Below are 55700 nucleotides of genomic sequence, written 5' to 3' on the forward strand. Positions count from 1 at the left end.
GCCGAGGAGGCTCCCCGGCACGCCCGCGGAAAGCGAAGCACCTGGAGCGGAAATCAATAGGCCCCATTGCAGGCGATAATCAATTCTAAAAATCATATTTTAATTCAAGTAAAATGAAAAATTGCCGAGAAAAATAACCTTTCTCGACAATCTGAGGACTGAACATATTCAGTCCTTTTTCTTATTCACAAACCCAGGATAGCCCGATTGTTCCAACACCTGTATGCACACCTGCAACGGTTATGAGCATCAAAACTTCTGTTTCTATATTCGGAAAAGCTTCTTTCACTAATCTTTCAAGTTCTGTTGCCTTAGGATCGTTATTAGCATGAAGGACCGCCACTTTGTTTATGGTTTTGACCGCTGCATCTTCCTTCAATTGATTAATCAACCATGATGAAACCTTTTTTTCAGTCCGGACCTTTTCCTTAATCTGGGCGGCACCTTCTTCAATCGCCAAGATGGGTTTGATATTAAATAAAGATGCTAAAATCTTTTGACTTCCGGATACCCGGCCGCTCTTGTGCATTTGATCTAGATTAGATGGAACTAGATACAATCGTGTATGGTCACGCAGGGCATTTAGGTGGGTAACGACCTCCGTAATATCCCGCCCCGATTCAGCCAATTCTATCCCTCTTTTAATCATAAAAGAAAGCGGATAAGAACCTGTTCGAGAATCAATGGCAAACAATTTAAAATCTACCATTTCTGCTGCCATAACAGATGATTGATAGGTTCCTGTTAAAGTGCTAGAAGCATGGATCGCGATACCAAAATCATACTCCTCTTTTAACTTCCGATAAAGTTCAACAAAATCATTAATGGACGGTTGAGAGGATTGAAACTTGCCATCTTCATTTTGCATTCGTTCATAAAATTGCTTTTCAGTTATATCGACTGTTTCTTTGTAAAATTCATCGTTAATCACCACGTGCAAGGGAATGACATGTATTTGATGGTCTTCAATAAACTCTTTACTGAGAGACGCGGTTGTATCGGTGATCCATGCAATCTTAGCTTTTACCATACTATCTATTCCTCCGGTAGGAAACCTGTTTATTGGTTTGCAAAACGTTTTCTTAAAAAAGTATTTTCATTAGGTTTAAATTACTAAAATAATAGCTATGATACTAGTTATATTTGTCATGTTTATAAAAAATTTTTTTGCTAAATAATTCTAGGTGTGATTAAAATCACTTAATGCTTGTGTTTTCAGTCGTATAATAACACTGTCTTTATAGTGAAAACGCAAGGAGGATTTAAAATGCTAGATCAAAAAACAATAGAAATTATTAAATCAACTGTCCCTGTATTGGAAAAACACGGTGAAGCAATTACGACAAAGTTCTACCAACTCATGTTCAGTAATCATCCTGAATTATTGAATATCTTTAATCATGTCAACCAAAAACAAGGCAGACAGCAACGGGCACTTGCTGGGGCTGTTTATGCTGCAGCTAAATATATCGATAATCTGGAAGTGATCATTCCTGTTGTTCAACAGATTAATCACAAGCATAGAAGTTTAGGGATTAAACCTGAACATTATCCAATTGTTGGAAAATACTTGTTAATGGCGATTAAGGAAGTTTTAGGAGAAGCAGCAACTGATGAAATCATCCAAGCTTGGGAGCAAGCTTATGGCTTAATTGCCGATGTATTTATCAGTTTGGAAGCAGAAATGTATGATGAAGCTAAGAATCAGCCAGGAGGATGGGAAGGATTCCGAAGCTTCGTAGTGGACCGCAAAGTGAAGGAAAGTGAGGTTATTACTTCATTTTATTTAAAACCTGTGGATCAAAAAGAAATTGCTGGGTTTAAACCAGGCCAATACATAAGTATTAAATTGGAAATCCCAGAAGAAAAATTCACTCATATACGTCAATATAGTTTATCTGATGCGTCTGGAAAAAATCATTATCGAATTAGTGTCAAGAAAGAAGCAGGCACACAAAATCCAGACGGAGTGGTCTCTAATTATCTCCATGAACACATTAACGAAGGAGATACCTTAAACGTAAGTGCACCAGCTGGAGACTTTGTCCTGGATACGGAAAAGACTTCACCACTTGTACTTCTTAGCGGCGGTGTTGGATTAACTCCAATGATGAGTATGCTAAAAACAGTGGTAAACCTACAGCCAACCCGAGAGGTTACCTTTATCCATGCAGCTGCCAATAGCAAGGTCCATGCTCTTAGAGGTGAGGTAGAGGAATTAACAATACTGAACAATGTAAAATCTTATGTCTTTTATGATTCACCTACAGAGGAAGACCGTAAGAACCAATCTTATGATATAGAAGGCTATGTAACAAAAGAATGGCTGCAAAATAACCTTTCTGTAAATGAAGCTGAATTTTACTTCTGCGGGCCAGTGCCATTTATGAAAGCGATGAACCGTTCCTTAAAGGAATTAGGAGTGAATGAAGACCGAATTCATTTTGAATTCTTTGGACCAAAAGGCAATTTAGACGAATAAACAGTCAACCTAAACCGATTCCATTAATAAGGAATCGGTTTTTTTGTCGAGAAATTGAACAATAAAAAATAACTATGTAAAATTTTTCAAACACGTGCGTTGAAAGTTTGAAACCATAGCAATCTGTGATTAAATAATAGAAAAGGTTAGAACTTCGGAAAGGAAGAGTATTCTTGAGCAAGAATTATGTTCGCTTGGTAACAATCATTGGTGTGGTATTTTTCCTCCTATGGTTGGGGGGCCTTGGCTGGGCTGTCGGGAATTATTATGCCGGGAAACCGGAGTCACCCCCTCAAACCAGTCCCCAGGATAAAGCAGTTGATAATAAAAAGGGACTTACAATTACCGCAATAGGGGACTCGCTGACTAGAGGCACGGGGGACGAGACTGGTAAGGGATATGTAGGCGTTTTGGTGGATGAATTGAAGGAAAAAACGAAACAGACCGTCCAGTTAACCAATCTCGGGATTAATGGACAAACCTCGGACCAATTAAGACAGCAGGTACAGCAAAGTGAGGTGGGCCGGCAGATTCAAAAGGCCGATATAGTCTTAGTGACCATCGGCGGAAACGATTTGTTTCGTGGCGGCCAGGGTTTGATGGATTTTGATAGTGACAATATTACGGCAATTGAGAAAAAATACTTGGACAACCTGAATTTCATCCTTCAGCAAATTCGCAAAAATAATCAGGAGGCGACCGTCTTTTTCGTTGGATTATATAACCCTTTTATCGAGATGGACCAGGGGAAAGAGATGTCCAAGATTGTCCGCCACTGGAATTATGACAGTGCCGAGGTAAGTGCAGGTTTTCCGAAAGTGGTGTTCGTTCCTACATTTGATTTGTTTGAACTAAATGTGAATGATTATTTGTATACTGACAAGTTTCATCCGAATACAAAAGGGTATCGCCTAATTGCAGAACGAGTGGCCTCATTGGTTACCTGGTAAGGAGAGCGGATTCATGGAGAAAGACATTACTTTAGCAGTGAAGGATTTGAGAAAAGTCATTGGCAGAAGGGAAATTATTAAAGGGTTAACCTTTGACTTGCGGGAAGGGGAAGTGTTCGGCTTTCTCGGGCCAAACGGTGCCGGTAAAACGACTACCATTCGGATGCTTGTCGGGTTAATTAAACCTACATCGGGCAGCATTGAAATCTGCGGTACCAATATAGAGGAGGATTTTCAGAAGGCATTGGGATGTCTTGGGTGTATTGTAGAGAATCCAGAGTTATACCCGTTCTTATCAGGCTACAATAACCTGCTGCATTTTGCCAGAATGCTGCCAAGCGTTGGAGACGAACGAATTAAAGAAGTAACCAAGCTCGTTGGGTTAACAGAGAGAATTCACGATAAGGTGAAGACCTATTCTCTTGGTATGCGTCAGCGCCTCGGAATTGCCCAAGCCCTGCTTGGCAGTCCCAAAGTATTAATACTTGATGAGCCGACCAACGGCTTGGACCCTGCTGGAATTAGGGAGATGCGGGAATTTATCCGTTTCCTTGCGGAAGAAGAAGGTTTGAGTGTTTTGGTTTCAAGCCATTTATTAAGCGAAATCCAGCTTTTGTGTGACCGGGTGGCGATTATTGCCAAAGGGTCGATTATCCGGACGGACACAGTGGAAAAACTCTTATCCAACCGCGAGCGCGTTGCATGGCGGCTGTCTCCTTTTGAGAAGGGCAGGGATTTATTAGCGGCATTAACCCCGATTGAGGATGCGGACAATCAAATAGTTCTAACGGAGTTTAATGAACAAAAGACTCCAGAATGGAACAGGATGTTGGTAGAAGCGGGTGTTTCCGTCTTGGAGATGAACCGGAAAATGCCGGTTCTTGAAGACTTGTTCCTCGAGTTGACAGGAGGGGAAACCATTGAATAAACTGATTCAAAATGAAATGATGAAGCTAATCGCCAAGAAACGCCTCGTAGTGATTGCTCTAATTATAGGCGTGTTGGTCGTCCTGTTTACATATGCACAATATAAGGAAGTGCAGAGAGAGCGTGAAAAATTGGGGACAAATGATTGGCGGACGATTCTTCAGCAGCAAATTGTCGATACAACAAACCGGTTGAGCAGCAACCGGTTATCCGATGAATGGAGGCAGCAGCTACAAATCTCCCTGCAGCAGAAACAATATTATTTGGATCACGATATTAATCCTGCTGAACCTGGTGCTCCTACGTTTATGAGGATCTTTTTGGAGAATTCAATTGATTTATTTATTCCCCTGATGGTGATGGTTATCGCAAGCGACCTTGTGTCATCGGAACATAGCATGGGAACGGTCAAGCTGTTGTTAACCAGACCGGTCAAGCGATGGAAAGTATTAATGAGTAAATATATCACCTTATGTCTTGCCATCTCGCTGATTGTTGCCATTGCTGGTATACTGTCTTTTTTAATATCGGGTGTGGTGTTTGGCTACAAAGGCTGGGAAGCCCCGATTTTAACAGGGTTTAATGTCACGGATACGGGACTAAACACAACTGATGTGAAACTTTTAAGTCTTTGGAAGTTTTTGTTAATGGATTTTGGACTTGTATGGTTTGTGGCACTTGTCGTGGGAACATTGTCTTTCATGCTCTCAGTACTAATTAATAGTACAGCGGCAGGCATGGGCGTGATGCTAGCAGCGCTTATTTCAGGAGCGATCTTGAGCAATATGGTGTCTTCGTGGGAGTCAGCAAAATACTTTTTTATGGTAAACTTGCGGTTAACCGATTATATGCAAGGAAGCCCCCCGCCGATCGAAGGCATGACACTCTCATTTTCCCTGTTGGTTCTATTTATTTGGTGGGCTGCGGCAATGGCTGTATCGTTTATCGTATTTACTAAAAAAGATGTGTACTAGTTACTATACAACAACAATCAACCAAAAAGAGCCCATTCCAAATTGGAATGGGCTTTTTGCCTTAAAGAGGGGAATGATAAGGCAATTAAATTGGGTTGGTTCTATTCATTAATCAAACAGCAAGGACTCCTGCTGCCTGTGGGAAAACAGGTAAAGAATGCCTATTGTTTTACGGTAATTTTAACTGGTTCATGGCTGACCCCTAAGTGCTGCCTGATAATAAGAGCTGGGCCGCCAAGCATGAATAGGTATCGGGCCTCAATAACCTGTTTCATAAAGGCGCCAATTAATCCGGATAGGCGGACACTGCCCACTAGACCAACTGCTGCCCATGTGCCGAGAGAGGCGACGGAACCTTTATGATGGTACTCAAACTGTGTTAAAGCCTCACCGCGAATGGCGGCGACGATGTTTTTGGCACAAACGGGTGCCTGCTGCAGTGCTACTTGCGCGGTTGGAGGCAAGGCGGATTTTTCATTTTTCATAAATAAAGCATTGTCGCCGATACTAAATATGTTTTTCATGTTTTTCACTCTTAAATAAGAATCGACTGGTACTTTCCCTCTTTCAATCGGAAGACTAAATTTTTTTACAATGGTGTTTCCTTTTACTCCACAAGACCAAACCACAGTACGGGTAGGAATAACCGCTCCATTTTCCAGACGGATTTCTTCCGGTGTGCACTCTAAAATCTTCCTAGAAGTAATTAATTCTACATTGTGTTTTTCAAAAAACTGTGTCGTATATTCAACTGATTGTTTGGGAAAAAATGGGATCACGGATGGTGCCGCTTCAACTGCCACAATCTTGACCTTTTCAAATGGAACACCATGTTCTTTACATAATTTTGGTAAGGCATCAACCAATTCCCCGACCATTTCAATTCCAGTAAAACCGCCGCCGGCCACGACAAATGTCAAGCGTGAGAGGTCTTGGTCCTGTTTGTACAAATTGAACTGTTTCATGATGTGATGATAGATTGCTTTCGAACTTCTAAAGCTGCGTATTTCAAACGCATGCTCTTTAATGCCCGGAATTCCAAAGGTTTCAACCTCAAATCCTAAAGCGATGACCAAATAATCATATGGGACCCTTTCGCCCCCAACCAAACAAACCTCCTGTTTGCTGGTGTCAACCGTATCGACTTCAGCTTTTATGAAATTCGTTTTTTCCGGATTAATTAATTCAGGTATGGAAAGAGCAATCTGCCGATCTGTAGCAGTAGCTGCTCCGATTTTATGCAGTTGTGTTGTTAAGTAATGATAATCGTGCTTATTAATAACAGTGATATTGGCTTCCCCGGATTTTAAGAACTTTTCAAGACGCTTGCTTGTAATCATTCCTCCGTAACCGCCACCTAAAATAACGATATTTGGTTTTGACATGCTAACCACTCCTGCCCCCAGGTAATTTTTTGTGTTTTTTTGTGAAACATTTCACAATAAATATTAAAAAAATAAAACGTTAGTAGATTTTTATTGTGAAACACTTCACATATATTTACTACAATTAGATTACGATACTTTTGCAAAAATCTCAAGGTATATCGGTCGAAATTTATGTCAATTTGGTAAATTATTTTACAAAAAAAGGGAATGATATATTCGTTTAAAAAAATGATCCAAATGTAGTTGGAAAATCTAAAATAGTGAAGGGAGAAAAAAGAATGAAGAGTTTATTGTTGGTAATGTGTTTACTAATATCGTTACCTGGAGTTGCTGGCGCCGAAGGTTCGGGCAATGAGGCTGTAAAGGAAAAGCCATGTTTGAATTGCAGTGAGGAGCATAGAGACCATCACCGGGTCATGCATAAGGATTGGCAGGCAGAACAGGCCGAAAGAGAAAAAAAGCTACTAGCTTGGGTTGCCCAATATACACCGGACAAAAAACAGGAATGGACAAAGGTTATAGAAGAAAGGAAACAGCTTCGTAATCAATGGTTGAGCCCAGAAAATGCTCCTAAGCGGGAAAAATGGAAAGCAGAAAAAATGGCAAAAATGAAGGAACTCCGGAAACAACTAGAGGCAGGGAAAATCACAAAAGAAGAATTCATAAAACAATTGCATGGTGGAAAAGGTAAAGAAGAATGGAAGTCATTCCATGACCTGCGGCAAGCCGTAGAAAAACAGGATAGCGAACAGGTAGTTGTTATACTGAACCAGTTGTTGGTCCAATACAAGGAACATAACCAACTCTTAAAGGAAAAGTTGAACTGACAACTTGCAAAAGGGAGGAGATATACCATGGTCAGAAGAGCAATGTTGATGACAACTGCTGCTTTGGGTGCAGCTTATTTACTCCGTAATGAAAAATCTAGAAAAAAATTAATGAATCAGTTCCAAAGCTTAGCAGAAAAAACTAGAAGATAGTGTCTGCTACAGCCTTTACCGAAAAAAGCAAGCTGAATGTGATTCAACTTGCTTTTTCATTTGTTATTTTTTTAGGTCAACAGTGGTTTGTTTAGCCTCTTGGACATCCTCCGATATTTCCTTTTTTATATCATCTGTAATTCCTTGGGCAGCATTTTTAAATTCCCGTATAGACCTTCCCACGGCACGGCCTGCTTCTGGGAGTTTGTTTGGTCCAAAGACGATTAAGGCAAGTACTAGGATTAAGATCATACCCGGAACGCCGATATTAGAAAACATATTTTCATCTCCTAGTGAAAAAGTGATCAGTCAAGCTTATTATAACTCCTTTGAAGGTTGGATACTAGTGGATGCCACGTAAAACATGGAAGGCATGTTGGTACTTGATTTTATTGTGCAAATACAGATTGAACATAATGAAATAATAGCTTTGCTGTCTGTTCAATCGATTCCCGATGGGTTCGCTCAAATGCATGTGATGAGTCGATTCCCGGTCCAATCAATCCATGAACAATATCATGTCCCGACTTGATCGCAGCTGATGCATCGGACCCATAGTAGGGGTAAATATCTAATTTATATTGGATTTGATTGGATTCCGCTAAATTTACTAAATGTTTTCTCAGTCCGTAATGGTAAGGCCCGCTTGCATCCTTCACACAGATGGAAACCGTATATTCGTCGGTTGATTGCCCATCACCCATTGCGCCCATGTCGACTGCTAAATATTCGACCGTTTCTGGGGTAATATTGGAATTTCCTCCATATCCAATCTCTTCATTATTTGAGATTAGAAAATGAGTCGTATAGGGAAGGGTGATATTCTCTGTATTAATTTGTTTGATTAATTGCAAAAGAATGGCAACACTTGCTTTATCATCCAAGTGTCTGGATTTAATATATCCACTTTTGGTAAGCTCCACCCGCGGGTCAAATGAAACAAAGTCACCGACCTCAATGCCAAGGGAGCGAACCTCTTCTGCACTATGTACCTTTTCATCAATCCGGACTTCCATATTCTCTTGATTCCGCTCTGCTTTACCAGCATTTTTATAAACATGCACGGAGGTTTGATGCATCAAAATGGTTCCTGTATAAACTTTCCCGCTATTTGTTTGAATTTGGCAGTATTCCCCTTCAATCGAGTTATACTTAAATCCGCCAATCAAGTCAATCTTTAGTCTTCCGCTCGGCTTAATTTCCTTGACCATCGCACCAAGGGTGTCTACATGTGCGGTCAGCATCCGGTGCTGGCTGGAATCTTTACCAGGAATGGTAGCAATTAACCCTCCCTTTCTGTTCCTTCTTGTTTCCACCCCAGCATCTGTAAGGAATTTCTCCACAAACGATATGACTTTGGATGTATTTCCTGTTGGACTTGGAATCGAAACTAATTCAGCCAATAATTTCATCGTGTCATCGATATGGGTCAATTTTCTATCCCCTTTCTTATTAAGAATTCTTTTTTATTATATATCTAAACAGCAATATTTACAGATGTGGCGCATAGGTTACTAGTGTTGAATTTTTTTTTCGAAGGATGAGCTAAAAGAAAAGTGGACATAAATGGAAATAATCAAAAAGTAGTTAAAATAAAAGGGTGATGAGAAAGTTGACTAGGGTTGAACTACATCGAAAACATACAAAGCCATTCTCTTGGAAAGGCTTCATTTTGATTCTAATAGGAGGAATTATTCTAGCAATGGCCTTCTTCACAGTGCGTTATTATTATCAGACCACAATAAGGATAGATGCACCAGAAGAGAAATTGGGGGATAAAGTGGTGATACAATTGCCAAACGGTCAAGAGGTGTATACCTATGAAAATTTAATCGTTGAAAAGAATGGCAAAATGTATTATAAGGGCGAGCAGAATACCATGGATTTAACGGGTGGAACCGTAAGGTACGAAAACTGGCAAAAATAAAGGCGGAAGCATAACAGTGCTTCCGCTCTTTTATTTGAACCAACCTTTCTTCTTAAACCACCATGACATGCCAGCCCCAATAAGGAACATTATGAAGAGAATGCCAAAATATCCGTACTTCCAGGTTAATTCGGGCATGCTGTGAAAATTCATGCCATAGATTCCAGCTATAAATGTGAGCGGCATGAAGATGGTAGTAATAACCGTCAGAACCTTCATGACATGATTGGTTTGATTGGAATTTATCGAAATATAGCTGTCACGGATATCAGTAGTTAGCTCGCGGCTGGCCTCTATCATTTCTGTGAGCTTTAACAAATGGTCATGAATATCTGAGAAATAGACCAGCTTCCCCTGAATTTCTGTCATTCGTTGGGAATTTAAAATTCGATATATTAGGTCCCGCATGGGCGTCACTGTATGTCTTAGCGAGAGGAGCTGATGTCGTGTATCAAATAAATCCTCCAACAAAACTTCCATTGATCTTTCACTAGAGTTTTCGTCAATTTCATTTAACCGGTCCTCAATCTTATAGACAAGTGGAAAATAATTGTCCACCATTTTGTCTAGCACATTATACAGTACATGTGCAGGGTCCCACTTTTTGATATGGGGTGATTGACTAACTCGGTTCCATACCTCTGTGATTTCAAGTGACGGCTGAAAATGAAACGTAACAATATAATTACTGCTTAGAAAAAAATCAATTTCCTCTTTCGTAATGGTCTCTTGGTTTAACGCCTGCGTCACAAAGAAAGTGTAATCCTCATAATAGTCCAGCTTGGGTCGCTGTAAAAATTGAATACAATCCTCAATGGCTAAAGGGTGGAAGGCAAGCGGGTCGGTGAGCTTCTCAATTTCCTGTTCAGATGGCTCATGAAAATCAATCCAGTACCATTTATAATCCCCACGGACAAGATTATCAATTTCCACATTTTGTTGAATTTCGCCATTCTTTGTAATGGCAATCGTTTTAATCATATGTACTCCCTTACTTCCAAATCATTTATCTACACTATAAAGTAAACCCAGAAAAAATGACAGAGACCATCCGCTCTTTATGAACGCTTTTTGGAGGAAAGCACCGTTTCCTTCGTCCATTTTTTTTGGTTTATTTTATTACGGATTCCTTGGTATAAGCTTTGCAGGAATAAGCTGGTTACTACCACTAAGCCGCTGAAAACAATAAGAACAGCAAGGTATTCAAAGGGATTATAAGACTTTAGCTTTTCCCAATGAATGTTACCCACGAGGTCATGTGCAAACAAATTCATACTAAAAATCCCGCAAAAAACCGTATAGATCGTCAACACCAAAAGTAGAAAACTGTCACGTTTGGTTGCGGACGTTTCCTCGAAATTAAACAGGCTAACCTGCGCTTCCTTAATTTGTTTATATAAGGGTTGAATCTGAAAACCTGTTTGTATGAGCTGATAAATTTCCCTGCTTGTTCGGTCGGCAGGCTGCACCGTGAAAAAGAAATTGGAGGTGAAGGAGTCCATCGTATAAATAAGCTGCTTAATCTTTTGCTTATCCTGATCTAACCTAATGTTTGCATAATCCTCTATCAATTGTAGGAGTTTTTGCCGATGAAACATGGTTATTAATAAAGCGTAGTACATCGGTCCAAGAAATTGTATGGTTATTGGTTCATCTTTTTCTTGCAGTCCTGTGGTCAAGCAAGAAAAAGTAGTATCATCTGATAGTAGCCAAGTATCAGTCATCCAATGGCGATAACTATGTTTTTTTATAAAGTCTGTTATATAATCCTTACTGCTCCCGAGATCGGCTCCTAAACTTGCAGCCAAATACACCTCATTCTCACCAATAGGTGTTTCTTTTTCGAAGCAGAATAGCGATTGCACCACTAACGAGCTAGGTTCATAGCTCATTTTATGATGAAGCAAGAACTCAGGCAGCCCTAAAACTAAACATCCCAATAATTGGCTGGTTGTGGTTATTTCCTTATTATCATAGTTAAACCTGATTCCATGTACAGCCCCTCTATCCTGTAACAGTGCCCGAAACTGGTTGGCCGCGTTTAGGTTTTCCTGGAAGGGAAGATCATTTAATTGGGTACGTATCGTTAGAAATCCTATTTCAAAGGGACAAAATACAAATTCAATAGAATCGATCTGAAATGGAATTTCTCGTTCCTTAATCGTCTGCCTAATCATTAAATCAAGTTTTTTCTCATATCCATGAAACCCTTTTGACTGTTCGGTTTCGGGAAACAGGAAATGGTTGGTCATCGGTAGAAAAAAAGGACCTGAATGCGGATAGGTACCATCGTTCACTCTTCCAAGATTGGATGGTAACTTTAAAAACCCATGATGGTTTAAAAATTTGGTGCAGTCATTTAGGGAAGTTGCCTGGTATGAGAACGGCAAGATCCATATGAATTGAACAGATGGAATTTTTATCATTGCTGGCTGCATTTCTCTAAATCCTCTCGCGTAATAATCTAAATTCAACATGCCCGAAACCTATAAAAATTAACCGAAAAACGTGTACCTTAGGGAAAGTGTATGGTTGATGCACTAGAATAAAATTCCTCTCAAAGGGGAAATTAGGAAAAAGCAGTGGAGATAGGGTGGAATTCTTATGCCGACGATGAAGGTAGAGTCGATTAGGAAGAATTTATTGAGCAAAATCGAAGCACCTGCAGCGGATTTGATAGCAAAAGAAGTACGGACAAAAGATAAATACATGGAAATATTATACATAAGCACGATTAGCGACGAAGCAATTATACATGATAAGCTTTTGACCCCATTTTTTGAAATGGATAATCAACAGGATTTTTTAACCTTTTTGCAATCGCATCCTAAATCCACACCCTTTAAGGATGAGCAAAAAGCAGTTGAAGATTTGCTGAAAGGCTTCGTAATCATCTTTTACCAAAATGATATATTTACTTTTGACAGCAAAGTAAACTTAGCAAAAGATACTTCGGGAACAGTAGTGGAAACGACGGTTCAAGGACCACAATCAGGATTTACCGAAAATCTACATACCAATGTCGGACTTATTCGGGAGAAGTATCCTGTACCTGATTTAACGATTGAACAGCATTCGGTTGGGACACTTTCTAAAACGGACGTGATGTTGCTCTATGATCGTCGGTTTGCTGATCCCGATACAGTCGAGGAGATGAGAGATTTCCTGAAGTCTGTCCATATTCAAATGTTTCAATCTGGAGAACAGCTGCTTGACAGTATTACCAAACACAACCGATCGTTTTTCCCGACGATGCTGGTTACCGAGCGGCCTGACCGGGCCTCCGTAAACCTTTCGACCGGAAAGTTAATTATTTTGGTAAACGGTTCACCGTTTGCCGTTATTGCTCCCACCGTAATGAAGGATTTCATGTCGTCGATGGAGGATATCTACCAAACTTATTGGGTCGGCCGTTTCCTGCAAATGCTGCGTTATATTGGCTTTAATATAAGTGTTGTCCTGCCTGGCTTGTATGTTGCTACGACTGCCTATAATCCTGAAGTATTCCGTGTTCAGTTAGCGTTATCCATTGCTGGCAGCAGGACAGCAGTTCCCTATCCAGCTTTTATCGAGGTTTTGATTATGCTGTTTATGATGGAACTACTGACAGAAGCAAGTATCCGGCTTCCCAAAGCAATTGGTCCAACGGCCACAACTGTTGGTGGTCTGATTTTAGGGCAAGCCGCAACAGAAGCTGGTCTGGTGAGCAACATCATGGTCATTATCGTTTCCTTTGTAGCGATTACCAATTTTGTCGTCCCGATTAATACCTTCAGTTTTACCATCAGAGTTTTGAAATATCTTATTTGGGCATTGGGAACCGTTTTTGGATTAGTGGGGGTCGTACTCGGCTTTTTGATGATCAATGCTTATATGGTAAAACTGGACAGCTTTGGTGTGCCATATTTAACCCTGTTACAAAGTAAGCCAAAAAATTGATCACTAGGGGGAGGGGGCATGAATCGGTATTTTTTATATTTAGTGTTAATTAATATGTTTATCAATGCCATTATTTTTGTACCTTCCATTTTAATTAAGTATAGCTTTAATGGTGCTGTGGCATCCGTTATTCTGTCTATTCCTTATGGAATCCTAATGACATATCTTTACAGCAAGGCGCTTACCAAGTTTCCTGAACAAGGCCTTCCGGAGATATTAGCGGATTCCAAGCACAAATTGTTAAGCAACCTTCACATGGGGTTTATTCAACTAGCCTATTTCACAGCGGGTCTGATCACCTTGCTCGGGTTTCTGGATATCCTCAGCCGGTTTGTCAATCCTGAAGAGCCAAGACTTTTTCTTTTGATAATTTATTTGGCAGCCATTTTTCTTGTGATCGGCATGCCGACAGAACGAATTATGTATTTTGTGGAGATCATTCTGTTTTTCAGTGTTCCGTTTCTTGGTTTTATCGTATTTAAAGCCTATACAGGTGAAGAATTAAGCTGGGATTCTATATTAGAAGTAACTACTTACACTTTTGAATGGCCAAACTTGAAAGCTTTTGCAGCAGCAACTTATGTTTTTTCGGGATATGTCAATTTAATCATTTTCAATCGTGTCATAAAAGGAAAACTGAAGATTTGGAATTATCTTTTTGTCCTTTTTGTAGGTATTTTTAATTTGTTTACCACTTTTATGATCCCGATTGGCTATCATGGCGCAGATGGTGCAAAAGAATACCTGTTCCCTTGGATCTCTACTGCCGATTCTTTAAGACTTGTTTATAGCCCAATAGAGCGAGTCATTTTCTTATTCCTGATGTTGTACATGGGCATCACGCTGGTTAGTGTTTCCGTTCATTGGCATGCTGCTTTGGAATTGCTAAAGGGGACGTTTGGCAAAAAAGCAACAGAGAAAAAGAAATGGCTGGTAATTGCTGCGTTTATTATTATTTCCATATTCTCGGTATATCAAATTAATACAATTCGGTTAAATAAAATAACCGAATATTGGATGATTGTCAGGCTCGTTGTGGAAACGATATTCGTTGTTTCATTTTATATCTGGGCCAGGAGGAAGACCACATGAAGCTTTCAACAAAGTGTTATTGGTTAATCCTTATTCTTGCTGCAGTCCTTTTGTTAAATGGGTGCGGATATAAAGACATTGATAAACGATTTTTTGTCCTTGCTATGGGTATTGACCCTGGCAAACATAGCGATAAGAAGTATCGGGTCAGTTTAAAGATGGCGATTACCCGTGCTTCCAAGGAAAAGCCTACTGATGCCATTATTGTCACCGCTGAAGCTGATACGATGGGAGAGGCAGTCAGAACGATTAAAACGAAAGTGGAAAGAGAATTAGATTTCAGCCATTTAAAAGTTGTCCTGGTAGGGGACAAGGTAGTTAAAAGCGGTGGAAACAGCGGGATTTTTTATTGGTTTACTAGAAGAAGGGATATCCAGGAAGTCGCTTGGGTAGCTGTTGGAAAACCAACGGCAGAGCACATCCTTCATATTATGCCAAAATCCGAACGGCTTCCGGCAAATGCTTTGTTTCTGGCACTTGGTGAAGATGGGTCTGAAACTCCTTATATCATACCACAGTATTTATTCGACTTTAAAAAGAGATTGATTGAGCGAGGGTTAGATCCGATGATGCCAATCATTGAGCCTGATGGAAAAAATTTATTTCAGATCAACTCGGTAGGTGTTGGAGACAAGAGTAAAATGAAATTAGTCCTCGACCAGGAAGAAACGAAAATGCTCAATTTTATGTTAAATATGGAAAGTAAGAGTGCACAAAAAGTTGTAAGAGGAAAACATATCTATACAATTGATACACAAAAAGTGAAAACATCCTATAAAATCATGACACCTAAAGGTACACACCCCTATCTAGTGGTGAATATATCGCTTAAGGGACGGCTGGAAGAGACAAACCGTGTAATTCGCAATATGGAGTTATATAAGTATGAAGCCACGGCTGAAAAACAGCTAAGCAATGAACTAAAAGGATTGTTAGTAAAACTCCAAAAAGCCAATGTGGACCCAATAGGGTTTGGTCTCCGTTACCGGGCCCGCCATTTTAATAAGAATGACTGGGAACAATGGCAAAAGATCTATCCAAATATAACCTTTAAGGTTAACGCCAAAGTACAAATCTCCGATACAGGATTAGTTCAATAACAAAGGGACCAGCTTTAAAATACCCGTTCGGCTTGGTCCCTAATTTTTGAAACTAGGCTTGTGGAACCGATTCTTTTTTCCTCATTGCTTGTGGAATATAGACGCAGAATGGCTCGCTTTCCATATAGTCGCCGGTCACCGCATAGGTTCTTGAACGCGAACCGCCGCAAATTTTATTATATTCACAAACACCGCATTTGCCTTTGTAGTGGTCAGTCTGGCGTATTTCCTTAAATGCCTTTGCATGTCGATAAATATCAGCTAGCGGCTGTTCGCGAACGTTACCGCCGACAATGGGGAGCAAACCACTTGGCATGACCTCCCCGATATGGGAAATGAACGCAAACCCATTTCCATCATTCACGCCCTTTGGCGCCCGCTTTAATCCATCATGCATCGAAGCAAAATCCGTGGTAATGGTGTCTTCATAATGAATTTCGCCTTTTTCGATTAACTGATCGCGCATTTTTTCTTGCAACACTACTCGACGATAATGCTGTGCAGCGGTTGTTTTAATATCGTAAGGGGCTGTTTTACTGAGCTGATATAACCAACGGAACACTTTTTCGTGCTCGGCAGGGGAGATGCAGGCGTCCAGCTGCCCGCGTCCTGTCGGTACAAGCAAGAATATATACCACATGACAGCACCAAGTTCTTCTACCAGCTTCGACATTTCTTCAAGGTGGTCATAGTTATACCTTGAGATTACTGTATTGATTTGTAATGGCATGTCTAATTCATTCAAGTATTTAATCTTTTCTACTGTCAAATCGAAAGACCCCGGTGTTCCTCGGAAAAAATCGTGGATTTCTGGCGTTGGTCCATCAAGGCTGAATCCCCAGCGGGAAAGCCCTACCTCCTTAAACCGTTTCATTTTATCGACGGTGACGTTGGGCGTAGCACTTGGTGTCATGGAAACCCGCATTCCCTTTTTAATCGCATAATCAGCCAGGTCGTAAAGATCTTCCCGCATCATGCAATCACCGCCAGTAAATACCAGCATCGGGTTATCCATTTCAAAAATTTGATCAATAAGGTTTATGCCTTCTTCATAGGTTAATTCACGCGGATCTGCCGTCAGCTGGGCATCGGCCCGGCAGTGAACGCATTTCAGCTGGCAGGCTCTGGTCACTTCCCAAATAACGATAAATGGATTTTCATCATAATTTATGGTCTTGCCCAAACCATGGGGATGTCCTTTTCCAATTCCTTGCATGTTCATCACCAAATTCATATTTATTTTTAAAACGGTATTAAAAGGTTCTATAGATTAATTATAAATTTGGTAGAGAAAGCGTGAATGGACGGTTTGTTACAATTTTTCTACATTCAGACGTTACAATGACATTTCAATCGGTTTGTTACAATTCTATTACAATAACATTACAGGTGAATGGAGCATACCAAAATCATTCCGAGTATTTATCAGTAACTTTTGTGCAAAGTAATTGTCATAATAGGTCCATTTATTTCCTATTGAGTAAGGATTTCTTATGTAAACCATATCTTTGGTATTTTAACCATCTGTAAAGCTCCTTTATGATAGAGGTATATCATCTAAGGGAGTGCTACCACGTATGAAACATCTACTTACAGCAACTGCCGCTGCGGGCATTTTGTTTACTTCTTTTAGCGGGATCGCAAGTGCGCATGAAAATCTCTATACCGTACAATCAGGAGACAGTCTCTGGAACATCTCGCAAACTACTAAAATATCGGTCTCTGATTTAAAAGCATGGAACCATTTATCCTCGGATACGATTTATGTCAACCAAAAACTTTCCCTTTTGGCGCCACATACTCATGACTCTGAACCTTCTGCAGTCATTTCAGCTAATTCTACTACAACCTACACTGTTAAGGCAGGAGACACGCTTTCAGGTATTGCCAAACAATATGGCACTACTGTTACTACAATTAAAACCACAAATGGATTAACCACAGATACTATTTATATCGGACAAAAGCTTACGATTAATAGCATCCAGGTAAGTAAAGAGCAGACAGCTGCTGGTTCGACCTATACGGTTCAAAGCGGAGATTGTTTATCCGTTTTAGCTGCTAAATTTCATTTAACAACCTCACAGTTAAAATCTATGAATCAATTAACATCTGACACTGTTTATGTTGGCCAAGTATTAAAGGTCACAGCTGCAGAAGTACATGCTTCAACACCAATTGTTAACGTATCAAAAGCACAAATGGTTGTCGACGAGGCAAAAAAATATATCGGTTCTCCATATTTATGGGGGGGGGCAACCCCTGCTGGCTTTGATTGCAGTGGATTCACTAGTTACGTATTTAACAAGGTGGGTGTTGCTATTCCACGGACAGCTGCAACACAATTTTCGGGGCTTAAAGAGGTCAGTAACCCGAATCCCGGCGATTTAGTATTTTTTGAGACGTACGCACCCGGGCCATCACACGTTGGAATTTATCTCGGTGATCATAAATTTATCCAGGCAGGTTCAAAAGGTGTTGCCATTGCAGACATGGATAATAGTTATTGGAAACCGCGTTATTTAGGGTCAAGAACAGCATTTTAATAGAATGGAGAAGAGGTTGTCACAATAAAGGTTGTCTCGTTTTAGGATAACCTCTTTTTTCAAAATTGCAAAAATATTTTTGTTTATCAAATCATCGTTTGGGATTATACTTAAGGGTATGGTTCTAATTTTGCCATCAATGATGGTTGATCAGGGTAATGTTTTGGAGGTTGACATGTTACATTCCAGTTTATTTAAAGAGGTCTTTTTCCAATCGCGAATTCCACAGCTAATCGGTAGAAGTGATTTATCCTTCATACAATATAATCCAGCATTTTGTGAATTTACAGGCTACACGGTAGAGGAACTGGCTTCATTGTCCATGGCATCAATCTCACATCCTGAAGACCAGTGCCTGGATGATATGCTATTCTCGGAAGTATTGCAAGGCGAAAGAAATGAGTATCAACTCGAAAAAAGATATATACATAAATCAGGTTCTATCAAAACGGGAATACTAACTGTCTCTAGAGTTTGTGACTCCTACACTGGAGAGGAGTTTCTACTCGGGCAAATCCTGGATATTACTGAAAAAAGGCAGCTGGAAAATGTCATGATGCAGCGGGAAAATATTTATCGTCTGTTAGCGGAGCATTCCTCTGATATGATTATTTTGCATGATGTCGATTTTTCATTTCTGTATATTTCACCTTCTGTTAAGTCAGTACTTGGCTATGAACCTGAAGATATGATCGGTAAAAATCCCTTTCATATCATACATCCAGAAGATGTAAAAGCCATTTTTCTTCAACTCAGAGAACTTTCCTCTGAAAATAATTCCATGTTATTCACTTATCGCTGCCAGAAAAAAGATGGAACATACATCTGGCTTGAATCTACGGTTAAAGTACTATATCATCCAAAAACAGGAGAATTGCGGGAAATAGTCTCAGTTTCCCGTGACATACAAATTCGCTTGGAAACACAAGAAAAAGTAAGGAAATCGGAAAAGCTGGCTGTTGTAGGGCAAATGGCAGCCGCCGTTGCCCATGAAATACGAAACCCTTTAACACCTATTAAAGGTTTTTTGCAGTTGTTTAATTCTGAAAAAAAGCTGAACCCAGAATATTTACCCATTATTTTGGATGAATTGCAGCGAGTTGAAGGTATCATTTCAGAATTCCTTTCGATTGCTAAGCCGCATTCCACCAAAACCGCATACATTGATGTGAACAACCTTCTGGAACAAGTCATTAAACTCATGCAAACCGAAGCATTAATGAAAAATAAGAATATTTATTTATATACCAATCCTGAAATTCCGATGATCCAGGGTGATCCCCATTCTTTAAAGCAAGTGTTTGTCAATGTCATTCAAAATGCTCTTGATGCGATTGGGGAGAGAGGTCAAGTGGAAGTCAGGATTATAGTGGAACAAGCAGGAATTTTAATTGAGATTACTGACAATGGCTGCGGTATCCCTAAAGAGCGACTATCTAAACTTGGAGAGCCATTCTATTCTACTAAAGAAAAAGGAACAGGATTGGGTTTGATGACGAGTTTTCGAATTATCGAAAGTCATAATGGGAGAATTACAATTGATAGCGAACCAGGAGCCGGAACGAACGTGTCCATTTGGCTGCCATTCTCGATAAAATAAAACTAGTGTTATGGTGAATGGAGGGACAATGGTTAATCGAGCGATAAGTCTATCTATTTTGGCAATCATCATACTAATTGTCTATACCATGAAGGATTCCCTTTTTCATGTGTTAAACGAGGGCGGTATCCTATCAATCTGGATTAGTATTCTTATGACAGCCATTTCTGTGTTTTTTCCTATTATCCCATTTCCGTTGTTAGCTGGAACCATCGGAGCTTTACATGGCTTTGTTCAGGGAGCATTATTTTCATGGTTCGGTGTTATGACCGGTACCATGATGTTTTTTTTTCTAAGCCGATACGGTTTCCGAGAATACGCGCAAAACAAATTAAAAAAATTTGATAAGCTTAATAAATATGCCAGGTTAATTGAACAGCATACTTTTATTGCGGTCCTTGCCTTCCGGCTCATTCCGGTGATTCCAGCACCTGTGGTAAATATGGTTTGTGGTTTAAGTTATGTCCATTGGCTGCCTTTTTTTATTGCCTCAGCGATAGGAAAACTGCCAAATATCGTAATTTTGTCTTACGCTGGGTCCGTTTATCATGAAAATAAATGGCTGTCAGTTGGTTTATATGGGCTTTATTCATTGATAATTTTAATGATTATTGTGGTATTCAGGTATAAAAACAAGACAAACAATCATCATTAAAGTGCTTTCGGGATATGGAAATCTGATTTGGCTTCAATGGAAATGAATTCTTTAAAATAACTTTTTAATATCAGCCATTTCGCAGGGTAGGAATAGATAAAATCTTCGATCACATCTGGTGAATAATAAATAAAACAATCGAGCCGTATCGGGTCTTTTTTTAAATCATATAAAAGGGCGTGAAGAATCGTATAATGGTCGTATAGTTGAAAGGGATTAAGTTTAACCGTTTCAATGTTATGGTTTGATAGATACTGCTTGATCGATTCTTTCTGAAGGTTCATGCTTTCTTCAATTGAAAGACCGTTTAGGCAGCAGCGTTCATTAATATAATAGATTCCCTTCATCTAACTTCGTCCTCTCTATCCTGTTTAGTAATGTTATTGACAGTTGGAGAGAGAAGTATACTATTTTGATGTTTGTATTCAGAATCAAGGAGATAGAAAATGATAAGTGCTGCTATACATGGTTTTCTACTAGCACTTGGGTTAATATTACCGCTTGGAGTGCAAAATGTATTTGTTTTTAATCAAGGAGCTGCCCAGCCGCGGTGGTTGAACACCCTTCCGGTGGTTTTAACCGCTGCACTCTGTGACACTTTGCTAATCTTTTTAGCTGTATTTGGAGTATCTGCGGTTGTCTTCGCTATTAATTGGATTCAAACAACAATACTGATTATTGGAATTGGATTTTTAGTATTTATGGGATATACGACGTGGAAAAGCAAACCAAGCGTTTCAGGTGAAGCCAATCAGTTTTTTAGCCCTCGGAAACAGATCGCGTTTGCCGCTTCGGTTTCCTTATTAAATCCACATGCAATCATGGATACAATTGGCGTAATTGGCACGAGCTCATTATCCTATACAGGCTCAGCCAAGTACTCTTTCATGATAGCTTGTATTTTGGTTTCATGGATTTGGTTTTTGGGTTTGTCAGTGGCCGGCCGCCTTTTAGGGCGGATGGATCAGTCTGGAAAAATGGTCGGGATTCTCAATAAGATTTCCGCCGTTATTATGTGGGGAACAGCAATTTATCTTATTTTGACTCTTATATGAGGAGTTATCCTGATCATATATTGGCAAGTGTTTTAACTCATGCAAATGATTTTTTTCGTGCATTCTATACTCGGGTTGAGATTTTCAGCCCAGTTTGTCCTACAGGTTACACCCAACATACCTTAACGGAGGACTGATACGCATGCAAACACAACATTCGATTACGCATATCAATCAATGCCGCCAAATGGCTCAGGCCTTAATAAACCAAACGCAGCAAAGCAATCGCGTGTACCAGCAAATGCAAAAAAATGAACAGCAAAATGTTCAAATGTTGGAGCAAATGTTGCAAAAAGAAAGAATAGCGGTACAAACCATTCAGCAAAGCCTTCAAGGGCATGAAATGGCCATCCAGCGATGCCAAGAAGTGATTGCACAGTGTAATCAATTAGAGCGTGAATTATCAGGGCAAATGGGAATGGCTGGATACCAGGGACAAACGTTTGGGAATCCAGCTTTCCAGTATCAAAATTACCAAAATCAGTCATTCCGTCAATAAGAGCAACTATGACAGCACGCATGACCTCATACGTGCTGTCATTTTTGATAAGGCTCTGTTAAACGATAATGTTGATTTTTTAACTCTGTTGATTGAAGCGGAAGGCGCTCGACTCCTGCAGGAGTACGGGGCTGGGGNNNNGGGCTGGGGAGACCCCGCAGGCGGCTAAGCGCCGAGGAGGCTCCCCGGCACGCCCGCGGGAACGCTTAAGCGACTGGAGCGGAAATCAACAGCCAAATTTAACAGAGCCTTTGATAAAAAAAATGCCCCGGCGTTTCACCGGGTACACCAACAATATATATAAAAGGGGGCGGAGGTTAAAAGGGTTCTTTTTGGAACCTGATATAATCATAAAGGGTGAATATGAACAAACTATGAATAGATAATTAATAGATTAAGAAACTTAAAATTGGGGGAGGAATCGGAGATGAAAGACTACCATTGCTGCGCCACATGCAAAAACTTTCAGGCCCAAAGAAAAAGCGGCCAAATGCAATACCTCTGCACCCGTCTAGGCTACCAAACCAAAACCAACTATAAATTCAATTGCTGGGACCCCAGAGAAGACATAAAAAAACACCTGGGGGGCAATACCCCAGCGCGTTAATGCGTCACTAGAGTGGGGGCCAGTCCCCCAGTCCATTAGTGCGTTACTATGATGGGGGACTGGCCCGATTTACCGGTTTTTAAGTTGGAAGTAGGTGTCTAGTACGCGTCGCCCGATTTTGAGGCTGGCTTTGTTTTCGTTGTCTCCTTGGTAGGCCCAAGGGACTAAGACGGCCATTGCTATTTCTGGTTGGTTGCTTGGTGCATAGCTGACTAGGCTTAGGTTTATGACCGGTGGGGGTTCTTTGAATTTTTTCCTCGATGGCCCGTCATAAAAGGCTTCTGCAGTTCCGGTTTTTCCGGCAGGAGCGTAGTTTACGTCGGAGAAAGAATTGTAAGCTGTCCCCCCGGGCTCCTGCATGACCTTCTTAAAGCCGAGCTTGACTCGATTTAACCATTCCTTCTTGACGTCAATGGTGTTTAAGACGGTCGGGTTAATTGACTGTGCCACTGGCCCTAGTTCATCTGATGTGCTGGCAGTACTGCGGATTTCTCTTACAACATGAGGCTTCATCCGGAAGCCGCCGTTGGCTATGGTAGAAATATACTGGGCTAACTGCATGGCTGAATACGTATCGTATTGCCCAATCGATAAATCCAAAAGGTGCCCGGGAAGTCTGCTCGCTCCTTTATAACCAAATTGTTCATTGGGCAGATCGATACCTGTCCGGGTGCCCAAACCAAAAGCAGCAAAGTGATTACGTATGTCTTCGAATGCGTGTCTATTCGTGATCGTTAATGGTTTTTCGTATTCATACTTTCCTTTCCCGATTCGAATAGCGGTGTGGAACATATACACATTTGAAGACTTTTTCAAAGCCTGAATATCGTTTAATCTTCCCAGATATGCATAGGACTTTTTTATGGGTGTATCTTTAATTTTGATACCTTTATCATCCAGAACAGTACCAGGCGAAATCGCGCCGGTTTTATAACCGGTGAGGATGGTTGCCCCTTTTACGGTAGATCCAACATTATAGGTAGTTGTAAAGGTGCCAAGAGCGTCATCTTCCATTTGTTCCTTTCCGGTTTGTGGGTCTTTGACTATTTTTTTACCGGACATGGTCAAGATTTCTCCCGTATTCGGATCCATAAGCACGACATAGGCTCGATCTGTTAAGGCTGTTCCGGGCAGCTTTTTAAGAGCCCAAAGCTCCTCTTCAACCAGTTTGTCTACGGCTTTTTGTAAATCCATATCAATGGTTAACACCAAGTCCTTGCCTTTTTTTCCCTCGGTGACTGGAAGGGTTTCAATGATGTTCCCAACCTTATCGGTCACGTTTTTAACCTTTGATTTATGCCCGCGCAGCACTTCCTCATATTGCAGCTCCAACTGACTTTTTCCTACACGGTCATTTCGGCTGTAACCTCTTGCCAAAAAGTATTCCAATTGGTCTGCAGGAAGACCTTCTTCTGAATTGGTGACTTTGCCGAGGACAGATCTTAATGTCAAATCAAATGGATAAGACCTTTCCCAGTCGGTTGTGGTATCAACACCAGGGAGTAATTGCAGGTTCTCACTCACAGCAGCCACTTCCTCGTCTGTTACGCCTTCATTTTTAACAATTTGGGAAGTGAATTTATAGCCACTGTTAAAATTTTTATAAATAGCCAGCACTTCAAGTTCTTTATCGGTAATTTCAGCTAGCTCTTCGTTCGTAATCCGCTCTAATTTTAATCGGTATAAATCATTGTCACTTAGCTTTTTAGATGTGTACAGGTTTCTTTCAGGTTTTGTGATTTTGGCGTTAGCACGTTCAGGATTTTTTAATATCCAATAGTCACGTTTATCACGATCTGTTACCTTATCAGTATTTTTCACTATAAGATTGGCTAATCTTTCTGCTGTCTCAAGCATCTGCCGTGAATTAAATCCTTCATTCGTAAAGGTAATGGCACTTTTAGGGGTATTATCCACCATTAATCTCAAATGCCGGTCATACATTTTTCCTCTAGGAACGGGATTGGTGACCGTAATCGCTTCTTTCCGTTCTAAATCCCTCTTGAAGTTCTCCCCATAAACAATTTGTACGAACCCAAGACGCAAGATCAGTATGGAAAACAGAAAAAATACACTGAAGAAAAGGATATTCAATCGAAATGGAAAGTGAGACTTTGGTTTTTTCTGCTTCTGGTTGTCCAACTCGTTCACATCCTTAACAGGGCAAATAATTATTATTAGTATGGATAATAAATGGAAATAAATGTGTTATTCGATAACATACCATTCTTTAAAACCGCATTGACAAAAAGTAAACTACATAATATATTATTAATAATTAAATATTTCCTTTTTAAAGGGGAGTAGCTGTTACAATAAAGTCGTCATTCCGAGGATCAGTCCTCCGGCTTTATTGGCAACCTGGACGTTGTTAGCAAGACCTTTACTTTACTGTAAAGGTCTTTTTGTTGTCTTTAGGCCTTTACCGTAAACAGTAAAGGCCTATTTTTATGGGCACTAGGAATATTTGATACTCATTTAATTAGAGGGGGAAACAGAAATGGATGTATCTGTTTTAATGGAATACGGATGGGTGTTATTAATTCTAGTTGCCTTGGAAGGGTTATTAGCTGCTGACAACGCCTTGGTCCTTGCGATTATGGTAAAACGGCTGCCCGAAGACAAGCGTAAAAAGGCACTTTTTTACGGATTAGCTGGAGCATTTGCCTTTCGTTTTATTTCCTTATTTGCTATTTCTTATTTAGTTGATGTTTGGCAAGTGCAGGCAATTGGTGCGGCGTATCTGTTGTTTATGTCGGTTAATCATATTATTCGGAAAAACATAAAAGGAAAAGCGCAGGAAGGAAAGAAAACGTTAGAATCCCTTAACAAGGGTGGGTTTTGGGGCACGGTTCTGAAAGTGGAATTAGCGGATATCGCCTTTGCTGTCGATTCCATTTTGGCAGCAGTGGCGATGGCTGTGGTCCTTCCTAATACACCATTACCGAACATCGGAGGTCTTGACGGGGGTAAATTTTTAGTCATTTTTGCAGGTGGTGTGATTGGGTTAGTGATTATGAGGTTTGCGGCTAATCTGTTTGTAAAACTACTTGAACAGCGTCCGGGCTTAGAAATTGCGGCATTTTCGATTGTGGGCTGGGTAGGGGTAAAATTGGCGATTTATACGTTGTCACACCCGCAAGTAGCATTAATTAATGAACAGTTTGCTCATTCTCTAGAGTGGAAGATTATCTTCTATGTCGTATTAGTAGGCATTGCCACAGCTGGATGGTTTTTTTCAAAGGGAAAGCAAGCCGAATCTGGAAGCAAGCAGCAAAATTCAGCAAAGACGGTTAACTAGAATAGAAAAGGGGTGATTTTACAGCAATCACCCCTTTTTATAGTATTATCGAATCAAACTAGTATAATAATAATTGTTGGCTTAAATTTTGGTGCTAGGTCTAGGTAGAAAGGGATTCCAGATGCGATTAAGATTATATTTAAGCATTGCGTTTGCAATCAGTGTAGTATGTTTAATTTGTTTCAGTATACTTTCCTTGCAGATTAGTGAAAATAGTCTGCTCAGTTTTGACAGCAAAATGATCTCGCTTATTCAAGGACTTGAAACCCCATGGCTTACGGTAATTATGAAGTTTTTTACTTTTGTGGGTTCAGCGCCAATAGTGATTTTGCTATGTCTGATTTGCCTGTATATACTATATAAATTACTCCATCATTACACGGAATTAATCCTCTTCGTTTCAGTCGTTTTGGGTTCGGCCTTGTTAAATCAACTTTTGAAGCAGATTTTCCATCGGGCGCGTCCAGACCTGCACAGGTTGGTAGAAATCTCTGGGTATAGTTTTCCAAGCGGCCATGCAATGAATGCTTTTACAGTCTACGGAATTTTAGCTTTCCTGCTTTGGAAGCATCAGAAAACGAAATGGAGAAGAGTATGTCTGATTGTAGTAAGTACAGCAATGATTTTGTTAATTGGGATGAGCCGAATTTATTTAGGGGTTCACTACCCGACAGATATTATAGGTGGATACCTTGCGAGTGGGGTTTGGGTAACAACTGCCATTTTATTTTTCCAATACTACAAGGAAAAGCGGTATAATAGAAAATATAAGCTAGACGGGTAATTGGCAAAACATTGTTTTGCAAAATTGGAGTGATACATATTATAAGAAACAGTATTCCTAACTTATTTACATTGAGTAATTTATTTTTTGGGTTCCTATCTGTCATGTACTCCGCTCAAGGAGATTATAAAAATGCAGCCATTCTAATTCTTATAGGAATGATGCTCGACAGTATGGATGGACGAATTGCAAGAATGCTGCGCGTCCAGAGTGAATTGGGAAAAGAGCTCGATTCACTTGCTGATATCGTCACATTCGGGGTTGCACCGGCCATGATGGCCTATTATTCTTATTTTTCAATTTATGGGATTTTCGGGATGGCCATTGCTGGTCTGTTTCCCTTATTCGGTGCTTATCGATTGGCCAGGTTTAATATTAATGCCGTAAAATCGTCTCTAAAGTATTTTACGGGTGTCCCAATCACAGCAGGCGGGGGGATTTTAACACTGGTTACCTTATTCCAAGGGAAACTGCCAAGCATCCTGTTGCCAATCGCTTTTTTTGTCATTTGTTTTTTAATGGTCAGCACGATAAAAATTCCAAGTTTAAAAGAAGTCCCGCTCCCCAAATATGGAATTATCATTACTGTTTTTTTGGGATGTGCGATTATTCTCTTTTACAAAAGGGAACAATACCGGTTCCCATATTTTCTTTATATCGCGATTCCACTTTACTTTGCCTATATAAGTTATCAATTGGTAAGAAGGCGCCGCAGAAGAAGGCCAAAATAAAAACAGGGTATTGGGCTCAAAGTTATGAGCTCAATACCCTGTTTTTTTTACATGCCAAACGACATAACCCAGATGGATCCGGCAACGGCAACTACGGCAACTAAGAAACCGGAGATGACGTTGATGGTATTCGCAGTACCATCTTCGCCTTCGTTCATATGCATAAACATGTAAAGCTGCAATGCTGCCTGGATGATGGCTAAAGATCCAATAATCCAGATAATCGTTGTAAACGGAAGGGAGGTTTTTAACGCCACTCCCAGTGCTCCGAAGGTGAGAACTAATGACATGATGAACCCTAGAACATGAGTGACAGGAAATCCGTTTTTATGTTTTTCCATCTTATCTCACCATCCCTTGTAAATAAACAAATGTGAAAATAAAAATCCAAACAACATCAAGGAAGTGCCAGTACAAGCCAATTATAAAAGTCTTTCGTGCTGTTACTGGTGTTAATCCACGCTGGAAGATTTGAATAATGACCATGGTTGCCCAGCCAATACCCATACTGACGTGGAGTCCGTGTGTTCCTAACAGGGTAAAGAAGCTGGATAACCAAGCGCTAGTTTGCATCGTTGCCCCTTCATGGACGTAATGGATAAATTCATTTACTTCCATAAATACGAACCCCGCACCTAGCAGTAAAGTGATAATGAGCCAAAGCAATAACCCGTTCTTATTATTTCGGCGCATTTCATAAATGGCTAGCCCGCAAGTAAAACTACTTGTTAACAGAAGGATGGTTTCAATCATCACATCTTTAATCTCAAAAAGATCTTTCGGCGTTGGCCCGCCAGCAAAGCGGGCATTTAGAACCGAATAGACAGCGAACAATGTCCCAAACAGGATAATTTCCGCACCTAAGAAAACCCAGAATCCTAATATATTTAACCGATTTTGTTCTGTTTGATATTCAAGCGGCAAAGCTGTATTCACATTAGCCGACATGATTTTTCACCCCTTTACCATCACTTGAGCGCCATGATTTTTCTGTCTCTTTAATTTCATCGACGGTTACATGGAAGCCATCATTATAATCAAATGAACGGATAATTAACCCGATGATAATCCCAACGGCAGCCACAAGAGCAGCAAGTTTCCATTCAAAGACTAACAAGAAACCAGTGATTCCGAAGATGATCCCCATATAAAATGGCAAGCCGGAATTACTTGGCATATGAATCTCTTTAATTTCATCGTCGCTCAGGGTTAAACCTTCATTGTGCTTCTTCATATACCAGAATGCATCAAGTGTTTTCACCTCTGGAACCTTTGCGAAATTATAGAATGGAGCAGGAGAAGCTGTTGCCCATTCCAATGTTCTTGCGTTCCATGGGTCGTTTGAAATATTTCTGTCTGCATATCTTGCGCTCCAATAAATGTTGTAACAGAAAGTAGCAAAACCTAATGCCAAAATGACAGCACCAATAGCTGAAACTAAGAATAATGGTGCAAAACCAGATTCTGCAGAGTACGTATAAGAACGTCTTACCGCACCATCAAGTCCTAAAAAGAACATTGGCATGAATGTAACGTTGAAGCCAATGGTGAATAACCAGAAATGAATTTTACCAAGCTTTTCGTTCAGCATATGACCAAACATTTTTGGCCACCAGTAATACAGGCCGGCAAATACGGCAAAAACAACACCAGGAATTAACGTATAGTGGAAGTGAGCCACTAGGAATAACGTATTATGATACTGATAATCGGCGGCACTCATTGCCAGCATGACCCCAGTAATACCACCAATGAGGAAGCATGGGATAAAGGCAAGTGCCCATAACATTGCTGTTGAAAATTCAATCCGGCCTTTTCTCATCGTGAACAGCCAGTTAAACATTTTAACACCAGTAGGTATCGCGATCATCATCGTGGTGATGGAGAATACAGAGTTAACTGCTGGTCCAGCGCCCATCGTAAAGAAGTGGTGGACCCAAACGAGCATACTTAATAAGGCAATACCAACGACAGAGAATACCATTGATTTATAACCGAATAACATTTTTCTTGAGAACGTAGCAATAACCTCTGAGAACATCCCGAAAGCAGGAAGAACAACAATATAAACTTCAGGGTGCCCCCATAACCAGAACAAGTTGACCCACATCATATCCATTCCTCCGCCGCTAAGCGTAAAGAAGTGGGTACCGAAGATCCGGTCTAAAGTCATCAAAGCAAGAGCAACAGTGAAGATAGGGAAGGCAGAAACGATAATAACGGATGCAATGAATGATGTCCAAGTGAACATCGGCATTTTCATTAGCGTCATGCCTTTTGCCCGCATTTTTAAAATCGTGACAATAAAGTTAATACCACTAATCAGCGTACCAATACCAGCAATCTGAATCGCCACAGCGTAATAGTTGTTCCCGATACCTGGTGTGAACTCTTTACCAGCAAGAGGGAAGTAAGCAGCCCAGCCGGCATCAGGCGAACCGCCGATAACGAATGAAATGTTGAATAACATTGCACCGCTGAAGAACAGCCAGAAGCTTAAAGCGTTCAATTGCGGGAAGGCAACGTCACGTGCACCAATTTGCAACGGAATCACATAGTTCATAATCCCGATTAACAGCGGCATCGCCGCGAACAAAATCATAATCACACCGTGAGTAGTGAACACTTCGTTATAGTGCTGCGCATCTAAAAAGTTCATTTCCGGACGGGAAGTTTGGGCCTTCATCATCAGACCGTCAACACCGCCGCGGAAGAACATGAGAACGCCAGCTAAGATGTACATAATTCCAATTTTTTTATGGTCAACAGTGGTAAGCCATTCGCGCCATAGCCATTTCCACCTTTTAAGGTAGGTAAGCAATGCCACGATACCGATCACTGAAAGTAAAATCGCAATTTGCGAGCCCAATATAAGTGGATTTCCGACGATAAATAAATCATGCCAATTAATGTCCACTTTGCTCACCTCCATCAGAATTTTCATCCATATTCATACCGTCCATATTTGTGGACTTGTCTTTTGATTCTTCGTCTTTAAAAATTTTCCCTTTAACACCATGGACTTCATATAATTCAGGATTTGTATAAGTGCCTGAGTTCATCTTGCCATGGTCAACCCATTGTAAATGTGTGCCAACGTATGTTTCACGGCCTAAATGAGTTGGCTTTAATAAGCTTAAATATTTTTTCTCCGTCAATTTAGGAGCAGTATCTTTAACCTCTTTGACCCATTTTTCAAAGTCCTCAGGTTTTTTGGCCTCAACAGTGAACTCCATATCGGCATAACCACGGCCATTAAAGTTCGTGTTTCTGCCCAAGAATTCTCCAGGCTGGTCAGCGGTTAAATACATTTCTGTTTCCATTTTATTCATTGTGTATTTTTGACCGCCCAAAGCTGGTACCCAGAAGGATTGCATCGTACCGGCGGAGGTCAGTTTAAACTGAACGGGTGTGCCAGCAGGAATATTCACATAGTTGACTGTTTCAATGCCTTGTTCAGGATAGCTAAAAATCCATTTCCAATCGGCAGATGTTACATTAATGACGATTGGCTCCTTATCGGCATACTCCGCAGGCGGCTTTTCTAAGCCGTAAACCGTTTTGACGGTTGGAATCGTTAACGCTATAACAATCACAATAGGAAGTGCGGTCCAAATCATTTCCAGTTTAGTGCTGCCATGTTCTTCAGGTGGTTCGTATCCATCGTTATCTGGACGTGCTCTATACTTCCAAATAACAAAAACAAATAAGCCGATAACAAAGACAAAGATTACCACCATAAAAACTAGCGACCAGTTAATTAAATCCAAAATATCTCTTGCAGCTGGTCCCTTGGGATCAAAGACCACTAATTTGCCGTCACAACCGCTTAGTAACATTAAAGACAGCAGCGAAAGCAGGGGAATACATTTTTTAACATTTACTAATCGATCTCCTCTCCATTTATCATTTATGCATTGGCTAATATTGATGTGAATTTATTCACAATCTTTTATGTAATTCAGCCAATTTAATTAAGTGTCTTTGGACAAGTTGTAATTATTACGTTATTAGAATAATTACTGACTGACAAAGATTTGTCATAAATTATATTACCAAGATGGGTGTGATGATTATATAGGTTTTTGAACAAATTTGTGACAAATTTGTTAAGGTTTTAAATAGGCATTCAAGGGATTCTTTGGAAATTGCCTTTTTCTTGACAGTGTTTAATAAGATATATTTGCAATGAATTGTCTATTTTACTATAGTAATGAAGTAAAGCTAGTGAATATTTTGAAAGAGGAGATTTCAAACATGAACGTAAAAATTAACCGCAATGCGGCTAAAGCGTTGAAGAAAATGCTAGAAGCTGAAGATGCACAAGGAAAAATGTTCCGCGTAGTTGTGACAAACATCCATGGAGATCATGCCCACTATGATTTAATGCTCGATACTCCAACTGAAAATGATGAAGTGGTAAAAACCGATAAAGATATCGATTTTATTTTAGAAAAAGGCGACCAATATTTGGATGGAGTTTGGATCCAGTATTTCCAAGTACCACAAGAGGAATGGGTTATTACGAACCCAACAATGGGCGGCCATCACCATCATCACTAATATGTCAAAAAAACTGACCCAAGTTGGGTCAGTTTTTTTATGACTAACTACTATTATATAGATAACAGTAATTGCATTATGTTAACTAAGTAATAATTTTTGATTATTGAAAAGAAAACATGTTAATCTTATGAAGGGCAGAAAGGGGTTAATTTTGTTATGAAAAATAATCAAACCATCGATAAAGATATCAAACTGGTGGCACTGGATATGGATGGAACTTTATTAAATAGTGAACACCAGGTATCTGAAGAAAACCATCAGGCGATTCAAGAAGCACAAGAACAAGGGGTTGTCGTGGTACTTAGTACCGGGCGTTCCATTAGCACAGTTAGGGAACATGCGGATACCTTGGGGCTTAATTCTTATTTAGTGACCGTCAATGGAAGTGAAATTTGGAATGAGAACCGCGAACTATTCCGAAGAGAGCTTTTACCTACAGAGCAGATTGAATGGATGTATAATCTGTCCCGTCAATATAATACCGGTTTTTGGGCGATTAGCACAGAACAGAATTGGCATGATGAAATGCCTGAAGATTTACATAAATGGGAATGGATGAAGTTTGGCTTTAATGTCTGGGATGAAAAAGTCCGGGAGACCATCTATCAAGAATTAAAAGCCAAGGGAGAATTTGAATTAAGTAATTCATTTGTCCATAACATTGAAATCAATCCGATTGGGATTAATAAGGCGAAAGGCTTGCAAATTGTTTGTGAACAATTGGGAATCAGCATGGAAAATGTAATGGCCGTTGGGGACAGCTTGAATGATTTGGCAATGATTAATGAGGCCGGTCTAGGGGTCGCAATGGGAAATGCCCAAGAAACAGTAAAGGAAGCAGCCGATTGGGTGACATCTGCAAATGATGAAAATGGTGTTGCATTGGCTATTCGTACATGGGTATTAAAAGATGCGAAAAAAGGCGAATAAAATTCAGAATTAGGGGTAATGATAAAATATAAAGCATTTTAAATAGCTTTAATTTTTCAGGGAGGCTTCAAAAAAGAATGGAACATGGAAAAGTAAAATGGTTTAACAATGAAAAAGGATTTGGATTTATTGAGCGCGAAGGCGGAGAAGATGTATTTGTCCATTTCTCAGCAATTCAAGGTGATGGTTATAAATCCCTAGAAGAAGGGCAAGAAGTAACGTTTGAAATTGAAAACGGCCAGCGTGGACCTCAAGCAGTAAACGTACAAAAGCAATAATGGAAATAAGAGCAGACTCGCATGCGGGTCTGTTTTTATTTTTAACCATTTCTTATATACAAGCATGTTTGCACTTGGAGCACGATCTCTTGATTTTATTACTAGGTTGAGATTCTTCTATTATATAATAGTCTTACTACTAAGGGGGGAATGGAGCATGGAAAAACCAATAGCTATTGTTACAGGCTCTTCAAGCGGCTTTGGCTATCTCACCGTTTTAGAGCTTGCAAAATCAGGTTTCCACGTGGTGGCGACGATGAGAGATAGACAAAAAGCCGGGCCATTAATAGAAGAGGCCAAGAAATGGAACCTGGATTCCTGGATTACCATTCATGATTTGGATGTTACTCAAGAGGGCTCCTCAAGAAATTTAAGTTTGTTGGTAGAAAAGATGGGCCGTGTCGATGTATTAGTGAATAATGCAGGTTACGCGGCTGGGGGCTTTGTAGAGGAAATTTCATTAGAAGCCTATCGCAACCAATTTGAGACAAATGTTTTCGGTGTCATACAAGTGACCAAAGCAGTATTGCCATTTATGCGTAAACAGGGCAGGGGAAAAATCATTAATGTTAGCAGCATTAGTGGAAAAATGGCCTTCCCGGGATTATCCCCATATGTTGCTTCAAAGCATGCCATCGAAGGCTGGAGTGAAAGTCTCCGTCTAGAAATGAAGCCATTTGGGGTGGATGTTGTGCTGGTAGAGCCAGGCTCATTTAAAACCAATATATGGTCCACTGGGAAACAGGTTACACTTTCGGAGCCAGACTCCCCCTATTATTCTTATATGGCAGGAATAGAGAACTATCTTGAGGCAGGGGAAGCTAAATACGGCGATCCTCGAGAAGTTTCTAGAAAAATAGTTGAAATAGCCAAAATGAACAAACCAAGTTTGCGCTTTCCAATTGGAAAAAGGGTCAAAATGACTATTTTCTTAAGGAGTTTTATCCCATGGAAGCTTTGGGAAAAAATAATATGGAAAAACTTAACTTAAATTATAATTTTTTGAAAATAATAATTTGTGGGAAAAAGTCGAATTTTTTCTGAAGGATTTTCGGGAAAGGGTGAGAATATTTAGAGATAAGATAACTTTAGGGGAGGGGTAAGCTTGGATATTAAAGTGGTAGAGAAAGATAGTATGAAAGTCGTAGGAATCTCATGGAATGGCTGCTACTCACAGACAGAATCGATCCCAAGTTTGTTTAAAGTGTTGGAGGAAAGAGAAGAGGAGATTCCATATAAGTCGGAAGAACCAATTTTGGTTGCTCCATTCCATAGCAGAGAAACAGAGTTTACCTATTATGTTACGACACCTGTTGAAAAATTGGATGAGATTCCAGAAGGAATGGTAGGTTTTACGATTCCGAAGAAAAACTATGTGTACACTAAACATGTGGGTAAACCAGAAGACGTCCAAAGTACATATCTGCAACTTTTTACTTGGATGAACGAATATGGTTATGATCAAGACCACCAAGCATTAAGTTTGGAAATCTATCAAAAGAAGACTTCTCACCCAGAAGATCAAGGAAACCTTTACTTAGAGATATACTTACCCGTGAAGACCTATAAATAATTAGTCATAAATACTTAGGGGGAAGAGTTGTATCTTCTCCTTCATTTATTTGCACTCAGTTCAAAAACTTTTATTTTCCATTTTCTTACCTTATAATGTGTGTAAGTCCAATTAAATATTTCCTTCGGGGTCAGGTGAAATTCCGAACCGGCGGTGATGAAGCATATGCTTCTTAGTCCGTGACCCGGTTAACCAAGTGGTTAAACGGTGGATCTGGTGAAATTCCGGAGCCGACAGTTAAAGTCTGGATGGGAGAAGGAAAAAAGCAAGTTTAGATACAGGAAAAAAATCCTTGTGTTTAAGCCCTATTTTCTTATTGCCATTTTTGACCCTGGAGCAGATGCTTCAGGGTTTTTTATTCTTTTAAAAAGGAGAGGATCCTATTGAACGATTCATATTATATGAATTTAGCCTTAAACCTTGCGAGAAGTGCTTTGGGACAAACCTCTCCCAATCCTGTAGTAGGTGCGGTGCTGGTGAAGGAAGGCCAACTAATTGGTATGGGTGCTCATCTAAAAGCAGGCGAACCCCATGCCGAGGTGCATGCGATTCGAATGGCAGGGGACAAAGCCGAAGGAGCCACATTGTATGTTACGCTCGAACCTTGCAGCCACTTTGGAAAGACGCCGCCCTGTTCTGATTTAGTTATTCAAACGGGCATCAAAAAGGTGTTTGTCGCAACTACAGACCCCAATCCTAAGGTGGCGGGGACCGGGATTGAAAAAATGAGACGGGCCGGCATCGAGGTAGAGGTAGGACTGTTGCAGCAGGAAGCACGGGAAGTGAATAAGGTCTTTTTTTACAATATTCAAACAGGTCTTCCTTACGTTACCTTGAAGTCGGCTGTCAGTTTAGATGGGAAAACGGCTACTGTAACAGGAGAGAGCATGTGGATCACAGGTGAAGCCGCAAGAAGGGATGTTCACCAATTTCGGCACCAGCATGACGGCATAGTAGTAGGTGTGAATACCGTTATCCAAGATAATCCCACCTTAACGACTAGGCTTCCCTCAGGAGGGAAAAATCCAATCCGTATCATCTTGGATACAAACCTAAGAACTCCTTTAGAGTCTAAGATGCTGACTGACCATGCGGCACCTGTTTGGATCATTACTGGTTCTAAAGCACAGCCCCAACAAGAAGCGGCCTATCAAGAGTTGGGGGTTACCATCATCAAGACGGAAAGCCCGCAAATTTCTATCAAAGAAGTGCTTGTTATCTTGGGAAAACGCGGAATCACTTCCCTGTTTGTCGAAGGAGGAGCAGAGATTCATGGCAGTTTCTTAAAGGAACGTGCCTTCCAGCAGATTATTACTTATATAGCCCCGAAGTTAATTGGCGGAAAGCAGGCACCTGCTTCTTTCGGAGGCCAGGGCATTGAAAAAATAAATGAAGCCATCAATTTAACCATAAAACAGGTTGACCTTATTGGCAACGATGTAAGAATTATCGCAGAACCTGTATAAGGAGTAGGAAATATGTTTACCGGAATCATAGAAGAAATTGGTGTAGTCGCAAATATCAAGCGGACAGGAGAATCTTTTGTTTTATCGATTGAAGCAAAAATGATCCTAGAAGATGTCCATCTTGGCGATAGTATCGCCATAAACGGGGTGTGCTTAACGGCTACATCTTTCACAAACAGACATTTTACCGTTGATGTTATGCCGGAAACGGTTAAAGCAACCAGTTTAAGGGATTTAAAACGAGGCTCGAAGGTCAACCTTGAACGGGCCATGGCGGCCGGTGGCAGGTTCGGCGGGCATTTCGTTTCCGGACATATTGACGGAACCGGCATGATTATACGTAAGCAGGCATATGAAAATGCTGTTTATTATGAGATTGAAGCCGGAGCAGATATGATGGAGTACATCATATTGAAGGGCTCGATCGCTGTAGATGGGACGAGCCTAACCGTGTTTGGTGTGACAGATAACAGCTTTACTCTTTCGTTAATTCCCCATACGCTGTCGGAAACCGTTTTGGGGTTGAAAGGAGCAGGGGATATCGTCAATCTGGAGTGCGATATGATTGGGAAATATGTTGGACATTTCATGAAAAATGTATCGAATACAAAATCAAAGAAAACCGGTGGAATTTCAGTATCCTTTTTACAAGAAAACGGATTTATGTAAAAAACTGCGATTGATAAGGAGTGGTATTGCATGTTTGATTCAATTGAAGAGGCGTTAGCGGATTTGAAAGCGGGGAAGGCCGTAATTGTCTGTGACGATGAGGACAGGGAAAACGAGGGGGATTTTATTGCTTTAGCTGAAAAAGCAACCCCGGATGTTATTAATTTGATGGTTACCCATGGAAGAGGACTTCTGTGTGTTCCGATTGAAGAGGAAATAGCTGCAAAACTCGATTTAATGCCTATGGTATCGCTAAATACGGATCCACATGGTACTAATTTTACCGTCAGTATTGACCATAAGTATTCCACTACAGGCATCTCGGCCTTTGAAAGGTCTGCAACGGTTTTAAGCATGATTGACCCGGACGCAAAACCAGCTGATTTTAAACGTCCAGGCCATATTTTTCCCCTGGTCGCCAAAAAAGGTGGGGTATTAAGAAGAACCGGCCATACGGAAGCAGCTGTGGATCTTGCCAAACTCTGCGGAGCAAAGCCAGCAGGTGTCATTTGTGAAATTATGAATGAAGATGGAACAATGGCCCGTGTCCCTCAGCTTCGGAAAATAGCGGATGAGTTAAATGTAAAAATGATTACGATTAAAGATTTAATCCAATATCGGAACAAGCAGGACAAGTTGGTTAAAAGAGAAGTTGAGATTAAGCTGCCAACAGCATTTGGGGAATTTAAAGCAGTTGGCTATTCAAACTTAGTCGATGATAAAGAACACATGGCGTTGGTTAAAGGAGAAATCGATCCGAAAAAACCAATCTTGGTCAGGGTTCACTCCGAATGCTTAACCGGGGATGTGTTCGGGTCCTATCGCTGTGACTGTGGACCGCAGCTTCATGCAGCACTTCGGCAAATTGAACAGGCTGGTAACGGAGTTCTCCTTTATTTGCGCCAGGAGGGCAGAGGGATTGGACTTCTCAATAAATTACGGGCCTACAAATTGCAAGAGCAGGGCTATGATACGGTCGAAGCAAATGAAAAGCTCGGATTCCCGGCAGATTTACGGGAGTATGGGATTGGGGCACAAATTCTCAAGGATTTAGGAATAAGGAAAATGAAGCTGTTAACCAATAATCCACGCAAAATTAAAGGTTTGAAAGGGTATGACCTTGAAGTTGTGGAGCGTGTACCGTTACAAATGGAAACAAGAGCAGAAAACGAGAAATATTTACGTACTAAGCACGATAAGTTGGGACATCTGCTTCATTTATCATGATTGGAGGAAATATAAATGGGACAATTATTTGAAGGTAATTTAGTAGGTACTGGTTTAAAAATCGGTATTGTGGTAGGACGTTTTAATGAATTTATTACAAGTAAATTATTAGGCGGGGCGCAAGACGCTCTTAAAAGACATGGTGTGAACGAAACGGATGTGGATGTTGCCTGGGTACCTGGTGCGTTTGAAATCCCGTTAGTGGCACAAAAAATGGCGAAAACCAATAAATACGACGCCATTATCACCCTTGGAACTGTCATCCGTGGCTCCACTCCGCACTTTGACTATGTTTGCAACGAGGTTTCAAAAGGTGTCTCAAAGGTAGGATTAGATAGCGGTATACCTGTCATGTTTGGCGTATTAACCACGGAATCAATTGAGCAGGCTATTGAACGTGCCGGTACTAAGGCAGGCAATAAAGGCTGGGATGCAGCCGTTTCTGCTATTGAAATGGCAAACTTACTTAGAAATATTGAACAGTAAGACCGATGAAAGGAGCGGGAAACTGCTCCTTTCATTTGTGAATCTCCAATTCGTGCGAGAGAAACAGACACATTTTAGAGAGTAACGCTACAGCAACCGAGAGAGTAATAGCAAGCTATCCAAGAGTAAACGACGGGTGATTAAAAAACACATTTATTCCGAGAGTAATGTAAGATCTCGTCAACCTGGCAGCAAGTCCACATAGTAGAACCGTTCTTTGCCAGTGTTGGCATCTATTGTTTTTATCAACTTTTCAGGAGTCTTAAAATTTATTGGTCTAGCAAATATCGGTCCGTCAAACACAAAAGTATGAAATTCACCATTTTCGCCGCACCTATCCACTCCAAATGGAAGATCGCTTAAAAAATGGTCATCGATAGTCCTTCCAGCAAAAGAGGTGTCCAACCTGGTGCCATCTACAGCAGTTACCACCGTTTTAAAGCCGATATATAAAAACTCAGCCATTATACTTTCCGTACTCTCGCCCCAAAGCGGAAAAACCGCTTCAAGCGAGAATTTATGTACCATGATCTCGCGATATTCCTTAAGATCCTGTAAATGTATATCTCCAAACATGATATGGGTAGCTCCAGCTTCAAAAATCTGTTGAAAAGCTTCACCCATAGCATGTTCATACTCTTCATTCGTACTATTATCGGGAAGATATACCTTTCGTAATGGGATTCCTAAGGCTGCTGCCTGCTGCTCAATCAGTTCTTCCCTAACCTGATGAGAACTGGTCCGATGGCTTTCCTGCGAAAAGGTTGTCAGCAAGGAATCAATTTGCCATTCATTCGACTGCAACAGCCGATGTAAACCGAGAGTGGAATCCTTGCCTCCACTAAAAGAAACGACAATTTTTTTCAAAGAAATACCTCCTTTTGATTTAAGGATAAAATACGAAAGCAGAGAAAGATAGAAAAAATATTTTTAAAATCATATACAATTCATTTTTCAATTCGCTATAATTAACCTATCATAAAAAAATATCGGAAAGAGATAGGTGTTAAAATCTATTAGATTTTAACTTAATTGGGAAGCTGGTGAAAAACCAGCGCGGTCCCGCCACTGTAAATGGGAGCAACCTATACATGCCACTGTCTAAAGCGGATGGGAAGGCATAGGAAGCGATGATCATGAGCCAGGAGACCTGCCTATTTCTTGCGCGCCAACAAACCTACGAGGATAGGGAGGTGTGGAAGTCTAGATCTTTTTACTTCGTAAAATAGTAATCAAATCTACTCGTACCAACATCTCCACGCATTATTGATGGAGATGTTTTTTTATTGTGCAGCGCATTTTTTATGATCATTCCATACATAAACAGGAGGAACACAAATGAAAAAATGGTACTCACTATTGTTCGCGGTCCTATTAACATTAGGGGTTTTAGCAGGCTGCGGACAGCAGAACCAAGGAGATGAGAAAAAAGAAACACCAGGGGAAAAAACAACTGAACAAGCACAAGCTGCTTTTCCAACGACAATTAAAGACGCCTTAGGAAATAATATTACCATAGAGAAAAAGCCAGAAAAAATTGTCTCGCTGATGCCAAGCAATACGGAAATTACCTATGCCCTAGGCCTGGGAGATGAAATTGTCGGAGTCTCTGATTTTGATAATTATCCAGAAGAAGCGACTAAGAAAGAAAAAATGGGTGGAACAGAAATCAATCTTGAAAAAATTATTGCGTTGAAGCCAAATTTAGTATTGGCTCATGCCTCATCAGCGCATAATTCTGAAGCTGGTTTAAAGCAGCTTCAGGATGCTGGTATCCCGGTTCTAATCGTCAATGATGCGCAAAATTTCGATCAAGTATATGATTCCATTCTTATGGTTGGGAAAGCAACAGGTGAAACCCTGAAAGCAGAAGAGCTAGTCAAGGGAATGAAGGAAAAGCTAGCGGAAATTAAAAAGAAGGCTTCAGAAATCACAGAAAAGAAAAAAGTGTTTGTTGAAGTTTCACCGGCACCTGAGATTTACTCGCCAGGAAAAAATACGTTCATGAATGAAATGCTAACTGCCATTAATGCGGAGAATGTTTCTGGTGATTTGGATGGATGGGCAAAAGTCGACCAGGAAGCGGTTATTAAACAAAATCCGGATGTTATCATTACCACGTATGGCTATTATGTGGACAATTCAATTGAACAAGTCCTTAGCAGGGCCGGCTGGGAAAATGTCACAGCCGTTAAAAATAAACAAGTTATTGATGTGGATTCTGATCGCGTCACCCGTTCAGGTCCACGGATTATTGAAGGAGTAGAGGATCTTGCCAAGGCAATCTATCCAGAAGTATTTAAATAATAAATATCTGGCTTATTTAATAGCCGGGCTATTCCTACTCATTTCGATATTATTGGGGATTTCGATTGGAACGGTGTCAGTACCCGTTCCAACGATCCTGCACATATTTCTAGCGCAGATTTTTGGATGGATACCTCTGGATAAAATTGACCCAATGTATGTAAGTATTGTCATGGATATCCGATTGCCCAGAGTCATCCTATCAGGCCTAGTCGGGGCATCTCTTGCGATTGCAGGGGCTGCCTTTCAAGGCCTCCTCAGAAATCCGCTGGCTGATCCGTATACATTAGGGGTGTCATCAGGAGCATCGGTCGGAGCGGTTTTAACCTTATTTCTTAACATCGCTCTTCCTATCATAGGGACATTTACGTTGCCATTGCTCAGCATTTTATGTTCGTTTCTTACGATCTTTTTCGTACTGGCATTCGCAAGGAAAATTGAGCGGTCGATGCGGGTGGAAACCATCATTTTAACAGGAATTATTTTTAGTTCTTTTTTAGGGGCGTTAATTTCCTTAATGATTGCCTTAACAGGGGATGAGCTGCGGCAAATAATTGGTTGGCTGCTGGGAAGTGTTTCGATGCGGGGCTGGGAATATATAAAAATCATTCTGCCATTTTCTATCGTCGGTTCGGGCATTCTTTTCTTGAATGCAAAGGAATTGAACGCTATGTCGTTCGGAGAGGAACGGGCACATCACTTAGGGGTGAATGTTCAAAAACGAAAGCTGATTGTGTTAACAGCTGGTTCAATTTTAACAGGGGCAGCGGTTGCCGTTTCAGGAACGATTGGGTTTGTCGGTCTGGTCATTCCCCATCTTGTGAGAATCGTATGGGGGCCCGATCATAAGCATCTCCTCCCCTTGTCCGTATTAATTGGGGGAGGATTCCTCATCCTGGCCGACCTTGTTTCTAGGACGATGATATCTCCCACTGAGCTGCCAATCGGAGTCATTACCGCAATAATAGGGGCACCAGTATTTGCTATCATTTTAATTGAAAGAAAAAGAATGGAAAGAAGGGGGTAAAGGATGCTGAAGCTGAAACATGTCTCGGGTGGTTATTCAGGCGAAGTTGTTTTAAAGGACATATCGTTTGAAGTAGAGAAAGGTGAATTGTTTGGGATTCTGGGTCCAAATGGAAGTGGAAAGACGACGCTTTTAAAAATGATCAGCGGCGTTCTGCCCTACCAATCAGGAGAGATCTTGATAGGAGGGAAAAGGCTTCAAGAATATAGTCCGAAACAGCTTGCGCAAAAAGTGGCTGTCCTTTCACAGCATTCGTCAGAGTCCTTTTCGTATACTGTCAAGGAAACCGTGTCCCTAGGGCGCTATGCCCATCAAACAGGATTCTTTCAAACCTGGAGCAAGCAAGACGAAGCAGTCGTTCAAAGAGTGATGGAGCAGGTCGGAGTCGGTGCGTTTCAGAATAAAAACATCCAAGACCTGTCTGGCGGGGAGAAACAACGAGTATTCCTTGCCCAGGCTCTGGCCCAGGAACCGGAAATATTATTGTTGGATGAGCCGACCAATCACTTGGATTTATCCTATCAAAAAGAATTACTGGACCAATTAACACAATGGTCCTCAGAAAATAGATTAACGGTCATTTCGATTTTTCATGACTTAAACCTGGCTGGGCTGTATTGTGACCGGCTGCTTTTGTTGGAAAATGGGAAAATCAATATCCAACATGTCCCGGCGGAAGTGTTGAAGGAAGAACGAATAAGAAAGGTTTATCAGACTAGTATTCAACAGCACCCTCACCCGACAGTTGCCGCTCCGCAGATGGTTTTGCTGCCGGACATCCCAGTTGTTAAACCGGAAGCCGAGATAAACGAAGCAATGCTGTCCCTCTCATCCGAGATGATCACGCTTAGGTCACCCGTCTATTTACGAACGATGTCCTCTGGTGTCATCGGTTCTGGAACCGGCTGGCATCGGACATTTGTCAATCGCCATGTGGACAAGAATTATAATTGTGACGATCATATTCAGGAAATGGCGGAATATCTGCGGTCGAACGGCTATGAACCGATAGACACAGTTGGGATGATGACAGCTGTGTTTCTTGAAGATGTAGTGGTCAAAAGGCTGGAAGGTGAAGGATTCTCTCTTGTGGTTGTGGTGACCGCCGGAGTGGGGAATGCCATTGATGCATCCAAAGGCGAGGCCCATACCTATGGACTGGTACCCGGCACAATCAATACTTGGATATTTGTGAACGGTGAATTGACAGATGAGGCCTTTATTCAAAGTATCATGACGGCAACAGAGGCAAAGACCAAAGCGATGTTTGATTTAAATGTGATGGATGGTGTGACCGGAACAACTGCAACTGGAACCTCGACTGACAGCGTTTTGATTGCGGCGACGCAAATGGGGAGAAAGTTAGATTTTGCCGGAACCATCACCCCGCTCGGAAAGCTGATTGGCAAAGCTGTTTATCAGTGTACAAAGGAAGCCATTCAAAAATCACAAAAAAGGAAATCGGTATGTTAGTCAATCACTTACTCTCTATAACTCTTGCTTACCTACTAGATATGCTGGTCGGCGACCCGCCCAACTGGCCGCATCCGGTACGATGGATCGGGTCTTTCATAGCTTTACTTGAAAAGCGTTGGAATCGAGGGAACCATAGAAAAACCAAAGGTATTGCCATGCTCCTGGTTATATTAGTTTCCGTACTAGCGGTGGCCGCACTGATTGTTTTGTTGGCATATCGGATCCACCCCTATGTGGGGATTGCAGCAGAAGCTGTAATGATTGCTTCGACTATTGCTCAAAAAAGTTTACGGGAAGCATCAATGGCGGTTTATCAGCCACTCATAAAAGGTGATTTGGCTAAAGCCCGGACAAAACTTTCTTATATAGTTGGACGTGATACAGATACTTTGGCCGAAGGCGAAATTTCCAGGGGAGCCATTGAAACGGTGGCAGAGAATACGAGTGACGGGGTAACGGCCCCGCTATTTTGGGCATTGCTTGGCGGAGCTCCATTGGCAATGGTATATCGGGCTGCAAATACTTGTGATTCGATGGTCGGGCATGTCAGTGACAGATTTAAAGAATTTGGCTGGGCATCTGCGAAATGGGATGATGTCATGAATTGGGTACCTAGCAGGATTACAGGGATGATGATGGCATTAGGCAACCGTCCTGCTTGCAGTCATCGGAGCAAAACATGGGCTATTTTGTTCCGTGATGCGGTAAAGCATCCTAGTCCGAATAGTGGTTGGGGTGAAGCGGCAATGGCTGCGATACTTGGTATCCAGCTGGGCGGAATTAATTATTATAAGGGTGTTGTATCGGACCGGGCCAAAATGGGTGACCCGCTGCAGCCAATTCAAGCTGGTCACATCCTTCAGGCAAATGCAATCATGAGTAAAACGGTATTTTTATTTATCTTATTTTTATGGATTGGAGGGATAATCCTTGAAACTGCCTTCACATGGCTCTAATCCGCATTATCTTTACGAGGCATTGGGCCTGAATCTTCCGGAGAAGTATATTGATTTTAGTGCCAACATTAATCCGCTAGGACCTCCTGTGGCCATTAAAGAAAACTGGAGTCGTTTTTATCAAGATATTCTGACCTATCCGGACCCCTTTGCAACGAAACTAAAACAACTCATTTCTGAGAAAGAGGATGTTCCAACTGGTTCATTATTGATGGGCAATGGTGGAGCCGAGCTGATTGCTCTTATTGGAAGGATGCTAGCGGGGAAAAAAGTTCTGATTGTCCAGCCAGCTTTCTCGGAGTACGAAACTGCCTGTAAGGCCAATCAGTGTGAAATAACCTATTATCAATTGTTTGGGCCCGACTTTGAATGGAGCCTCGACGATTTTCTTTCAAAAGCGGATAAAGTAGATGCTGTATTTATCTGCAGTCCCAACAATCCAACTGGTATCCAGTTTCCACCATCCTTGATTGAGCCAATTGTTAGGGAATGTGAGAAACACGATTGTACCGTTATTCTGGATGAAGCTTTTTATGATTTTTTAGATGACTATCAATCTTTTATTCCATACATAAACCAATATACTAATTTAATGATTATTCGTTCAATGACCAAGATGTATGCCATTCCAGGCATTCGGCTGGGATATTTAGCTGCTTCTCCGTCTGTAATAACAAAACTTGGCCGCTTGCAGCCCCATTGGAGCATCAACTCAGTTGCCTTGTCGGCTGGTTTGCTTTGTATGGAGGATGAGTCATTTGTTCGAAAAACGATAGAGTTTATCCGCCAGGAACGTGAGCGACTGTTTTATTTTTATCAAGATTGCGAGTTTCAAGTTTCCCCATCAAAAGTGAATTTTTATCTCTTAAGAGATCCGTATTGTGAGGATCAATTTGAGCTGTTTTGCTATCTTCTGCAGGGGGGAATTATTCCCCGCCATACCTTTAATTTTCCGGGATTGGAAGGAAAGTGGCTTCGTTTTGCGATAAAAAGCAAAGTGGATAATGATCAGCTGATGGAGGTGCTCGAACAGTGGCGCATGTCCCATCCCTCGTTTTCATAACTGGAGGAGTTCGCAGCGGCAAAAGCAGTTTCGCCGAAAAACTCGCTGTGTATCTAGCTGCAAAAACTGGCGGCCAGTTAACTTATTTAGCTACGGGTGTACCTTCTGATGAGGAAATGAAGGAACGAATTTTAAAACATAAACAGGATCGGAAATCAGGGGAGCTGCCTTGGAAAACCATAGAAAAGTCAGCTCAAATTGGGGATGCTGCACGTCAGATTCATCAACAGGATATTGTGTTATTAGATTGTATCACTACTCTTTTAAATAATGAGCTATTTTCAAGTAAGCAAACATGGGATGCTGCCTTTTTGCAACAAGTAGAAGAAAGCATTATAACGGGAATAAAACAAATTAAGAGCCGTGCCAAAGCATTGATTCTAGTAAGCAACGAAGTGTTGTATGAGCCGTTAACGGGCAATAATCTTGTCTATACATATGGAAGCCTATTGGGGAGGCTGCATCAGCAAATGGTTCGTGAGGCAGACCAGGCCTATTTAATTGAAGCTGGGATTCCAATTTTAATGAAAGAGGTGAGGGGATGAAAGGAATCATGGTTCAGGGCACATCCTCTGATGCAGGCAAAAGCTTTATCGTGACAGCACTTTGCCGGATGTTTGCCAATGAGGGATTGAAAACCGCACCATTCAAATCACAGAACATGTCCAATAATTCCTATGTTACCAAGGATGGGAAAGAGATTGGCAGAGCCCAAGGAATTCAGGCAGAAGCGGCGAAAACAGAAGCGAGCGTTTGGATGAACCCGATTTTATTGAAACCCCGCTCGAATCAAGCTGCGGAGGTGGTTTATTTAGGGAAAGCCACCGTTACACTTTCAGGCAGGGAGTACCGTGACAGCTTTTATGACAAGGGGATTGAGGTCATTAAAGAATCGTTGAAGCAATTAGAAAAGGACTATGACATAATTGTCTTAGAGGGCGCGGGCAGTCCTGTTGAAATCAATCTCAAGGAACGCGAGCTCGTGAACATGAAGGTGGCGGAACTGGCCGATGTACCGGTTATTCTGGTGGCAGACATTGACCGCGGCGGAGTATTTGCCAGCATAGTTGGAACTCTTGAGCTGTTAGAGCCAGAGGAACGAAAGCGGGTTTGCGGGATTATAATCAATAAATTCAGAGGAGATCTCAGCTTATTTGATGATGGGATCAAATGGCTTGAGGAGAGAACCGGCATTCCAGTGTTGGGGGTGCTTCCTTATATGGACCATCATATGGTGGATGGGGAAGACTCATTGTCAATCCAACGTCAATTTTCTCAACTTGGAACAGGTGCCATTGATGTGGCTGCAATCCATCTTCCGTTTATTTCTAATTATAGCGATCTAGAGCCGTTTTTATTTGAGGATGATGTCAGGGTTCGCTGGGTCAAACATCGGGATGAATTTGGCTCGCCGGATGCGGTCATTATACCGGGAACGAAAAGTACAATTGCTGATTTGAAAAAACTTAAAGAAACTGGGCTGGACCAATGTATTTTGGACATTATGAAAAACGGCGGCTTCCTAGCTGGCATTTGCGGCGGCTATCAAATACTCGGAGAAGAGTTAATTGATGAAGCAGGTTCTGATACGGGAGTTCCGAATACTAAAGTACGGGGACTAGGTGTCATTCCGGCGCAAACGATTTTTCAAAAAGAAAAAGCAACCATTAGAGTCGAAGCACACCTTCATTCCAATACAGGCCTTCAAGCAGAAGGAAAGTTGAACGGTTATGAAATCCATCTGGGACAAACGTTTTTAAAACAATCAGGTTCTTCTTTCTTGTTAACAGAAGAGGGCAGAGAAGAAGGATATTTCGGCAGAGAAGGACAGGTTATCGGAACGTATTTCCATCATTTATTCCATAACGATGAATGGAGAAACCAATGGTTAAATTTAATCCGCAGCCGAAAAGGGATACCTTTACGAGAAGTAAATACAATCGGGGATTTCAAGGATAAAAGCTTTGATGACCTTGCAGCAAAGCTAAAAAGCCATCTAAAATGGAATTTAGTAAAAGACATCATTCACCAATGGAGAAGCCGAACATGAAATTTATTAGAGGTTTTTTGATCGGGGTGCAATTTTTTACAGCGATCCCCATAACAAAGGCATTTCCGATGGATGCGGAACATCTGAAAATGACGATTCGAGTTTTCCCACTTTTGGGATTACTGCAAGGGATTATTTACTCCCTTACCATTTACTTAATGGTTGAGTTTACCCCATTTTCACATCTGGCTTCCGCTTTCCTGCTTTGGTTGGTGACGATCTTGCTTACGGGAGGCATTCATCTGGATGGCTGGATGGATGCTAGTGATGCGTATTTTTCCTATCGGGACCGGGAAAAAAGGCTGGAAATCATGAAGGACCCTAGGACAGGCGCTTTTGGTGTTCTCTCGATAATCATTCTTTTAAGCAGCAGGTTTCTATTTATCTATGAAGCAACAAGCCATGTCCAGCCGCTATTACTAATCATGATTGTTAGTATTCCTTTTTTGAGCAAAATGGGCTTGGGGGGTCTGTTATTAACCGTTCCATCTGCTAAACAAGAAGGGCTCGGCCATCTGTTTCAAACTGCTGCTAAAGCAAGGATCCTTTGGCTTTATCCAATCTATTTGTTCCTTTTTCTAATGGCAGTTGCACTAATGGATGTCAGATTTTTGTTAACAAGTGTGCTGGCAGTGGCAGCGGGGTGGTGTTTGCTCTTTTGCAGACGGAAGGCTGTCAAATGGTTTGGCGGGATTACCGGCGATGTTTTAGGAGCTTCTGTAGAAGGGACGGAGTTGGTGTTATGGATGACCGTGTGGTTATTGCATTATTTCGTCATGGCCTGACAGAAGCGAATAAACGAAAGGCTTATCTGGGCTGGAGCAATTCACCATTATACGAAGAGGATCAACTTTTCTCCACCAAGGAGTATGAGAGTTATTTTTGCAGCGATTTAGATCGTTGTGTTTTAACGGCACAACGCTTATTTCACGGACCGGATTTTCATATAATGAAAGAGTTAAGAGAAATGAATTTCGGCGATTGGGAAGGAAAAACATATGAGGAACTAAAAGAAGCGGAGTCCTATCGACGTTGGCTGTCGAATCCATTCCACAAAGGTCCCCCCAATGGGGAGTCATTTGGGCAGTTCACGGCAAGGGTAAATGTCGGCTGGAATAGGATTGTCACGGAAGTAATGGACCAAAACCTTCAGAGCTGTGCTTTGGTAACCCATGGAGGGGTCATCAAATATTTGTTATCTGCATTTGCTCCGGTTGAACGCGAGTTTTGGAGTTGGAACACACCGCATCATCTTGGTTTTGAATTAAGCTTTACACGTAACAGTTTAAGGAGGGGTGAACGGTGCACTTTATTACAGGAGGTGCCTTTAACGGCAAACGGTCCTGGGTGAAAAACAACTTTAACATCATGAATAGCAACTGGCTGTCGGCCTATGAAGGCCATCCACTCCCAGTTGAGTTAGATGATATAACTGCGGATTTAATTGTATTAGAAGGTATTGAGATCTGGATAAAGGGCTTAACAGAGGAACATGATGCCGCCCAATGCCGGGTAATCTGGAATCGATGCCTAACTCATTGGGAACGTTGGGAAAAAACAAAAAATCACCAATTAATCCTCATTGGTACGGATATGACCAAAGGGATTGTTCCGATTGAAAAGGAAAACCGGATTTGGCGCGATGTTACCGGCTGGGCCTTTCAAGACCTGGCCGCGAAGGCAGATAAAGTGGATGTAATCTGGTATGGGATTAACCAGACGATAAAAGGAGGAATGATAGTATGAGACTTTATACAAGAACGGGAGACAAAGGTAAAACGAGCATTATCGGCGGGAGAGTCGACAAAGATGATACAAGGGTCGAGGCTTATGGAACTGTGGATGAGGTGAACTGCTTTGTCGGTCAGGCGATTACGGAACTGAAGCCGGAACTTTTTAAGGATGTGCTGGATGATTTAGAAAAGATTCAGCATGAGTTATTTGACTGTGGAGGCGACCTTGCCAATATCACAGAAAAGCGGCAACTAAAGCTTCAGCAGGAATCAATTGATTATTTAGAAACAAGAATTGATGAATTCATCAAAGAAGCACCTGAGCTCGAACGGTTTATTTTACCAGGAGGAACCAAACCTGCTGCCTCCATCCATATAGCCAGGACGGTAACGAGAAGAGCGGAGCGGTTAGTGGTCAAATTAATGAAAGCAGACCCGGAAACACCAGAGCTTGCGTTGCAATACTTAAATCGACTGTCAGACTACTTCTTTGCACTGGCCAGAGTCATCAACTTTCGCCTCAATGTTAAGGATGTAGAATATGTCCGCAGTGCCAAGGTGTTTAGGGATGGGAAGCGGAAGGATGAGAAATAGAGGGAAAATCATCAGTGGACTGGCGCTGTTTACCGCCTTGTCCGCAGCAGGCGCCATGATTAAGGTGCCTGCGCTCATTGGAAGTGTGGCATTAGATGCATTTCCTGCTCTCTTGGCAGCAGCCATCTTAGGGGGAGGCGCTGGAGCAGTTGTTGGTGCATTGGGACATCTGCTATCCGCGATGCTGGGGGGTTTTCCTTTAGGTCCCCTGCATTTCTTGATTGCCGGTGAAATGGCAGTTCTTGTTTGGATTTATGGGGAACTTTATAAAAGGCACAAACTATTAGCCGGCGGGGTGTTTGTGCTGGGAAATGCCCTGATAGCTCCTGTGCCATTTATATTTTTAATGAATTTTGGTTTTTTTATCGGAATGGTGCCGTCACTTTTCGTCGGATCCATTCTAAATACCGCCATTGCTTTGGTTCTCACCCCTCGTCTTGTTTCGAATAGATTCATTGCCAGGGGGTTTAAGCAATGAGAAACGCTGTTATCCTACCTATTGGCGGGGGAGAGTGTTTAATCGTCGCTAGTGATAATAGCGGTGGAATTGGCATGAAGGTGAATGATCATGTTCATGTTCCTTACGAGACGGTTGCTTATTATGCTTTTCGTACGGCGAGTATGGAATGCATAGCAGCAGGCGGGGAGATTATTTCAGTGGTGGTCCATAATTTTTGCGGTAATGATCCTTGGACGGAGCTAGAAAAGGGGATACAAACAGGATTAGATGAATTAGGTCTAAAAGATGTCCCGATAACAGGTAGTACGGAAAGTAATTTTCCTTTATTGCAATCGGCTGTTGGAGTAGTGGTAATTGGGAAAAAGTCATGCAACAATATAAAAAAAATGAATGATTGCGAAGACCTAAAGCTAGCTGTCATTGGTTTGCCGTTAGTGGGAAACGAAGTAGTTGAACAGAAGGAGCAGGTTGCCCCTCTGTCCTTGTTTCAAGCAGTGAGTTTGTTACCGGATGTAATTACATGGCCGGTGGGCTCAAAGGGAATATTATATGAACTAGGACAGATGTTTCCCGCCCAAACCATGACAGAGGATATGGTTGCAACGGATGTGGACATATTGAAGTCTTCAGGACCGGCCACCTGCTTTATTGTTGTGTTTTCAATCTATCAGGAAGAACAGGTTAAGAAGTTGGCAGAAAAATTGTTTCATCCATTAACAATGGTAAAATAGCACGCCTTGATGGCGTGCTATTTTTGTATATTCCTCAGTTTTCCAATCAGTGTATCCACCGCTTCGCCAACCTGATCCATTGTTTGGTCTAATTTTGCCTTCCATCCAGGGGCATTTTCTTTGATGACAGAGCCAATTTTATCCGCATTTTGCTTCAGTTCTTTACTAATTTCCTCCGCCTGGTCTTTTACACTTTTTCCAGGGTTTGCTTCGCCTGCGAGCCTGGCATTCACTGATACCACTTCAAATTCATCCTCTGGCAGATATTGAACGGATGTCCTCATGATTTCTTTAAAAATCGGAACCACATTTGATGAACTGGAGCTCGGCAAGTAATGTTGCTGATCTGTCTGGTCATAACCAATCCATATGGAACCGACAAGATTTGGGGTGTAACCAACCATCCATTGATCTTTTGTACCGCTGAACCCGCTGAATGGCAGCTGCGTAGAACCAGTTTTTCCGGCCAATGACACGCCGGGAATTTGAGCTCGTTTACCAGTACCCGTTTCGACAACATTTAACAGCATCGAGGTTATTTCGTTTGTCACTTTTTTAGATGTCACCTTGGTCGCCTTTGCCTCATGTTCCGCAATGACATTGCCCGTTGGCCCGACAATTTTCGTAATCAAATGGCTGTCGTAACGTTTACCCCCGTTAGGAAAGACGGAAAAGGCATTAGCCATTTGCATCGGGGAGACGCCTTTGCTCATACCGCCCAACGCAATGGCCAGGTTTTCATCTTCTTTTTCAACCGGTATGCCAAAACGTTTCAATGAGTCCAGGCCTTTATCTAAACCTATTTCGTTTAACAGCCAAACCGCCGGGACATTTAACGATTCTTCCAGTGCCTTATACATCGGAACCTTGCCTTGAAAGGTCTTGGTAAAATTTTCCGGTTTGTAATTCCCGAAAGAAATTGGTTCATCTACCAGTTCTGAATCATAGTCGTACCCTTCCTCTAATGCGGGGGTATACACGGCCAGAGGTTTAATCGATGAACCCGGCTGAGCCTTCAATTGGGTTGCCCGGTTAAAGCCGCGGAATACATGTTCACCGCGCCCGCCAACGAGCGCACGGACACCGCCGCTTGCCGGGTCCATTAACACCGAACCACTTTGGACCAGTTCGCCGCCCATCCCTTTTGGAAACAATGATTTATTGGCATAAACCTTTTCAAGCCCGGTTTGCAGGTTCTGGTCCAATTCCGTATAAATCCGGTAACCCCGGGTCATGATTTCGTCTTGTGTCAGCCCGTATTTAGACTCAGCTTCATTTAGGATGGCATCCACATAATAGGGATATTTCCGTTCCACATTGCTGCCGCCGCCATCATGAAGGGTAATTTTTTCGGCCTTCGCCTGCTTGTATTCGGCAGCAGTGATCATGTTCAGTTCCTTCATTTTAGCTAAAACTACATTTCGCCGCTGGATGGCTTCGTCGTAATTTTTGAATGGGTTAAGATAGTCAGGGGCGTGAAGCAGACCTGCTAATAGTGCTGCCTGGCTAATCGTTACATCTTCAATATCTTTATTAAAATATTTTTTGGACGCGTTCCCGATTCCCCAAGCGCCGCCGCCAAAATAAACTTGATTCACATACATCTGCAAAATTTCATTTTTTGTATACACTTTTTCAATTTTGACTGCTAGAAATAATTCTTCTGCTTTTCGTTTATAGGTCCGCTCTGGTGAAAGCAACGCATTTTTGGCAAGCTGCTGGGTGAGTGTGCTGCCGCCGCCGGTGATTCTTCCAGCGAATATGTTACCAAAAAATGCGCGGGCTATGCCTTTGATATCAAAGCCATTATGTTCGTAAAAACGCTCATCTTCAATAGCCACTACAGCATTTGGCACGTACTTCGGAAGATTTTCAATTGTTACGCCTTTTGTCCGGTTTGTTGCCACATTAGATGCAACCTCGCCGTCTTTATCATAAATAACAGTAGGCTGGCTTAGTCCTTCTTTTAACGATTGGACATTTGCCCGTGTTGCCAGCCATGCAAAATAAATAATGGCCGTCAAGACGACGACAAGAATAATTAATAGTAAGATTTGTGTTAAATGCCGCTTTTTCCAGAATCGGACAAACATTTCCCATACTGGTCGTAGTTTCTCCATTGTATCTCCTTGCCTTCTTAGGAATGGTTGATTTTTTTATTATAAATTTTCTATCTGAAAAAGACCAATAAAACCTATTGTTTCACCTATTTTACCCACAATGTAAAAATATTACCAAGATTGTATTAATCAACAAATTTTTTATTAAAACTGTAGGGGTTGGGCCGGATTGATTCGTCTAATAGGTTGTAAGCAAGGGAGCAGGAGGAATTACAGGATGATTAAAATAAACAATTTAAGTCATGAATTTGTAATCGGAAAGAAAGGGAGACAAACGATTGTACCCGTACTTAGGAATATTTCTCTTTCCGTTAACCGAGGGGAAATTGTCACGATCGTAGGCCGAAGCGGCTCTGGGAAATCCACACTTCTCAACTTAATAAGCGGGTTTATTCGCCCAAAGGAAGGCGAGATTTGGATTGCCAATGAAAAAGTAACAGACTTGAATGAAGCGAAGTTTGCCGATTTCCGAATTAACAATCTTGGATTCATTTTTCAAAGCTTTCAATTGATTCCAAGTATGACAGCTTTTCAAAATGTGGAGCTGCCATTGATTTTAAAAGGATTGAATGAGAACGACAGAAAACAACAAACAGAAGAAATGATGGACAGAGTGGGCTTACTGGATTATCAGGATCATTATCCAAGTGAATTATCGGGTGGCCAGCAGCAACGGGTGAGCATTGCCAGGGCATTAATCGTCAATCCACCAGTGATATTGGCAGATGAACCGACGGGCAGTCTTGATAGTGAGACAGAAGAGGATTTGCTTAAGTTTATAAAGCAACTGAATCGGGATTTGGGGATTACATTCCTAATTATAACCCATGATGACAAAGTGGCTGATATTGGAGACCGAAAGATTGAATTAATAGACGGCATGATAGTGGAGGAGGTATTGGTATGAAGCTAAAGGACCAATTCCGTTTTGTGCGGCAAAATATGAAGAAAAATAAAACGCGGGTAATGATGACCATATTGGCCACCGCGATAGGCTGTGCCTTTCTAATCGTATTGGCTTCCGTAGGCTTTGGCTTGCAAAAATCAGTTGTTAAAGAAATTACTGAACGCAGGGTGATTACTCAAATTGATGTACATGGCAAAGAATTAGAGTCAAAAGGCAATGTTCGTCCTGTTAAAGTGGAGGACGTTCAATATTTTAAATCAATTAAAGACGTGAAGGCCGTTACGAGCAGAAAAAACTTGCAGCAGGAAAGCGTTTATTCGATAGGGGATTATCAAGAAGGGGCTCAAACATTCGTTACGGATTTTTCGGATGAAACGAAGGCTGGTTTTGAATTGTCAGAAGGCCGGCTGCCTGCCTCAAAGGATGAGATTGTGGTCGGATATAATTTTCCTCTAAACCTAGCATTAAAGAATGCAAATGGGGAGCTATATGACGAAACAGGACAAATAAAATCTGAGTACTCATACAAAGGAAAACTATTGGGTGAAAAGGTAGAACTGTCGGTAAAACAGTATAAGAATGGTGAGTTGGAGGAAAAAAGGATTCCTTTAACAGTCGTCGGAATTGCTAGTAAACCAACCAAGGAATGGATGATAGATCAAAATGTATTTATTTCAAATGTGTTATTGAAGGAGATCGAGGAGTTTACCAGTACATCTAGGGGATTGCTGCTTGATCCGAACAGTCCTGCAACAGAAGACTTGAGCGAAACCGATGATACTTATGACGAGGTGACCATTTTTGCGAAAAATATGGAATCAGTCCAAGGGATTGTCGACCAATTAAAGGAAAATGGCTACTTTACTTATTCGGTCGTGAATGAATTAAAAGAAGTCAATCTAGTCTTTATGATCGTCAAAGCAGGCCTTATCTTTATTGGCACCATTGCTATTATTATTGCCTCGATTGGCATTTATAATACAATGACAATGGCTGTAACCGAGAGAGCGCCCGATATTGGCATTATGAAAGCAATCGGCGCTAATCCAAAAACCATTAAGAAAATTTTCTTGCTCGAGAGCAGCTATATCGGCATCGTGGGTGCTTTAATCGGAACGATTATTTCTTATTTGATTAGCTTTGCGGTTAATTTACTGCTGCCGCTAATTATCAATCAGGCATTTGGCGAGCAAGCATCTTCAACGAAGTTGATTTTTAGTGACATACCGGTCGTTTTACCGATTATTTGCATCATCATCTGCTATGGTGTAACCATCCTGTCTGGCCTGCGTCCGGCACAAAGGGCTGTCAAAGTGGATGTACTAAAAGCATTGCGAAGGGAAATATAAATAAAAAACAGGCTTTAGCGAGCTAAGGCCTGTCAGATTGTAGACAAAAGGCATTCCGAATGTTCACATTCGGGTGCCTTTTTCTAATTATGACCCTTTTTTACTGTAGTTTTGTATTCAAACTGACCCCTCCGGGGTCAATTTTTATGCCATTTTTGGTTTATCCCAAATCCATGTCGCCATCTTTTTTAAATT

The 55700-nt window shown here is 41.3% G+C and carries 57 protein-coding genes and 2 riboswitches; of the genes, 42 read left to right on the forward strand and 15 right to left on the reverse strand.

Features of this window, described 5'->3' with window-relative positions:
• Positions 1-181 precede the first annotated feature (181 nt).
• Positions 182-1030, reverse strand: coding sequence for a DegV family protein (locus BN2425_RS20970; RefSeq protein ID WP_042463807.1), 849 nt, complete (start codon positions 1028-1030; stop codon positions 182-184).
• A gap of 237 nt (positions 1031-1267) precedes the next feature.
• Here BN2425_RS20970 and hmpA point away from each other — a divergent pair, with 237 nt between their 5' ends.
• The 4 genes from hmpA (at position 1268) to BN2425_RS20990 (ending at position 5333) form a co-directional block, all read left to right on the forward strand.
• Positions 1268-2482 (forward strand): NO-inducible flavohemoprotein, encoded by a 1215-nt coding sequence (hmpA, locus tag BN2425_RS20975; RefSeq protein WP_042463809.1) that lies wholly within the window; start codon positions 1268-1270, stop codon positions 2480-2482.
• A 173-nt stretch (positions 2483-2655) separates the two neighbouring features.
• Complete coding sequence (locus tag BN2425_RS20980) at positions 2656-3432, forward strand: SGNH/GDSL hydrolase family protein (RefSeq protein ID WP_042463811.1); 777 nt, start codon at positions 2656-2658, stop codon at positions 3430-3432.
• Between the two features lie 13 nt (positions 3433-3445).
• Positions 3446-4360, forward strand: a complete 915-nt coding sequence (locus BN2425_RS20985) for an ABC transporter ATP-binding protein (RefSeq protein ID WP_042463813.1) — start codon at positions 3446-3448, stop codon at positions 4358-4360.
• Entirely contained in the window at positions 4353-5333 is a 981-nt protein-coding gene (locus BN2425_RS20990; protein ID WP_042463815.1) for an ABC transporter permease, read from the forward strand. The genes BN2425_RS20985 and BN2425_RS20990 overlap by 8 nt, the downstream gene beginning before the upstream one ends.
• Before the next feature lie 161 nt (positions 5334-5494).
• Here BN2425_RS20990 and BN2425_RS20995 read toward each other — a convergent pair whose 3' ends face one another.
• Positions 5495-6718: an NAD(P)/FAD-dependent oxidoreductase gene (locus BN2425_RS20995; RefSeq protein ID WP_042463817.1), complete on the reverse strand. Its 1224-nt coding sequence runs from the start codon at positions 6716-6718 to the stop codon at positions 5495-5497.
• A 281-nt stretch (positions 6719-6999) separates the two neighbouring features.
• On the opposite strand from BN2425_RS20995, the gene BN2425_RS21000 reads away from it, so the two are divergent.
• Together BN2425_RS21000 and BN2425_RS23410 are read left to right on the forward strand one after the other, a co-directional pair.
• Entirely contained in the window at positions 7000-7548 is a 549-nt protein-coding gene (locus BN2425_RS21000; protein ID WP_052352983.1) for a hypothetical protein, read from the forward strand.
• A 27-nt stretch (positions 7549-7575) separates the two neighbouring features.
• Positions 7576-7701 carry a hypothetical protein gene (locus BN2425_RS23410; RefSeq protein ID WP_264757828.1) on the forward strand — a complete coding sequence of 42 codons (126 nt, stop codon included), beginning with the start codon at positions 7576-7578 and terminating at the stop codon, positions 7699-7701.
• 63 nt (positions 7702-7764) lie between these two features.
• Here the strand turns inward: BN2425_RS23410 and BN2425_RS21005 are convergent, their stop codons facing one another.
• Positions 7765-7980, reverse strand: a complete 216-nt coding sequence (locus BN2425_RS21005) for a twin-arginine translocase TatA/TatE family subunit (protein ID WP_042463819.1) — start codon at positions 7978-7980, stop codon at positions 7765-7767.
• Between the two features lie 110 nt (positions 7981-8090).
• Complete coding sequence (locus BN2425_RS21010) at positions 8091-9113, reverse strand: M42 family metallopeptidase (RefSeq protein WP_042463914.1); 1023 nt, start codon at positions 9111-9113, stop codon at positions 8091-8093.
• 200 nt (positions 9114-9313) lie between these two features.
• Between BN2425_RS21010 and BN2425_RS21015 the strand changes: the two genes are divergently transcribed.
• Positions 9314-9628, forward strand: coding sequence for a hypothetical protein (locus BN2425_RS21015; RefSeq protein ID WP_042463821.1), 315 nt, complete (start codon positions 9314-9316; stop codon positions 9626-9628).
• A gap of 30 nt (positions 9629-9658) precedes the next feature.
• Here the strand turns inward: BN2425_RS21015 and corA are convergent, their stop codons facing one another.
• Both corA and BN2425_RS21025 read right to left on the reverse strand, forming a co-directional pair.
• On the reverse strand, positions 9659-10609 hold the full coding sequence (gene corA, locus BN2425_RS21020) for a magnesium/cobalt transporter CorA (RefSeq protein WP_042463823.1): 951 nt from the start codon (positions 10607-10609) through the stop codon (positions 9659-9661).
• Positions 10610-10686: 77 nt separating this feature from the next.
• Positions 10687-12066 carry a hypothetical protein gene (locus BN2425_RS21025; RefSeq protein WP_042463825.1) on the reverse strand — a complete coding sequence of 460 codons (1380 nt, stop codon included), beginning with the start codon at positions 12064-12066 and terminating at the stop codon, positions 10687-10689.
• 166 nt (positions 12067-12232) lie between these two features.
• On the opposite strand from BN2425_RS21025, the gene BN2425_RS21030 reads away from it, so the two are divergent.
• From BN2425_RS21030 to BN2425_RS21040, 3 genes are read left to right on the forward strand one after another with little or no spacing between them, the layout of a single operon-like run.
• Positions 12233-13567, forward strand: a complete 1335-nt coding sequence (locus tag BN2425_RS21030) for a spore germination protein (protein WP_042463827.1) — start codon at positions 12233-12235, stop codon at positions 13565-13567.
• Between the two features lie 18 nt (positions 13568-13585).
• A complete protein-coding gene (locus tag BN2425_RS21035) occupies positions 13586-14659 on the forward strand; it encodes a GerAB/ArcD/ProY family transporter (protein ID WP_042463829.1) in 1074 nt (357 codons plus the stop codon).
• Complete coding sequence (locus tag BN2425_RS21040) at positions 14656-15759, forward strand: Ger(x)C family spore germination protein (protein WP_042463830.1); 1104 nt, start codon at positions 14656-14658, stop codon at positions 15757-15759. Before BN2425_RS21035 ends, BN2425_RS21040 begins: the two co-directional genes overlap by 4 nt.
• Positions 15760-15811: 52 nt before the next feature.
• On the opposite strand, the gene BN2425_RS21045 is transcribed toward BN2425_RS21040, so the two are convergent.
• Positions 15812-16975, reverse strand: coding sequence for a TIGR04053 family radical SAM/SPASM domain-containing protein (locus tag BN2425_RS21045; protein ID WP_235714709.1), 1164 nt, complete (start codon positions 16973-16975; stop codon positions 15812-15814).
• A 361-nt stretch (positions 16976-17336) separates the two neighbouring features.
• On the opposite strand from BN2425_RS21045, the gene BN2425_RS21050 reads away from it, so the two are divergent.
• From BN2425_RS21050 to BN2425_RS21060, 3 genes are all read left to right on the forward strand, one after another.
• Positions 17337-18305, forward strand: coding sequence for a C40 family peptidase (locus tag BN2425_RS21050; RefSeq protein WP_042463834.1), 969 nt, complete (start codon positions 17337-17339; stop codon positions 18303-18305).
• Positions 18306-18480: 175 nt separating this feature from the next.
• On the forward strand, positions 18481-19905 hold the full coding sequence (locus BN2425_RS21055) for a PAS domain S-box protein (RefSeq protein ID WP_052352984.1): 1425 nt from the start codon (positions 18481-18483) through the stop codon (positions 19903-19905).
• 28 nt (positions 19906-19933) lie between these two features.
• Positions 19934-20560: a TVP38/TMEM64 family protein gene (locus tag BN2425_RS21060; RefSeq protein WP_042463836.1), complete on the forward strand. Its 627-nt coding sequence runs from the start codon at positions 19934-19936 to the stop codon at positions 20558-20560.
• On the opposite strand, the gene BN2425_RS21065 is transcribed toward BN2425_RS21060, so the two are convergent.
• Positions 20557-20907: a hypothetical protein gene (locus BN2425_RS21065; RefSeq protein ID WP_042463838.1), complete on the reverse strand. Its 351-nt coding sequence runs from the start codon at positions 20905-20907 to the stop codon at positions 20557-20559. The two genes, BN2425_RS21060 and BN2425_RS21065, sit on opposite strands and share 4 nt — an antisense overlap.
• 99 nt (positions 20908-21006) lie before the next feature.
• On the opposite strand from BN2425_RS21065, the gene BN2425_RS21070 reads away from it, so the two are divergent.
• Both BN2425_RS21070 and BN2425_RS21075 read left to right on the forward strand, forming a co-directional pair.
• Complete coding sequence (locus BN2425_RS21070; protein ID WP_042463840.1) at positions 21007-21615, forward strand: LysE/ArgO family amino acid transporter; 609 nt, start codon at positions 21007-21009, stop codon at positions 21613-21615.
• A 142-nt stretch (positions 21616-21757) separates the two neighbouring features.
• Positions 21758-22114 (forward strand): hypothetical protein, encoded by a 357-nt coding sequence (locus BN2425_RS21075; RefSeq protein ID WP_074433107.1) that lies wholly within the window; start codon positions 21758-21760, stop codon positions 22112-22114.
• A gap of 676 nt (positions 22115-22790) precedes the next feature.
• Here BN2425_RS21075 and BN2425_RS21085 read toward each other — a convergent pair.
• A complete protein-coding gene (locus BN2425_RS21085; protein ID WP_042463845.1) occupies positions 22791-24863 on the reverse strand; it encodes a peptidoglycan D,D-transpeptidase FtsI family protein in 2073 nt (690 codons plus the stop codon).
• Between the two features lie 358 nt (positions 24864-25221).
• Here BN2425_RS21085 and BN2425_RS21090 point away from each other — a divergent pair, with 358 nt between their 5' ends.
• The 3 genes from BN2425_RS21090 to pssA all read left to right on the forward strand — a co-directional run bounded on the left by BN2425_RS21090 (position 25222) and on the right by pssA (position 27537).
• Positions 25222-26022 carry a TerC family protein gene (locus BN2425_RS21090; protein ID WP_042463847.1) on the forward strand — a complete coding sequence of 267 codons (801 nt, stop codon included), beginning with the start codon at positions 25222-25224 and terminating at the stop codon, positions 26020-26022.
• 121 nt (positions 26023-26143) lie between these two features.
• Complete coding sequence (locus BN2425_RS21095; RefSeq protein WP_042463849.1) at positions 26144-26806, forward strand: phosphatase PAP2 family protein; 663 nt, start codon at positions 26144-26146, stop codon at positions 26804-26806.
• 29 nt (positions 26807-26835) lie between these two features.
• On the forward strand, positions 26836-27537 hold the full coding sequence (pssA, locus tag BN2425_RS21100; RefSeq protein WP_081798161.1) for a CDP-diacylglycerol--serine O-phosphatidyltransferase: 702 nt from the start codon (positions 26836-26838) through the stop codon (positions 27535-27537).
• Between the two features lie 47 nt (positions 27538-27584).
• On the opposite strand, the gene qoxD is transcribed toward pssA, so the two are convergent.
• The 4 genes from qoxD to qoxA are packed head-to-tail and all read right to left on the reverse strand — an operon-like array spanning position 27585 to position 31376.
• Complete coding sequence (qoxD, locus tag BN2425_RS21105; RefSeq protein WP_042463851.1) at positions 27585-27878, reverse strand: cytochrome aa3 quinol oxidase subunit IV; 294 nt, start codon at positions 27876-27878, stop codon at positions 27585-27587.
• A 1-nt stretch (position 27879) separates the two neighbouring features.
• Complete coding sequence (gene qoxC, locus BN2425_RS21110) at positions 27880-28485, reverse strand: cytochrome aa3 quinol oxidase subunit III (protein WP_042463854.1); 606 nt, start codon at positions 28483-28485, stop codon at positions 27880-27882.
• Positions 28475-30454, reverse strand: coding sequence for a cytochrome aa3 quinol oxidase subunit I (gene qoxB, locus BN2425_RS21115; RefSeq protein WP_042463856.1), 1980 nt, complete (start codon positions 30452-30454; stop codon positions 28475-28477). Before qoxB ends, qoxC begins: the two co-directional genes overlap by 11 nt.
• Entirely contained in the window at positions 30444-31376 is a 933-nt protein-coding gene (gene qoxA, locus BN2425_RS21120; RefSeq protein ID WP_042463858.1) for a cytochrome aa3 quinol oxidase subunit II, read from the reverse strand. The genes qoxB and qoxA overlap by 11 nt, the downstream gene beginning before the upstream one ends.
• A gap of 418 nt (positions 31377-31794) precedes the next feature.
• On the opposite strand from qoxA, the gene BN2425_RS21125 reads away from it, so the two are divergent.
• The 9 genes from BN2425_RS21125 to ribH all read left to right on the forward strand — a co-directional run bounded on the left by BN2425_RS21125 (position 31795) and on the right by ribH (position 38732).
• The gene (locus BN2425_RS21125) at positions 31795-32100 is read left to right on the forward strand and encodes a heme biosynthesis protein HemY (RefSeq protein WP_042463860.1); all 306 of its coding nucleotides are present in this window, start codon (positions 31795-31797) and stop codon (positions 32098-32100) included.
• Between the two features lie 159 nt (positions 32101-32259).
• Complete coding sequence (locus BN2425_RS21130; protein WP_042463862.1) at positions 32260-33033, forward strand: HAD family hydrolase; 774 nt, start codon at positions 32260-32262, stop codon at positions 33031-33033.
• A 77-nt stretch (positions 33034-33110) separates the two neighbouring features.
• Positions 33111-33311, forward strand: a complete 201-nt coding sequence (cspD, locus tag BN2425_RS21135) for a cold-shock protein CspD (protein WP_042463863.1) — start codon at positions 33111-33113, stop codon at positions 33309-33311.
• Positions 33312-33468: 157 nt separating this feature from the next.
• Complete coding sequence (locus BN2425_RS21140) at positions 33469-34302, forward strand: oxidoreductase (protein ID WP_042463865.1); 834 nt, start codon at positions 33469-33471, stop codon at positions 34300-34302.
• Between the two features lie 114 nt (positions 34303-34416).
• Entirely contained in the window at positions 34417-34884 is a 468-nt protein-coding gene (locus tag BN2425_RS21145) for a GyrI-like domain-containing protein (protein ID WP_042463867.1), read from the forward strand.
• A gap of 116 nt (positions 34885-35000) precedes the next feature.
• Positions 35001-35148, forward strand: a riboswitch (FMN riboswitch).
• 119 nt (positions 35149-35267) lie between these two features.
• Positions 35268-36350 (forward strand): bifunctional diaminohydroxyphosphoribosylaminopyrimidine deaminase/5-amino-6-(5-phosphoribosylamino)uracil reductase RibD, encoded by a 1083-nt coding sequence (gene ribD, locus BN2425_RS21150; protein WP_195891976.1) that lies wholly within the window; start codon positions 35268-35270, stop codon positions 36348-36350.
• A 12-nt stretch (positions 36351-36362) separates the two neighbouring features.
• Positions 36363-37019, forward strand: a complete 657-nt coding sequence (ribE, locus tag BN2425_RS21155) for a riboflavin synthase (protein WP_042463871.1) — start codon at positions 36363-36365, stop codon at positions 37017-37019.
• Between the two features lie 30 nt (positions 37020-37049).
• Positions 37050-38246: a bifunctional 3,4-dihydroxy-2-butanone-4-phosphate synthase/GTP cyclohydrolase II gene (locus BN2425_RS21160; RefSeq protein WP_042463873.1), complete on the forward strand. Its 1197-nt coding sequence runs from the start codon at positions 37050-37052 to the stop codon at positions 38244-38246.
• A 15-nt stretch (positions 38247-38261) separates the two neighbouring features.
• The gene (gene ribH / locus BN2425_RS21165; RefSeq protein WP_042463875.1) at positions 38262-38732 is read left to right on the forward strand and encodes a 6,7-dimethyl-8-ribityllumazine synthase; all 471 of its coding nucleotides are present in this window, start codon (positions 38262-38264) and stop codon (positions 38730-38732) included.
• Between the two features lie 180 nt (positions 38733-38912).
• On the opposite strand, the gene BN2425_RS21170 is transcribed toward ribH, so the two are convergent.
• Entirely contained in the window at positions 38913-39599 is a 687-nt protein-coding gene (locus tag BN2425_RS21170; protein WP_042463877.1) for a Dph6-related ATP pyrophosphatase, read from the reverse strand.
• A gap of 117 nt (positions 39600-39716) precedes the next feature.
• Positions 39717-39904, forward strand: a riboswitch (cobalamin riboswitch).
• A 166-nt stretch (positions 39905-40070) separates the two neighbouring features.
• Here BN2425_RS21170 and BN2425_RS21175 point away from each other — a divergent pair.
• The 13 genes from BN2425_RS21175 to BN2425_RS21235 are packed head-to-tail and all read left to right on the forward strand — an operon-like array spanning position 40071 to position 51129.
• The gene (locus BN2425_RS21175) at positions 40071-41039 is read left to right on the forward strand and encodes an ABC transporter substrate-binding protein (protein WP_042463879.1); all 969 of its coding nucleotides are present in this window, start codon (positions 40071-40073) and stop codon (positions 41037-41039) included.
• The gene (locus BN2425_RS21180) at positions 41005-42066 is read left to right on the forward strand and encodes a FecCD family ABC transporter permease (protein ID WP_042463881.1); all 1062 of its coding nucleotides are present in this window, start codon (positions 41005-41007) and stop codon (positions 42064-42066) included. The genes BN2425_RS21175 and BN2425_RS21180 overlap by 35 nt, the downstream gene beginning before the upstream one ends.
• A 3-nt stretch (positions 42067-42069) precedes the next feature.
• Positions 42070-43539, forward strand: coding sequence for an adenosylcobinamide amidohydrolase (locus tag BN2425_RS21185; protein ID WP_042463883.1), 1470 nt, complete (start codon positions 42070-42072; stop codon positions 43537-43539).
• Complete coding sequence (gene cbiB, locus BN2425_RS21190) at positions 43533-44498, forward strand: adenosylcobinamide-phosphate synthase CbiB (RefSeq protein ID WP_042463885.1); 966 nt, start codon at positions 43533-43535, stop codon at positions 44496-44498. The genes BN2425_RS21185 and cbiB overlap by 7 nt, the downstream gene beginning before the upstream one ends.
• Positions 44473-45561, forward strand: a complete 1089-nt coding sequence (gene cobD / locus BN2425_RS21195; RefSeq protein WP_042463887.1) for a threonine-phosphate decarboxylase CobD — start codon at positions 44473-44475, stop codon at positions 45559-45561. Before cbiB ends, cobD begins: the two co-directional genes overlap by 26 nt.
• Complete coding sequence (locus tag BN2425_RS21200) at positions 45531-46106, forward strand: bifunctional adenosylcobinamide kinase/adenosylcobinamide-phosphate guanylyltransferase (RefSeq protein WP_042463889.1); 576 nt, start codon at positions 45531-45533, stop codon at positions 46104-46106. The genes cobD and BN2425_RS21200 overlap by 31 nt, the downstream gene beginning before the upstream one ends.
• Positions 46103-47611, forward strand: coding sequence for a cobyric acid synthase (locus tag BN2425_RS21205; protein ID WP_042463891.1), 1509 nt, complete (start codon positions 46103-46105; stop codon positions 47609-47611). The genes BN2425_RS21200 and BN2425_RS21205 overlap by 4 nt, the downstream gene beginning before the upstream one ends.
• Complete coding sequence (gene cobS, locus BN2425_RS21210; protein WP_042463893.1) at positions 47608-48396, forward strand: adenosylcobinamide-GDP ribazoletransferase; 789 nt, start codon at positions 47608-47610, stop codon at positions 48394-48396. The genes BN2425_RS21205 and cobS overlap by 4 nt, the downstream gene beginning before the upstream one ends.
• A complete protein-coding gene (locus BN2425_RS21215; protein WP_042463895.1) occupies positions 48354-48962 on the forward strand; it encodes a histidine phosphatase family protein in 609 nt (202 codons plus the stop codon). The genes cobS and BN2425_RS21215 overlap by 43 nt, the downstream gene beginning before the upstream one ends.
• On the forward strand, positions 48914-49357 hold the full coding sequence (locus BN2425_RS21220; RefSeq protein WP_042463897.1) for a bifunctional adenosylcobinamide kinase/adenosylcobinamide-phosphate guanylyltransferase: 444 nt from the start codon (positions 48914-48916) through the stop codon (positions 49355-49357). Before BN2425_RS21215 ends, BN2425_RS21220 begins: the two co-directional genes overlap by 49 nt.
• On the forward strand, positions 49354-49938 hold the full coding sequence (locus BN2425_RS21225; RefSeq protein ID WP_042463899.1) for a cob(I)yrinic acid a,c-diamide adenosyltransferase: 585 nt from the start codon (positions 49354-49356) through the stop codon (positions 49936-49938). Before BN2425_RS21220 ends, BN2425_RS21225 begins: the two co-directional genes overlap by 4 nt.
• Positions 49928-50416 carry an ECF transporter S component gene (locus tag BN2425_RS21230; RefSeq protein WP_042463901.1) on the forward strand — a complete coding sequence of 163 codons (489 nt, stop codon included), beginning with the start codon at positions 49928-49930 and terminating at the stop codon, positions 50414-50416. Before BN2425_RS21225 ends, BN2425_RS21230 begins: the two co-directional genes overlap by 11 nt.
• A complete protein-coding gene (locus tag BN2425_RS21235; protein WP_042463903.1) occupies positions 50413-51129 on the forward strand; it encodes a hypothetical protein in 717 nt (238 codons plus the stop codon). Before BN2425_RS21230 ends, BN2425_RS21235 begins: the two co-directional genes overlap by 4 nt.
• 17 nt (positions 51130-51146) lie before the next feature.
• On the opposite strand, the gene BN2425_RS21240 is transcribed toward BN2425_RS21235, so the two are convergent.
• On the reverse strand, positions 51147-53249 hold the full coding sequence (locus BN2425_RS21240) for a transglycosylase domain-containing protein (RefSeq protein ID WP_042463905.1): 2103 nt from the start codon (positions 53247-53249) through the stop codon (positions 51147-51149).
• Between the two features lie 217 nt (positions 53250-53466).
• Here BN2425_RS21240 and BN2425_RS21245 point away from each other — a divergent pair, with 217 nt between their 5' ends.
• Both BN2425_RS21245 and BN2425_RS21250 read left to right on the forward strand, forming a co-directional pair.
• Positions 53467-54156 carry an ABC transporter ATP-binding protein gene (locus tag BN2425_RS21245; protein WP_042463907.1) on the forward strand — a complete coding sequence of 230 codons (690 nt, stop codon included), beginning with the start codon at positions 53467-53469 and terminating at the stop codon, positions 54154-54156.
• On the forward strand, positions 54153-55505 hold the full coding sequence (locus BN2425_RS21250; protein WP_042463909.1) for an ABC transporter permease: 1353 nt from the start codon (positions 54153-54155) through the stop codon (positions 55503-55505). The genes BN2425_RS21245 and BN2425_RS21250 overlap by 4 nt, the downstream gene beginning before the upstream one ends.
• Positions 55506-55700 lie beyond the last annotated feature (195 nt).

The organism is Neobacillus dielmonensis, assembly GCF_000612665.1.
In the GTDB taxonomy this organism is placed as follows: Bacteria; Bacillota; Bacilli; order Bacillales; family Cytobacillaceae; genus Neobacillus; species Neobacillus dielmonensis.

Coding starts and splice junctions, on each gene's coding strand:
- BN2425_RS20970 (WP_042463807.1), bottom strand. CDS start 1,030: ATGGTAAAAGCTAAGATTGCATGGATCACCGATACAACCGCGTCTCTC.
- hmpA (WP_042463809.1), top strand. CDS start 1,268: ATGCTAGATCAAAAAACAATAGAAATTATTAAATCAACTGTCCCTGTA.
- BN2425_RS20985 (WP_042463813.1), top strand. CDS start 3,446: ATGGAGAAAGACATTACTTTAGCAGTGAAGGATTTGAGAAAAGTCATT.
- BN2425_RS20995 (WP_042463817.1), bottom strand. CDS start 6,718: ATGTCAAAACCAAATATCGTTATTTTAGGTGGCGGTTACGGAGGAATG.
- BN2425_RS21000 (WP_052352983.1), top strand. CDS start 7,000: ATGAAGAGTTTATTGTTGGTAATGTGTTTACTAATATCGTTACCTGGA.
- BN2425_RS23410 (WP_264757828.1), top strand. CDS start 7,576: ATGGTCAGAAGAGCAATGTTGATGACAACTGCTGCTTTGGGTGCAGCT.
- BN2425_RS21005 (WP_042463819.1), bottom strand. CDS start 7,980: ATGTTTTCTAATATCGGCGTTCCGGGTATGATCTTAATCCTAGTACTT.
- BN2425_RS21010 (WP_042463914.1), bottom strand. CDS start 9,113: ATGAAATTATTGGCTGAATTAGTTTCGATTCCAAGTCCAACAGGAAAT.
- corA (WP_042463823.1), bottom strand. CDS start 10,609: ATGATTAAAACGATTGCCATTACAAAGAATGGCGAAATTCAACAAAAT.
- BN2425_RS21025 (WP_042463825.1), bottom strand. CDS start 12,066: ATGCAGCCAGCAATGATAAAAATTCCATCTGTTCAATTCATATGGATC.
- BN2425_RS21030 (WP_042463827.1), top strand. CDS start 12,233: ATGCCGACGATGAAGGTAGAGTCGATTAGGAAGAATTTATTGAGCAAA.
- BN2425_RS21035 (WP_042463829.1), top strand. CDS start 13,586: ATGAATCGGTATTTTTTATATTTAGTGTTAATTAATATGTTTATCAAT.
- BN2425_RS21040 (WP_042463830.1), top strand. CDS start 14,656: ATGAAGCTTTCAACAAAGTGTTATTGGTTAATCCTTATTCTTGCTGCA.
- BN2425_RS21045 (WP_235714709.1), bottom strand. CDS start 16,975: ATGCAAGGAATTGGAAAAGGACATCCCCATGGTTTGGGCAAGACCATA.
- BN2425_RS21050 (WP_042463834.1), top strand. CDS start 17,337: ATGAAACATCTACTTACAGCAACTGCCGCTGCGGGCATTTTGTTTACT.
- BN2425_RS21055 (WP_052352984.1), top strand. CDS start 18,481: ATGTTACATTCCAGTTTATTTAAAGAGGTCTTTTTCCAATCGCGAATT.
- BN2425_RS21060 (WP_042463836.1), top strand. CDS start 19,934: ATGGTTAATCGAGCGATAAGTCTATCTATTTTGGCAATCATCATACTA.
- BN2425_RS21065 (WP_042463838.1), bottom strand. CDS start 20,907: ATGAAGGGAATCTATTATATTAATGAACGCTGCTGCCTAAACGGTCTT.
- BN2425_RS21070 (WP_042463840.1), top strand. CDS start 21,007: ATGATAAGTGCTGCTATACATGGTTTTCTACTAGCACTTGGGTTAATA.
- BN2425_RS21075 (WP_074433107.1), top strand. CDS start 21,758: ATGCAAACACAACATTCGATTACGCATATCAATCAATGCCGCCAAATG.
- BN2425_RS21090 (WP_042463847.1), top strand. CDS start 25,222: ATGGATGTATCTGTTTTAATGGAATACGGATGGGTGTTATTAATTCTA.
- BN2425_RS21095 (WP_042463849.1), top strand. CDS start 26,144: ATGCGATTAAGATTATATTTAAGCATTGCGTTTGCAATCAGTGTAGTA.
- qoxD (WP_042463851.1), bottom strand. CDS start 27,878: ATGGAAAAACATAAAAACGGATTTCCTGTCACTCATGTTCTAGGGTTC.
- qoxC (WP_042463854.1), bottom strand. CDS start 28,485: ATGTCGGCTAATGTGAATACAGCTTTGCCGCTTGAATATCAAACAGAA.
- qoxA (WP_042463858.1), bottom strand. CDS start 31,376: ATGTTACTAAGCGGTTGTGACGGCAAATTAGTGGTCTTTGATCCCAAG.
- BN2425_RS21125 (WP_042463860.1), top strand. CDS start 31,795: ATGAACGTAAAAATTAACCGCAATGCGGCTAAAGCGTTGAAGAAAATG.
- BN2425_RS21130 (WP_042463862.1), top strand. CDS start 32,260: ATGAAAAATAATCAAACCATCGATAAAGATATCAAACTGGTGGCACTG.
- cspD (WP_042463863.1), top strand. CDS start 33,111: ATGGAACATGGAAAAGTAAAATGGTTTAACAATGAAAAAGGATTTGGA.
- BN2425_RS21140 (WP_042463865.1), top strand. CDS start 33,469: ATGGAAAAACCAATAGCTATTGTTACAGGCTCTTCAAGCGGCTTTGGC.
- ribE (WP_042463871.1), top strand. CDS start 36,363: ATGTTTACCGGAATCATAGAAGAAATTGGTGTAGTCGCAAATATCAAG.
- BN2425_RS21160 (WP_042463873.1), top strand. CDS start 37,050: ATGTTTGATTCAATTGAAGAGGCGTTAGCGGATTTGAAAGCGGGGAAG.
- ribH (WP_042463875.1), top strand. CDS start 38,262: ATGGGACAATTATTTGAAGGTAATTTAGTAGGTACTGGTTTAAAAATC.
- BN2425_RS21175 (WP_042463879.1), top strand. CDS start 40,071: ATGAAAAAATGGTACTCACTATTGTTCGCGGTCCTATTAACATTAGGG.
- BN2425_RS21185 (WP_042463883.1), top strand. CDS start 42,070: ATGCTGAAGCTGAAACATGTCTCGGGTGGTTATTCAGGCGAAGTTGTT.
- cbiB (WP_042463885.1), top strand. CDS start 43,533: ATGTTAGTCAATCACTTACTCTCTATAACTCTTGCTTACCTACTAGAT.
- BN2425_RS21205 (WP_042463891.1), top strand. CDS start 46,103: ATGAAAGGAATCATGGTTCAGGGCACATCCTCTGATGCAGGCAAAAGC.
- cobS (WP_042463893.1), top strand. CDS start 47,608: ATGAAATTTATTAGAGGTTTTTTGATCGGGGTGCAATTTTTTACAGCG.
- BN2425_RS21215 (WP_042463895.1), top strand. CDS start 48,354: ATGGATGACCGTGTGGTTATTGCATTATTTCGTCATGGCCTGACAGAA.
- BN2425_RS21225 (WP_042463899.1), top strand. CDS start 49,354: ATGAGACTTTATACAAGAACGGGAGACAAAGGTAAAACGAGCATTATC.
- BN2425_RS21230 (WP_042463901.1), top strand. CDS start 49,928: ATGAGAAATAGAGGGAAAATCATCAGTGGACTGGCGCTGTTTACCGCC.
- BN2425_RS21235 (WP_042463903.1), top strand. CDS start 50,413: ATGAGAAACGCTGTTATCCTACCTATTGGCGGGGGAGAGTGTTTAATC.
- BN2425_RS21240 (WP_042463905.1), bottom strand. CDS start 53,249: ATGGAGAAACTACGACCAGTATGGGAAATGTTTGTCCGATTCTGGAAA.
- BN2425_RS21245 (WP_042463907.1), top strand. CDS start 53,467: ATGATTAAAATAAACAATTTAAGTCATGAATTTGTAATCGGAAAGAAA.
- BN2425_RS21250 (WP_042463909.1), top strand. CDS start 54,153: ATGAAGCTAAAGGACCAATTCCGTTTTGTGCGGCAAAATATGAAGAAA.